Annotated in this window: 54 protein-coding genes and 3 pseudogenes (2 of these 57 cut by a window edge); 30 read left to right on the top strand and 27 right to left on the bottom strand. The window is 58.4% G+C overall.

Annotated features, from left to right (window positions below; all coding sequences use genetic code 11):
- From BLL52_RS15725 to BLL52_RS15685, 9 genes are all read left to right on the top strand, one after another.
- Positions 1-287, top strand: partial view of a type I restriction-modification system subunit M gene (locus BLL52_RS15725; RefSeq protein WP_075587602.1) — the final stretch only. It extends 1,768 nt beyond the left edge of the window; the window shows 287 of its 2,055 coding nt (coding positions 1,769-2,055); its start codon lies beyond the left edge, outside the window; the stop codon is at positions 285-287.
- Positions 284-1,627, top strand: a complete 1,344-nt coding sequence (locus BLL52_RS15720) for a restriction endonuclease subunit S (protein ID WP_075587601.1) — start codon at positions 284-286, stop codon at positions 1,625-1,627. The genes BLL52_RS15725 and BLL52_RS15720 overlap by 4 nt, the downstream gene beginning before the upstream one ends.
- Before the next feature lie 29 nt (positions 1,628-1,656).
- The gene (locus BLL52_RS15715; RefSeq protein ID WP_075587600.1) at positions 1,657-4,824 is read left to right on the top strand and encodes a type I restriction endonuclease subunit R; all 3,168 of its coding nucleotides are present in this window, start codon (positions 1,657-1,659) and stop codon (positions 4,822-4,824) included.
- A gap of 33 nt (positions 4,825-4,857) precedes the next feature.
- Positions 4,858-5,679: a hypothetical protein gene (locus BLL52_RS15710; RefSeq protein WP_075587599.1), complete on the top strand. Its 822-nt coding sequence runs from the start codon at positions 4,858-4,860 to the stop codon at positions 5,677-5,679.
- Between the two features lie 15 nt (positions 5,680-5,694).
- Positions 5,695-6,774 (top strand): endonuclease NucS domain-containing protein, encoded by a 1,080-nt coding sequence (locus BLL52_RS15705; protein ID WP_075587598.1) that lies wholly within the window; start codon positions 5,695-5,697, stop codon positions 6,772-6,774.
- Positions 6,775-7,436: 662 nt separating this feature from the next.
- Entirely contained in the window at positions 7,437-7,586 is a 150-nt protein-coding gene (locus tag BLL52_RS15700) for a putative motility protein (protein ID WP_075587597.1), read from the top strand.
- Between the two features lie 113 nt (positions 7,587-7,699).
- A complete protein-coding gene (locus tag BLL52_RS15695; protein ID WP_075587703.1) occupies positions 7,700-8,134 on the top strand; it encodes a hypothetical protein in 435 nt (144 codons plus the stop codon).
- A 117-nt stretch (positions 8,135-8,251) separates the two neighbouring features.
- Entirely contained in the window at positions 8,252-9,166 is a 915-nt protein-coding gene (locus BLL52_RS15690; RefSeq protein WP_075587596.1) for a hypothetical protein, read from the top strand.
- 147 nt (positions 9,167-9,313) lie between these two features.
- On the top strand, positions 9,314-10,015 hold the full coding sequence (locus tag BLL52_RS15685; protein ID WP_076072149.1) for a V-type ATP synthase subunit E family protein: 702 nt from the start codon (positions 9,314-9,316) through the stop codon (positions 10,013-10,015).
- Positions 10,016-10,115: 100 nt separating this feature from the next.
- On the opposite strand, the gene umuC is transcribed toward BLL52_RS15685, so the two are convergent.
- On the bottom strand, positions 10,116-11,420 hold the full coding sequence (umuC, locus tag BLL52_RS15680) for a translesion error-prone DNA polymerase V subunit UmuC (protein ID WP_075587594.1): 1,305 nt from the start codon (positions 11,418-11,420) through the stop codon (positions 10,116-10,118).
- An 11-nt stretch (positions 11,421-11,431) separates the two neighbouring features.
- Positions 11,432-11,875 carry a LexA family protein gene (locus BLL52_RS15675; protein WP_083634004.1) on the bottom strand — a complete coding sequence of 148 codons (444 nt, stop codon included), beginning with the start codon at positions 11,873-11,875 and terminating at the stop codon, positions 11,432-11,434.
- A 177-nt stretch (positions 11,876-12,052) separates the two neighbouring features.
- Here BLL52_RS15675 and BLL52_RS15670 point away from each other — a divergent pair, with 177 nt between their 5' ends.
- Both BLL52_RS15670 and BLL52_RS15665 read left to right on the top strand, forming a co-directional pair.
- Positions 12,053-12,724: an SOS response-associated peptidase gene (locus BLL52_RS15670; RefSeq protein ID WP_075587592.1), complete on the top strand. Its 672-nt coding sequence runs from the start codon at positions 12,053-12,055 to the stop codon at positions 12,722-12,724.
- Positions 12,725-12,885: 161 nt separating this feature from the next.
- Positions 12,886-14,004: a hypothetical protein gene (locus BLL52_RS15665; RefSeq protein ID WP_139313419.1), complete on the top strand. Its 1,119-nt coding sequence runs from the start codon at positions 12,886-12,888 to the stop codon at positions 14,002-14,004.
- Positions 14,005-14,308: 304 nt separating this feature from the next.
- On the opposite strand, the gene BLL52_RS15660 is transcribed toward BLL52_RS15665, so the two are convergent.
- From BLL52_RS15660 to BLL52_RS15625, 8 genes and pseudogenes are all read right to left on the bottom strand, one after another.
- Positions 14,309-14,815 carry a LacI family transcriptional regulator gene (locus BLL52_RS15660; RefSeq protein ID WP_075587590.1) on the bottom strand — a complete coding sequence of 169 codons (507 nt, stop codon included), beginning with the start codon at positions 14,813-14,815 and terminating at the stop codon, positions 14,309-14,311.
- Positions 14,816-14,823: 8 nt separating this feature from the next.
- Positions 14,824-15,186, bottom strand: a complete 363-nt coding sequence (locus BLL52_RS15655) for a site-specific recombinase resolvase (RefSeq protein ID WP_075587589.1) — start codon at positions 15,184-15,186, stop codon at positions 14,824-14,826.
- Positions 15,183-16,562: a recombinase family protein gene (locus tag BLL52_RS15650; protein ID WP_075587588.1), complete on the bottom strand. Its 1,380-nt coding sequence runs from the start codon at positions 16,560-16,562 to the stop codon at positions 15,183-15,185. Before BLL52_RS15650 ends, BLL52_RS15655 begins: the two co-directional genes overlap by 4 nt.
- On the bottom strand, positions 16,559-17,014 hold the full coding sequence (locus BLL52_RS15645) for a DUF2924 domain-containing protein (protein ID WP_075587587.1): 456 nt from the start codon (positions 17,012-17,014) through the stop codon (positions 16,559-16,561). Before BLL52_RS15645 ends, BLL52_RS15650 begins: the two co-directional genes overlap by 4 nt.
- Positions 17,011-17,604, bottom strand: coding sequence for a DUF262 domain-containing protein (locus BLL52_RS15640; RefSeq protein ID WP_274534904.1), 594 nt, complete (start codon positions 17,602-17,604; stop codon positions 17,011-17,013). Before BLL52_RS15640 ends, BLL52_RS15645 begins: the two co-directional genes overlap by 4 nt.
- Before the next feature lie 127 nt (positions 17,605-17,731).
- On the bottom strand, positions 17,732-18,154 hold the full coding sequence (locus tag BLL52_RS15635) for a type II toxin-antitoxin system VapC family toxin (RefSeq protein WP_075587585.1): 423 nt from the start codon (positions 18,152-18,154) through the stop codon (positions 17,732-17,734).
- Entirely contained in the window at positions 18,154-18,402 is a 249-nt protein-coding gene (locus BLL52_RS15630; RefSeq protein WP_075587584.1) for an AbrB/MazE/SpoVT family DNA-binding domain-containing protein, read from the bottom strand. The genes BLL52_RS15635 and BLL52_RS15630 overlap by 1 nt, the downstream gene beginning before the upstream one ends.
- 41 nt (positions 18,403-18,443) lie before the next feature.
- Positions 18,444-18,965 (bottom strand): annotated as a pseudogene (locus BLL52_RS15625) (tyrosine-type recombinase/integrase); the annotation flags it as partial.
- 23 nt (positions 18,966-18,988) lie between these two features.
- Between BLL52_RS15625 and BLL52_RS22035 the strand changes: the two are divergent.
- A complete protein-coding gene (locus BLL52_RS22035; RefSeq protein WP_158025698.1) occupies positions 18,989-19,237 on the top strand; it encodes a hypothetical protein in 249 nt (82 codons plus the stop codon).
- A pseudogene (locus BLL52_RS21560) lies at positions 19,188-19,777 on the top strand (IS91 family transposase); the annotation flags it as partial. The gene BLL52_RS22035 and the pseudogene BLL52_RS21560, both read left to right, overlap by 50 nt.
- A gap of 181 nt (positions 19,778-19,958) precedes the next feature.
- Here the strand turns inward: BLL52_RS21560 and BLL52_RS15610 are convergent.
- Positions 19,959-20,231: pseudogene (locus BLL52_RS15610) on the bottom strand (recombinase family protein); the annotation flags it as partial.
- Between the two features lie 308 nt (positions 20,232-20,539).
- On the opposite strand from BLL52_RS15610, the gene BLL52_RS15605 reads away from it, so the two are divergent.
- The 8 genes from BLL52_RS15605 to BLL52_RS21545 all read left to right on the top strand — a co-directional run bounded on the left by BLL52_RS15605 (position 20,540) and on the right by BLL52_RS21545 (position 27,585).
- The gene (locus tag BLL52_RS15605; RefSeq protein WP_075587582.1) at positions 20,540-21,910 is read left to right on the top strand and encodes an aspartate aminotransferase family protein; all 1,371 of its coding nucleotides are present in this window, start codon (positions 20,540-20,542) and stop codon (positions 21,908-21,910) included.
- 202 nt (positions 21,911-22,112) lie between these two features.
- Positions 22,113-23,099 carry a TAXI family TRAP transporter solute-binding subunit gene (locus tag BLL52_RS15600; RefSeq protein ID WP_406681578.1) on the top strand — a complete coding sequence of 329 codons (987 nt, stop codon included), beginning with the start codon at positions 22,113-22,115 and terminating at the stop codon, positions 23,097-23,099.
- Between the two features lie 99 nt (positions 23,100-23,198).
- Positions 23,199-25,814: a TRAP transporter permease gene (locus tag BLL52_RS15595; RefSeq protein WP_075587580.1), complete on the top strand. Its 2,616-nt coding sequence runs from the start codon at positions 23,199-23,201 to the stop codon at positions 25,812-25,814.
- The gene (locus BLL52_RS15590) at positions 25,811-26,455 is read left to right on the top strand and encodes an aspartate/glutamate racemase family protein (protein ID WP_075587579.1); all 645 of its coding nucleotides are present in this window, start codon (positions 25,811-25,813) and stop codon (positions 26,453-26,455) included. The genes BLL52_RS15595 and BLL52_RS15590 overlap by 4 nt, the downstream gene beginning before the upstream one ends.
- A 120-nt stretch (positions 26,456-26,575) precedes the next feature.
- On the top strand, positions 26,576-26,770 hold the full coding sequence (locus tag BLL52_RS15585) for a DUF1328 domain-containing protein (protein ID WP_075587578.1): 195 nt from the start codon (positions 26,576-26,578) through the stop codon (positions 26,768-26,770).
- 68 nt (positions 26,771-26,838) lie between these two features.
- The gene (locus BLL52_RS21555) at positions 26,839-27,138 is read left to right on the top strand and encodes a phospholipase D-like domain-containing protein (RefSeq protein WP_075587577.1); all 300 of its coding nucleotides are present in this window, start codon (positions 26,839-26,841) and stop codon (positions 27,136-27,138) included.
- Complete coding sequence (locus tag BLL52_RS21550) at positions 27,138-27,443, top strand: phospholipase D-like domain-containing protein (protein WP_075587576.1); 306 nt, start codon at positions 27,138-27,140, stop codon at positions 27,441-27,443. The genes BLL52_RS21555 and BLL52_RS21550 overlap by 1 nt, the downstream gene beginning before the upstream one ends.
- 13 nt (positions 27,444-27,456) lie before the next feature.
- A complete protein-coding gene (locus BLL52_RS21545; RefSeq protein ID WP_241839212.1) occupies positions 27,457-27,585 on the top strand; it encodes a phospholipase D-like domain-containing protein in 129 nt (42 codons plus the stop codon).
- A 228-nt stretch (positions 27,586-27,813) separates the two neighbouring features.
- Here BLL52_RS21545 and BLL52_RS15565 read toward each other — a convergent pair whose 3' ends face one another.
- The 8 genes from BLL52_RS15565 to BLL52_RS15535 all read right to left on the bottom strand — a co-directional run bounded on the left by BLL52_RS15565 (position 27,814) and on the right by BLL52_RS15535 (position 35,240).
- Positions 27,814-28,116: a PRC-barrel domain-containing protein gene (locus BLL52_RS15565; RefSeq protein WP_075587574.1), complete on the bottom strand. Its 303-nt coding sequence runs from the start codon at positions 28,114-28,116 to the stop codon at positions 27,814-27,816.
- A complete protein-coding gene (locus BLL52_RS20820; RefSeq protein WP_156876239.1) occupies positions 28,117-28,293 on the bottom strand; it encodes a hypothetical protein in 177 nt (58 codons plus the stop codon).
- Between the two features lie 75 nt (positions 28,294-28,368).
- Positions 28,369-29,289 (bottom strand): L-lactate dehydrogenase, encoded by a 921-nt coding sequence (locus tag BLL52_RS15560; RefSeq protein ID WP_075587573.1) that lies wholly within the window; start codon positions 29,287-29,289, stop codon positions 28,369-28,371.
- Between the two features lie 399 nt (positions 29,290-29,688).
- On the bottom strand, positions 29,689-30,681 hold the full coding sequence (locus tag BLL52_RS15555; RefSeq protein ID WP_075587572.1) for an FAD:protein FMN transferase: 993 nt from the start codon (positions 30,679-30,681) through the stop codon (positions 29,689-29,691).
- Entirely contained in the window at positions 30,662-32,887 is a 2,226-nt protein-coding gene (locus BLL52_RS15550; protein WP_075587571.1) for a PepSY domain-containing protein, read from the bottom strand. The genes BLL52_RS15555 and BLL52_RS15550 overlap by 20 nt, the downstream gene beginning before the upstream one ends.
- Positions 32,888-32,898: 11 nt before the next feature.
- Complete coding sequence (locus tag BLL52_RS15545; protein ID WP_075587570.1) at positions 32,899-33,375, bottom strand: DUF2271 domain-containing protein; 477 nt, start codon at positions 33,373-33,375, stop codon at positions 32,899-32,901.
- Between the two features lie 23 nt (positions 33,376-33,398).
- Positions 33,399-33,836 (bottom strand): PepSY domain-containing protein, encoded by a 438-nt coding sequence (locus tag BLL52_RS15540; protein WP_075587569.1) that lies wholly within the window; start codon positions 33,834-33,836, stop codon positions 33,399-33,401.
- Positions 33,837-33,857: 21 nt separating this feature from the next.
- A complete protein-coding gene (locus BLL52_RS15535) occupies positions 33,858-35,240 on the bottom strand; it encodes a ferredoxin reductase family protein (RefSeq protein WP_075587702.1) in 1,383 nt (460 codons plus the stop codon).
- A gap of 110 nt (positions 35,241-35,350) precedes the next feature.
- Here BLL52_RS15535 and BLL52_RS15530 point away from each other — a divergent pair, with 110 nt between their 5' ends.
- From BLL52_RS15530 to BLL52_RS15520, 3 genes are read left to right on the top strand one after another with little or no spacing between them, the layout of a single operon-like run.
- On the top strand, positions 35,351-35,722 hold the full coding sequence (locus tag BLL52_RS15530) for a PepSY domain-containing protein (protein ID WP_075587568.1): 372 nt from the start codon (positions 35,351-35,353) through the stop codon (positions 35,720-35,722).
- Complete coding sequence (locus tag BLL52_RS15525; RefSeq protein WP_075587567.1) at positions 35,703-36,374, top strand: response regulator transcription factor; 672 nt, start codon at positions 35,703-35,705, stop codon at positions 36,372-36,374. Before BLL52_RS15530 ends, BLL52_RS15525 begins: the two co-directional genes overlap by 20 nt.
- A gap of 47 nt (positions 36,375-36,421) precedes the next feature.
- Positions 36,422-37,741 carry a sensor histidine kinase gene (locus BLL52_RS15520; RefSeq protein ID WP_083634009.1) on the top strand — a complete coding sequence of 440 codons (1,320 nt, stop codon included), beginning with the start codon at positions 36,422-36,424 and terminating at the stop codon, positions 37,739-37,741.
- 328 nt (positions 37,742-38,069) lie between these two features.
- Here BLL52_RS15520 and BLL52_RS15515 read toward each other — a convergent pair whose 3' ends face one another.
- The gene (locus BLL52_RS15515; RefSeq protein ID WP_139313417.1) at positions 38,070-38,744 is read right to left on the bottom strand and encodes a hypothetical protein; all 675 of its coding nucleotides are present in this window, start codon (positions 38,742-38,744) and stop codon (positions 38,070-38,072) included.
- A gap of 292 nt (positions 38,745-39,036) precedes the next feature.
- Here BLL52_RS15515 and BLL52_RS15510 point away from each other — a divergent pair, with 292 nt between their 5' ends.
- Positions 39,037-41,892: an aconitate hydratase gene (locus tag BLL52_RS15510; RefSeq protein WP_075587701.1), complete on the top strand. Its 2,856-nt coding sequence runs from the start codon at positions 39,037-39,039 to the stop codon at positions 41,890-41,892.
- Positions 41,893-42,247: 355 nt separating this feature from the next.
- Positions 42,248-43,939 carry an AMP-binding protein gene (locus BLL52_RS15505; RefSeq protein ID WP_075587564.1) on the top strand — a complete coding sequence of 564 codons (1,692 nt, stop codon included), beginning with the start codon at positions 42,248-42,250 and terminating at the stop codon, positions 43,937-43,939.
- Between the two features lie 33 nt (positions 43,940-43,972).
- Here BLL52_RS15505 and BLL52_RS15500 read toward each other — a convergent pair whose 3' ends face one another.
- Complete coding sequence (locus tag BLL52_RS15500) at positions 43,973-45,682, bottom strand: cation:proton antiporter domain-containing protein (protein ID WP_173861781.1); 1,710 nt, start codon at positions 45,680-45,682, stop codon at positions 43,973-43,975.
- A 170-nt stretch (positions 45,683-45,852) separates the two neighbouring features.
- Between BLL52_RS15500 and BLL52_RS15495 the strand changes: the two genes are divergently transcribed.
- Positions 45,853-46,737 carry a universal stress protein gene (locus BLL52_RS15495; protein ID WP_075587562.1) on the top strand — a complete coding sequence of 295 codons (885 nt, stop codon included), beginning with the start codon at positions 45,853-45,855 and terminating at the stop codon, positions 46,735-46,737.
- A 77-nt stretch (positions 46,738-46,814) separates the two neighbouring features.
- Here the strand turns inward: BLL52_RS15495 and frdD are convergent, their stop codons facing one another.
- From frdD to BLL52_RS15465, 6 genes are all read right to left on the bottom strand, one after another.
- A complete protein-coding gene (gene frdD / locus BLL52_RS15490) occupies positions 46,815-47,183 on the bottom strand; it encodes a fumarate reductase subunit FrdD (protein WP_173861780.1) in 369 nt (122 codons plus the stop codon).
- Positions 47,180-47,590, bottom strand: a complete 411-nt coding sequence (locus tag BLL52_RS15485; RefSeq protein WP_075587561.1) for a fumarate reductase subunit C — start codon at positions 47,588-47,590, stop codon at positions 47,180-47,182. The genes frdD and BLL52_RS15485 overlap by 4 nt, the downstream gene beginning before the upstream one ends.
- A complete protein-coding gene (locus BLL52_RS15480) occupies positions 47,587-48,396 on the bottom strand; it encodes a succinate dehydrogenase/fumarate reductase iron-sulfur subunit (protein ID WP_075587560.1) in 810 nt (269 codons plus the stop codon). The genes BLL52_RS15485 and BLL52_RS15480 overlap by 4 nt, the downstream gene beginning before the upstream one ends.
- A complete protein-coding gene (frdA, locus tag BLL52_RS15475) occupies positions 48,389-50,194 on the bottom strand; it encodes a fumarate reductase (quinol) flavoprotein subunit (RefSeq protein ID WP_075587559.1) in 1,806 nt (601 codons plus the stop codon). Before frdA ends, BLL52_RS15480 begins: the two co-directional genes overlap by 8 nt.
- A 333-nt stretch (positions 50,195-50,527) precedes the next feature.
- Entirely contained in the window at positions 50,528-51,853 is a 1,326-nt protein-coding gene (locus tag BLL52_RS15470) for an anaerobic C4-dicarboxylate transporter family protein (protein ID WP_075587558.1), read from the bottom strand.
- Positions 51,850-53,271, bottom strand: coding sequence for an aspartate ammonia-lyase (locus BLL52_RS15465; protein WP_075587557.1), 1,422 nt, complete (start codon positions 53,269-53,271; stop codon positions 51,850-51,852). The genes BLL52_RS15470 and BLL52_RS15465 overlap by 4 nt, the downstream gene beginning before the upstream one ends.
- Positions 53,272-53,650: 379 nt before the next feature.
- On the opposite strand from BLL52_RS15465, the gene BLL52_RS15460 reads away from it, so the two are divergent.
- The 3 genes in view from BLL52_RS15460 to BLL52_RS15450 are tightly spaced (at most 8 nt apart) and all read left to right on the top strand, a layout consistent with a single transcriptional unit that may run on beyond the window.
- Positions 53,651-54,931 (top strand): efflux RND transporter periplasmic adaptor subunit, encoded by a 1,281-nt coding sequence (locus tag BLL52_RS15460; protein ID WP_241839210.1) that lies wholly within the window; start codon positions 53,651-53,653, stop codon positions 54,929-54,931.
- Positions 54,932-54,939: 8 nt separating this feature from the next.
- Positions 54,940-56,163, top strand: a complete 1,224-nt coding sequence (locus BLL52_RS15455) for an ABC transporter permease (protein WP_075587556.1) — start codon at positions 54,940-54,942, stop codon at positions 56,161-56,163.
- 5 nt (positions 56,164-56,168) lie between these two features.
- Positions 56,169-56,561: the 5' portion of an ABC transporter ATP-binding protein gene (locus tag BLL52_RS15450; RefSeq protein WP_139313416.1), read on the top strand. Its footprint extends 351 nt past the window's final position; only the first 393 of its 744 coding nucleotides appear in the window; it begins with the start codon at positions 56,169-56,171; the stop codon falls past the right edge of the window.

The raw sequence follows: 56,561 nt of genomic DNA, 5'->3' as shown, positions 1-56,561 counted from the left end.
GCGAAGTGCTGTCTGATTCCGACCTGCGCGATTCCGAATACGTGCCTCTGCATGAAGACATTGACGACTATTTCGCTCACGAAGTGTTGCCGCATTGGGGCGATGCATGGATCAACCGCGACGTGAAAGACGAGCGTGATGGCCTGACCGGCGTGGTGGGCACTGAGATCAACTTCAACCGCGAGTTTTATGTCTACACCCCACCGCGCAGCCGCTCGGCCATTCAGGCTGATATTGAGGCCATGGAAAAACGATTCATGGACATGTTGCGGGGCGTGAGCCAGTGAAGCCGTATCCAGATTACAAGCCGTCCGGCGTGGCGTGGCTGGGGGATGTGCCCGGGCATTGGCAATTGAAAAAGGTAAAGCACATTGCTCGCCACACGACTGGTTGGACCCCGCCAACCGGCGACAGTTCAAGTTATGAAGGTGCGAATCCCTGGGCGACGATAGGTGATTTGGGGGATCTTATTATCAGTGAGACGAAAAATTTCATCAGTGACGGAGCTGCTGAAAAGGCTGGCATCGTTCCTTCGCCTGTAGGTAGTCTGCTTTTCAGTTTCAAATTGAGTGTCGGCCAAGTGTCCATTACGGGTGTCCCGCTTTTTACGAATGAGGCCATAGCGACATTCTTGCAATCGGATGAATACGAGGTTTCGTGGGCTTTTTACACCTTTCCCGCGTTCATTCCTGAGAACTGTGCTATCAACATTTATGGGGCAAAGCTGCTTAACCAGCAGCGTATAAACGACGCTACCTTGGTTGTGCCGCCGCTGGAAGAACAGCAAGCCATCGCCGACTACCTGGACACCGAAACCGCGCGCATTGATGCGCTGATTCGGGAAAAGGTGGGGTTGATTGGGTTGTTGGGGGAGTATCGGCAAAGCGTGATTGCCGACCTGACGACGGGCGCAAACCTATCAGTGCCTAAAACGCAAACTAACAATGTTTTCTGCCCGGCTATTCCAGCCGCGTGGCAGATGGTGCGCATCGGCAAGTACGCTCGTATTGGCAATGGTTCCACGCCCTTGAAAGATAACGCCAATTATTGGGTCGGCGGAACGTTTCCTTGGCTCAATAGTGCTGTAGTCAACCAAGACGAGGTAGTTGAAGGCTCCGAATTGGTGACCGATGAAGCGTTGCGCGCCTGCCATTTGCCCATTGTTCAAGCCGGTGCAGTGTTGATCGCCCTGACCGGGCAAGGCAAGACGCGCGGGCAAGTGACCGTGTTGAAGATTGAAGCAACTATCAACCAGCATTTGGCCTATCTGGCAGCCGACCCTAGCGCATTTTCCACCGAGTACCTGTTCTGGACGCTGACCGGCATGTACGCGGCCCTAAGGATGGTGAGTGACGGACAAGGCGGCACCAAGGGTGCATTGACTTGCGAAGATTTGTCGCGCTTCCAGATACCTAAGCCCCCACTAGCTGATCAACTCGTGATAGCGGCTCGGGTCCAGACCGAGACCGCCCGAATTGATGACCTGATCCGCCACGCCAAAGAAGAAATAGCCCTACTCAAAGAACTGCGCGCCGCCACCGTTGCCGATGCCGTACTGGGCAGAGTGGATGTGCGTACCAGGGAATTCATAGCGAATAGCCTGATAGCCTTCGTAGAACTTGCGTAAGTAGCTATCAAAAATATAGTGAATACCCCATGACTGCACCCATACACACCGAAATCGTTTTTGAAGACGAGGTTTGCGAACACCTTAAAGCGCATGGTTGGTTGTGCGATGGGCCACTGCCGTATCAAAAGGGCTACGCCTACGACTCGGGTTATGACGCCCGCCTGGGGCTGTACCCGGCCGATGCGCTGGCATGGGTGAAAGAGAGCCAGCCCGACACCTGGGCCAAGTTTGCCAAAAACCACACGCAAGACCCAGACGGCGTGTTTCTGCGCCGCCTGAGTGAAGAGCTTGACCGCGACCGGCCCACGATCAAACCCGAGACACCGCAGCTATGGGGCACGCTGTACGTGCTGCGCAAGGGGTTTGAAGACATCAACACCACTTTCCGCATGGCACAGTTTGCCCCGGCCAACCATCAAAACCCCGCCACCTGGGGCCTTTACCAAAAGAACCGTTTGCGGGTGGTGCGGCAGTTGCATTACTCGCTGCACAACCGCAATTGCATTGACTTGGTGCTGTTCCTGAATGGCCTGCCGCTGGCCACCATTGAGCTGAAAACAGACACCACTCAGAATATTGAAGACGCGGTCAAGCAATACAAATACGACCGCCTGCCTGTGGATAAGGTAACCCGTCAACCTGAACCCTTGTTGTCGTTTGGCAAACGGGCGCTGGTGCACTTTGCAGTCAGCACCGACGAGGTGCGCATGGCCACCCAACTGGCAGGCGCGGGCACCACGTTTTTGCCGTTCAACCGGGGCACACCCGATGGCCTGGGCGGCGCAGGGGCTGGCAATGCTGCGGACACCGTACTGGGGTATTCCACCGGCTACCTGTGGCATGAGGTGTTGCAACGCGATGCGCTGCTGGGCATCGTGGGCAAGTTTCTGGCGGTGCAGGTGTCTGAGCGCAAAGATGCCAGGGGCCGCAAGACCTGGGTGCCACGGCTGCTGTTCCCGCGCTACCACCAGTGGAATGCCGTAGGTGCGCTATTGGATGCTACCTTGACCGAGGGCGTGGGCCAAAGCTATCTGGTGATGCATTCGGCCGGGTCGGGCAAGTCCAACACCATCGCCTGGCTGGCGCACCGGCTGGCGGCACTGCATGACGCGCAGGACCAAAAGCTTTTCAGCAGCGTGATTGTGATTACCGACCGGCGCGTACTGGACACGCAGTTGCAGGACACCATTTACCAGTTTGATCACCAGGAAGGCGTAGTTGAAAAGATTGACGGCAATAGCAACCAACTGGCCGAGGCGCTAAACAAGGGCAAGCTGATCATCATCACCACGTTGCAAAAATTCCCGTATGTAATGGAAAAGGTGGGTGAGTTGGGCAACCGACGTTTTGCGCTGATTTTGGACGAAGCGCATTCCAGCCAATCGGGCAGCGCGGCTGTGAAGCTGCGCAAGGTGCTCACCACCGATGGCAAGCCACAGGCGGCAGAGGCACAGTTTGAGCCAAGTTCCTCCTACGAGGCGGCAGCAGAGGAAGCGGCTGAATTGACGGGCGAAGACCTAATCAACAGCGAAATTGCCAAACTTATCGCCGCCCGAAAACGCCCGTCTAACGTGTCGTACTACGCTTTTACCGCGACGCCTAAGCCCAAGACCATGGAGCTGTTTGGCCGAGCCGGCGCTGATGGCTTGCCTGCACCGTTTCATGTGTATTCGATGCGGCAGGCGATTGAGGAGGAATTTATCCTCGACGTGCTCAAGGGTTACACCACCTACGAATCGGCGTTCAGGTTGGAGAGGTCGGTTGATGACAAAGAGGTGAAAAGCGGCAAGGCCAAGAAGAAGCTGTTTCGCTATGCGCAGTTGCACCCGACAGGCATTGGGCAAAAGGTGGCCATCATCGTGGACCACTTCCGCACGCATGTAATGCACTTGATCGGCGGTCAAGCCAAAGCCATGGTGGTGACCGATAGCCGGGTGGCCGCAGTGCGCTACAAGAAGGAGTTTGATGCCTACATCACCCGCAACAAGGTCACCGATTGCAAAGCCCTGGTCGCGTTTTCCGGCAAGGTGACGGATACCAAGAAGGAAGCCAAATACCCTGTTGAAAACGCCGACGAAGGTAGTCTGAACGACCATCAGGAGCGTGATGACGGCATCAAGACCGCGTTTGATACCGAAAGCTATCAGGTGCTGATCGTGGCCTCTAAGTTTCAGACCGGGTTTGATCAACCCAAGCTGGTGGCGATGTACGTGGACAAGCGGCTAGATGGCGTGCTGGCGGTGCAAACTCTGTCACGCCTGAACCGAACCATCGTGGGCAAGCATACGACCTTTGTGCTGGACTTTCGCAACAAGGCGGAGGACATCCTCAAAGCCTTCTTGCCGTTCTACCGCACGGCACAGATGGCAAACATTACAGATCGCAACTTGGTGCACCAACTGCGCCAGAAGCTGGATACCGCCGGGGTGTATTTGTGGTCGGAAGTGGAGACTTTCGCCAATGCCTACTTTGACATCAAGGGCAAGCAGGCCGCCATTCAGGCACCACTAAAGCAGGCATACGAGCGATTTAAGGCGCACCCTGTTGAAGTGCAGGAAGTCTTCAGAAGCAACTTGTTGTCTTATGTGGTGGCGTATGACTTTCTGTCGCAGTTGGTGGATTTCGCCAATGCTGACCTTGAGCGACTACACGCCTATGCCAAGAGTTTGTTGCCGCGTCTGTATGGCAAGTCGGATAAAGCTGAACTGTTGGACGGTGCGGCCAGATTGGCAGGCTATGTGGTGGATTTGAATTCAAAGAAGGAACACACGTTAAGCCTGGACGGCGGCACCGCCACTCCCATGAAACCCATGGGCTTGCCCGGTTCACCATGGGAAGACCCGAGCGACCGGTTGTCAGTCATCATCCAAAAAATGAATGAGATTTTTGCGGGCAACTTCACCGAGGGAGATTTCACGGCCTATGCCAACACCTTATTGGGCAAGCTGGAGGAAGATGCCACGCTGCTGGAGCAGGCCCAAGCCAATGACACGGTGGATGCATTTGGCAACGGTGCCTACGAGACTAAGCTGAACAACGCCGTGGTGGGCGCCCTGGAAAGCCATACGGCCATGGCTGATCAGGCGTTGAAACACCAAATCGTTTTTAAAGGGCTAGCAAATGTATTGGTGGGGGAGGCGTATTTGCGGTTGAGGGCGAAGGCGGGTGTATTCCAAAACGGACCTGTTGCCTAACCCGCTGTAGGTGTCAATTTTCAAGGAGATTCAATGTATCTAGAGCAGATTGACGAGCTGGTGCGCTGTTTGCATCAATTGCGTGATTTCAATTTTGAGCGTCACCCTGGCGGGCTAAAGCGGTACTCTGAAATTGAACAGCTTTATGACCACGTTATGAGAGACGTATTTCCAGATGAGCATTGGCGTAGCGGATTAAGAAATCACGGCCCAAGTTCGGTGCACGCGCACCTGGATAGACTGGAAAGGCAGATCGCATCGCTTCGGCATGCCGACTCGGGAGGTTGCCGCTTTACTCAAAGCGATGCTGCACAGTTTCCACAGTTGTTGACTGCTGTGAATGACCTCAAAGCATCCACTGTCGGAAAAACCCAATTTATCGAGCACTTCAAGGAATGGTTTTCGACACATCCACGCGGTGTTGTTGTTGATCCGTACCTTTTTACATTGGCGAAACAAAAGCAAAAAGACTACTGCGATGGCGTTATTGAAATACTTGGCAAAACTGTAGAACGCATTGACTTCTACTACTTAAGAGGAAATTATGTGAAGGCAGTGGCGCAAGACATATTTGACGGCTTGAACCTCAGCAAGAAAAGGGACATCTTCTTCTATCCTTGCGAAAACCTTCATGACCGTGTTTGGTTGCGACATTACGAAACCAGCGACACACCTAGTCTGACGGGATGGGAAGGCCGTGTTGTAGGAGCATCTGTAAATGGGATTTCTCTACGCCCGACCTACGTCATTGACATGCCTAAAGACGACGCCAAAGGGTATTCAAAATACATAGCTAATTTGCGATCAAATGGTGGAATTGGCGGGGCCGCGATTCTTGCCCAAAAAACACCATGACCCGAGCCCCTGAATATGACCATCCGTACCGCCCTTTGGAAAGTTGGCACTCAACCAACACAGTTGCTTGAGGCACTTCTACCCAACGAAAGGCTGCTGGAAGACATGATTGTGGCCCAGCCTTTGTTGCTGTCGGACGCATGGATGCTGATTGGTCGGCAGGAGCGCACGGCATACGGCGGCATCATCGATTTGTTGGCAATTGCGCCAGACGGTTCGCTGATTTTGATTGAACTGAAGAGAGACCGTACACCGCGTGATGTAGTTGCCCAGGCGCTTGACTACGCGAGTTGGCTTGAGGATTTGCAGCCAGAGGACATCGCTGCTATCTATCGGCGCTTCAAGACGGGCAAGAACCTAAACGACGACTTCATGTCCCGGTTTGGTCAGCCGTTGGATGAAGAAACGATCAATCAAAGCCATCAGATTGTCATTGTTGCAGCCCAGTTGGACGACAGTTCCGAACGCATTGTTGCGTACTTGAACAAACGCGATATAGCAATCAATGTGCTGTGCTTTCAGGTGTTTGCCAATGGTAGCGAACAGTTATTGAGCCGTGCATGGCTTTTAGACCCGGTTCATACGCAAGTCAACGTCGTACCACCTGCTGACGGACCCTCTGAGCCTTGGAATGGGGAGTTTTATGTGTCTTTTGGTGAGAGCACCACGCGCTCTTGGGACGAAGCGCGACAGTATGGATTTATTTGCGGTGGCGGTGGCGCGTGGTACAGCCGTACGATGCAACTGCTCAGTGCCGGTGACCGTGTTTGGGTGAACGTGCCGCGTACGGGCTATGTAGGCGTAGGGCGGGTTACTGGGCGCGCTATCCCCGCTGCGGAATTTAAACTAGTTGGGGTAAACGGTGAGGCCCCAGCTCTGGACGTTTTGACGCAGGGCGACTATCACCGAGAGTTTGCCAATGACCCTGAACGCTGCGAATGGTTCGTACCGGTCGAATGGTCGAAGGCTGTCCCATTAGGGCAGGCCGTGCAAGAGATTGGGTTCTTCGGCAACCAGAATACTGTTTGCAAGCCGACGACACCAAAATGGCGCAGTACGGTAGGGCGTTTGAAAGAGCGGTTTGGGGAGGCTTAGCGCCATGCAGTTGCCGTTAAACGTAGCGGCGAAGCTACACAACGAACTTCATTTCGATTATCGATTTGCCGCTGTTTCGGACTAACCGAGCTGATTGGGAAATGCCAACGAAAAAGGGGTAGCCAAAGGAAAGTGGGGGTACAGACGGGGGTACAAATTAGTTTTTAAAATTGATAGCACCAGTATTCATAAGGGTTTCAAGGCATCTTTCAATTGACCCCAGCCCACCATACATAGAAAGCCCAACTGTTATCAGTTGGGCTTTTCTTTTGGGAAATCCTCAATGTTTACGAGCACTTACGGCGTTTGCTTTGTGACTTTTCTGCTATCAAAATCACACGTTTTTGGCCGTTTTTGTCCGAAATTACCTCGTTTTCTCTCTCTGTTCTCAGTTACCCTCGTGACTTTTCACTAGGCCACATTCAATGAAATCAACGACTTACGCGGGGGTGGTTCGCAAGTTGAAATTGGTGGGCGATAGCGACTGAGAATAGAGAATGCGCGAAATGCGCGCGTTTTTTCGCCATGTCCACAGGGCACTGATGTGCCTCGCAGCGCCATATGCTCAGGAACGTTGCTAGCCGATCCGATAGGTGACAGCCACAAATGGATTTCGCCATCGATGTGTTTCCCCCACCGCACTCGTCAACGTATCGACGCAAATGCAGCAAAGCCAAGTCGCCCAAACGGCCCAGGTGCTGGTTTTAAAGAAGGCTATGGACATCCATGCTACATGCGCGCTGGCGCTGCTACAGGCCCTGCCGTTGGCCACGAGTGGCAATTTGGGAACTCAAGTCAACACGATGGCGTAGAGCGTTGACCAGTCAGCATCGGGAATGGTTATTAGGCACTCAAATCCTGTTGAGAAAATCATCCGATCTGGTGCTGCTCTCGACGTTACTTTGGTCACATGTACCATTGCATCATGGATCCAAGAGTAGCAAATCTCAAAAACGTAACTGATTGCGAATCTTTTGCTGTCAGTGCCCGCGAGCGCGGAGCTCCTGATCTTGCTGATCAGGCTCGCAAGCGAGGTATTCAAATCCGTGCCGAAGTCTATGGAGCTACTAGTGCGGTCGAGCGTGAATGTCTCTCTGCCGTTTATGCCTACGAGGAAGTGCTCTCTGCCAAAAAGGGGAAACGGCAACCAGCATCCCGAACTTGGCAAATGATCAAGCGGCTCGGCATTGTTCCGGCCGTTGAGCGCGTGGTCACGAAGCGGGTGGTCTCGACAGGCTTTACTGCATTGGCGGAGATGGGGCTAATGGAGTTCGCATTCGAGGCTGTGATTCTTCGGCATCCAGGAAGTTTCTCATCCGAAGCGACCGCCATATCCCGAGATCGGCTGGATGCGAAATGACTGCTAGCAGGTTTGTCGATTGGGACCTCAAAGCTGAGACGATATCGTGCATTTCAGCAAACCCGAGTGCGCCGACGTGGATCACTCACGGCCAAAATTAGCTGACCAAGGCGCATCGTGAAATCAAAAATCGTCGCATCAGAGTTGCTGTTCGAGTCTTTGAATCGGCACGACATCCACCTTTCACTTCTGGTCGCCGACACTGGTTTATGGGTCAATGCCGAATTTCACAACCGTCTCGTGCGCGATACTGGGTCAGCGGCCATGTTCCCAAAGGTGCGCCGAGCCCGAATCGGCCAAGGCGAGCGCCGAGGGCAGATCGTCGACGGCGTGCGGTTCGACGACAACAGTTACGCTAATGTTGCTATAAAGCGTGCGACTGGCCTTGGAAAGTCCGCTGAAGGGTTCGAGGCCTGCCACATTTGGCCTCTCACGTGTTACGACGAGCGCTATCACACAGCAGTCGCAAACATCGTCTTATTGCCTCGTGCATTGGCCGGGCTTTCCGACCACGCTATCGAGATACAGACTGCGCTGCAGTATCGGGCGTTTGAACTGTACCGTTGGTATCCAAAGGATATGCAGCAGCCCGTAAAACCTGAGTTTTATCCCTCAAACTGGCGGGAGCCACAGCCTGACTCCGCCAATGTCAGGATTCCTTCCTCTGTCTCTTCGACCTTACAACCGACCAGTGACGAATTGTCACGAGAGAAGCGCCGTGAACTCACAGATCGTATTGTTGATTGGTCTCGCAACCCTAACTTGAACGTACACAAAATTATCGCGTTGGTTGTGCAATCGCCCAATGGGATCAACCGCAACGATTTGGTCAACCAAGTCGCTGACTTCACGCAATCAAAGAGTCCATACGGTGCGGTAGCAAGCCTGCTTACGGACAGTGGCAATGCTTATGGACGCGTTTTCGAGGAGTCTGAAGGTGTCATTAGCATTCATTCTGAGGTCAAGAAGCTCATTCATGCACATTCTTGGTATGCCCGCGAATCATTGGACAGGAAACGATTGGTGGTTTGAGCATGATGCCGCACGTTAAATAAATTTGTACTCATGGCAGAAACTCAACCATTCAAGCTGCTTGCAATAGTCGCTGTCGATCCATCACACCGCGTTCGCTGTCAGCAGCCCCATTGCGGGCATAGCGTCTACGCAAGAATTCATGTTGTGGAAGAAGCAGACCAACTGATTGTGCTGGGCTCTGACTGTTTTGCAAAACGGTATGGTGTAGCTCATGCAACCGATTTTCACGGTCATGGTTCTGGTGGAGGGCGTGTGCTGACAGAGGCAGAGCGTGAAATGCTTGTCAACAACACGAAGGCGCTATTGGCCCAATTTGAAGCTGAGCGACAAAGGGAACTTGCGCTGGCAGAAGTCACGCGCCAACGAGAACGCGAGATGGCCGAAGCCAAATTAATCGCTTTGCGTCAGCTGCTCGCGGCAAGACAGTCGCGATTTGAGCCATCCCAAATCCTGCGTCCAGGCCCACAACAACAGCCATTGGTCGAGCCAGAGCCGCCGCCATTGGAAGTGATTCCATTGCCAAAGTGGGCTAGCCTAAAAAAACCCAATTCCTCATTTTTCGCATATGGCATGAGCGATAGTCAATGTTGGGTACTCATGCAGTCGGCCAGCCATGCGGGATGCTTTATCGCACCGGCACCAATACCTTTTGATTCCTGGGATGAAGCGCTGCCTCCCAGCCTTGGGAAGGTGGACGTGGATCGCGAAGTCTATATAAGCGACAGCAATATTAGCGCCCTGGTTGGTTGGTTTGCATCGCGGTGTACAGCTGGCAGCCGCATCGATAGTGATGCGGTAGCGATTCAGAATTTTGCGATGGGAATGCAAAAACCAAATGACACTTAACGGCTTGGCGTGACTCAAGCTCAACGACAGGTTAATAGTATGAAAGTACCCGGTGTCTACCGGTAACCGTCAACGATCATTGGTCATGTTTATCCATTGTTCAGGCCCTCACCAACGCCAGACCGTCCCAGTCAGTGGTGTAGCCGGGGGTGCGTCGCTCCTGTTTCATAGTCCACTGCCGCTGCTCACCCGCCAGTCCTGCGCTGGCCAGAGCCACCGTGCCGCGTCCGAACCGTTGGTTGACCGCATCCAAAGCCTGCATCAGCCGACTTCCGCCAGGGTCAGCCACATCGTCTTCCAGCGCCAATTCCTGCTGGATTAAGTTTGCTGGCCGCAGATCAAGCAGCATTACGCCAGCCTTGGCATAGCGGTATCCAGGTCGAAATATTGCCTGCAATCCCAGCAGCGCCGCTTGGCTGATGTCACGACTGTCATTGGTTGATCGCCTGAGCGGTACCACCGTTGAGCGCGAATACTGTAAATCTTGCGTCCGAAAGGGGCTGGTTCGGATAAACGTCAGGACTTGTCCGGCATGACCGTTTTGCAGTCGCAATTTCTGTGCAGCCTGACTGGCAAATTCTGTCACCGCTTCTTGCAGCACAGACAACTCCAGCACCGCATGCCCAAAGCTGCGCGTACAGGCAATCTCCTGCTTCGCCGGTGGCTCGTGCTCCAGACCTATGCAGTCGGTGCCTTGCAATTCACGCACAGTGCGCTCCAGTACCACCGACCAGCGACGTTTGACCATGACTGGGTCAAGTCGCGCCAGATCGAGGACGGTATGGATGCCAGCTTCTTTGAGCTGGGCACCGATGCGTCTGCCCACCCCCCACACCTCTCCAACTTCCGTGGCCAACATCAGTGCATCGCGCTCCGTCGGCTCCAAATTGCAGAGATTGCAGACCTGGGCGTAGTGGTCGGGGTAGCTTCCCGGTTTGCGTTCAGCGGTTTTGGCAATGTGGTTCGCTAGCTTGGCCAGGGTCTTGGTGGGGCCAATCCCAATGCCACAGGCAATACCAATCCAATTAAGAATGCGGTGCCGAATTTTCCGGCTGCGTAGGGTCATGTCACCCGAGATGCCGGTCAGGTCAAGGAACGACTCGTCAATCGAATAAACCTCCTGGCGGTGTCCCAGGCCTGCGGCCAGACTCATCATGCGGTCACTCATGTCGCCATACAGGGCAAAGTTGGCCGACAACGCGACCAGTCCGTCTGATTCCTCGAAATGGCGAATCTGAAACCAGGGTGCGCCCATTTTGATGCCCAACGCTTTGGCTTCGTTTGACCTGGCAATCGCGCAGCCATCGTTGTTGGACAGCACCACCACCGGGCGGTTGTTCAGGCTGGGTCGAAAGACCCGTTCACACGACACATAAAAGTTGTTGCCATCAACCAGCGCGTACATGGTCGTCCGACTCAGGCTTTGAACTGCTTGATGGACGCGATCACCACACCCCAAATCTCAACGGTTTGGCCGTCGGCCGGGTTGATGTCTGGGAATGTCACGTTGGCTGCTTTGAGTTTCATGCGGCCAGATCGCTGCCACAGGGTCTTGCAGACAAACTCTCCGTCGACCATGGCAATGACGACGTGACCAGACCGAGCCGTGATGGCGCGGTCAACCAACACGACATCATTGTCAAAAATGCCAGCGTCTTTCATGGATTCACCGCGCACACGCAGTAAAAATGTGGCTTGTGGGTGCTTGATCAACTGCGCCATCAAGTCAATTCGCTGCACCGCATGGTCCTCAGCAGGCGATGGAAAGCCAGCAGCGACCCGGCACGGCAACACACTGACCATGGTTGGTATCAGCGAGAGTGCGACGGGAAGGTCTTGAGGGATTGTGGCGAGGTTCATGCAATACTGATTTTTTATACAGTATATGACAAGCCCTCAACCATTTGAATTGAACTGCCCAATGTTTAAGCACACCTCGCAAGCCCATAACTGGCGCTGCATTCGGGACTTGTTCCGACGGTTGTCCACAACGTTGGGCACGGATTGTGGGGACAAAGATGCGGCTACGATAAGGCAATGTGCAGTCACTACCAAGCAATCAAGGAGCGCGAACGCTACGCCAAACACTTCGGCGTTGTGCCCCCCGTTGACGTGGACAAGCATGATGTTTGGCCTTGCTACCCGGCTACTTTCATTCGCAGACCCAGGCAAGCTGATGTGGGTGATGAGGCTGTGCCTGAGCGCGAAGCCTTACCTGGGCTGTTTGGCCTGATTCCGCACTGGGCCACCGACACCAATATCGGCCGTCAAACCTACAACGCGCGCACTGAGACGGTTGCCGCCAAGCCAAGTTTTAGAGATGCCTGGAAAAACGCCCAGCACTGCGTCATCCCGGTGGACGCCTTTTTTGAGCCCGATTGGCGCAGCGGAAAAGCCATTGCGACGCGCATTTCATGCGCCAGCGGCGAACCCATGGGCATTGCCGGTCTTTGGTCGTCGTGGAAGTTACCAAAAGGCGTTGTTCACAGTTTCACCATGCTGACCATCAACGCCGACGGCCATGACCTGATGTGCCAGTTTCACAAGCCGGTGGACGAAAAGCGCATGGTGGTGATCTTGCCGCCGGACAGTTATGACAATTGGCTCAAGGCCACCCCGCAAAAGAGCTTGGAATTTATGCGTCAGTACCCGGCAGAGCGGCTACTTGCTGGCGCAGAGTCTCCCACCCAACGCTCACTGCTTGCCTGAACCACTGCCCATATCAAACATCGCTCGGCGCAAGCATTACCACGTATATGTTGTTGAATTTTCCAATGACGTGTTGCTCTATGCTCGGTTCATGCGCCAGAACTCAAATCAGCATGCCAAATCCTCGTGATTTTCCTCGTCACAGGAGAAACAAAACTTTCATGAAAAAAAAGGATACAACGAGTGTTCCTTTGCGCCACAAGACGCGTGGCAGACCAACGCCCTATCAGTTTCAAGGTCTCTTTTTGCCTTCAATTCAATGGGAGATGAAGACCGAGGGAGTACCTTGGCATGAGATGGAAAACGAACCAAACGAACTTGGATCACTATTTCGTAACTTGAGAAGGCAAGATGTCGATCCCACGAGTTCCTTGACCAACCTTTTGCCAATAATTCAGGCAAAGATGCAACCCAATTCAGCAGCAGAATTCAAATCGGCGGTTCAGGCGGTTAGAGATGGAGCGTTCACTGATGACTTGTTGATGCAAATGCCGGGGAATTGGGCATGCTTTCGCATGGGCGCTGACAAGCTTCAATCCCCTTATTTTGACGAGTACGTGACCATCGAAACCGAAGTTAAAGCAGCTGATGTTGCATTGGACGAAGGCAACTATCAGCGTGCGGCTGAACTGGTCCAGAGCAACGCAAACTTGCGTCAATACTGGAGTGATGAGAATTTGCGGAACCTGGCAAGTGCCACAACGCCCAATGCAACGTTGAGTCCTCGTTTGCAAGCTTGGCTTCAACTACAGGTCAGTGTGCTGGCTAAGTGGGCAATGCGTGAATCTGTAGCATTACAGGCACAGCAGAACTGCGGTAGCTTAGAGCACTTGCTTAATGCACTGCGCGATGATGGATCGGCAGCACCAGGTGCAATGTGGCTTCGTGCCATGGTGCGATTGACCAAGGCCCATTCAATTGCCGAGGCACTCAGGTTGGTTCGCAATGAGACCCTCGTGGAGGACCTTCCGAGTGAAGCGACCATCAAGCGATGGAGTCGAGGTAGCCTGTTTCCGGTGGCTTCAGAGAAACTAGAAAAGTTCATTAGGCGGGTGAGTCTTCGTGCTGGTATTGCCGACCCGAACTTGAATCATGCTGAAGTATTCGAATCGGCGCAACGGTACTACTGGGCTGCCCGACGATTTGACTCGATACTTTGGTTTGTTTCACTGGCTCACAGCGGTACAAAGGCACCAAAAACTGAGAGCAGTGATTGTGTTCACGCCCCGAGCGCATGGCTCAGGGCGGAGTTCAAACGACTGCAGGGCTATCACTCTTGATAGCTTTCATTTTCGGAGAACTATTGTGCCTTCCGCTAACGGTTGAGGCTTCGACCGCCGCCAGACTTTGCACCATGATTAGTGCTTGGCCATCCACCGGCATTTCCGGGCCCCTTGCCTTGTCCAGCCCCACCCAGTGAAGTGTTTGAAGGGCTTGGAGCGGGTGCAGGGCGGGGTGCAGCAGGACTCGATTTCGAACTGGACTTACTCATATGAATCTCCTGAAGTCACGGCAACATCGCCGTTGAACAGAATTTTGGAGCCTATACGTCACAACGGTGGGATCACATTTTCGGCGTGTGATCTAGAGTGAAAATTGATCAGGCAACTTCGTTGGCTGGTTTGAGAGGGTTGATTTTTGACTGATCCAGTCGCAAGAAGGACACGCCCGAGCCAACTGCTCCAGCTTTGGTCCGCCACGACGTTCCATGAAACATGATTCAATAATTTCGGGAGCTAGTCGGGTCAACTGTACCGTCCGACTTACCTGGCCTCGATCCATTCCCTTGGCTGCTGCAATGTCCGTCAACGACCGGTACTTGCCCTCATCAAGTAGCCGCTGCCAATAGTGCGCCAGCCCCAACGCCCGGATCGACGGGCTGTCCTTGACTTTTTTGCGCGCATTTCGCTCAACGGCAGCTTCTGCCTCGAATTGCTCCGGCGCATCAATTGGCGTGATCACTTGCCGCCTGACACCTCGCTTGACCAACGTCCACGGAATAAAGGTCTCCAACTGCACCCCGCCTGCTGGCGCTGGAATTTGGTACGTGACCGGATCACCAGTCACCATGCCCTTGTCATTTTTAGCCATGATGATTCCTATTTGAAGCCGTCGATGATGGTGCGCTGGGCTTGCCAGTCCACCGGTAGCCGGTTGCGCTGAAACCACATCAATGTCATTCGCCGTGGTTGTGTGCCCGCCATCAACTGCTTGATGATGTCGGGTGCCAGCAGTGTCAGACGCATGAGTTCGTTGACGCACGAATGGTGCAAACCTTCGTTTTTGGCGATTTCAGAGCCACTCTTCATGGCACCGGTGTCCAGCAGGCTTTTCCAGTAAAACGCCCGGGCCAAACCCACCAAGAACGTTGTGTCATGCGCCACCGCATTGGTGGTGGCCAGCCGCTGCACGCCACGTCGGGAAAAAGTCAGTGGCACAAAGGATTCGAGATCAGCGTTCATGCCGCCTCCATTTCCACCAGCTCAGCACCAATGCTTTTCGCAGCGAATTCTTTGATCAGTTCCTTCCAACCCAGTGCGTGCCATTTCACTTTCAGCCCACCAGTGACCAGATCAACTCGCTCAATCATCAACTTGACAATCCTGATGCGCTCGGCCGGGTAGAGCTGCTCCCAGGCTTCTCCAAGCTGGTGCAGTGCCATCACGATCTCATCCTCGTTGATTTGGACACCCTGGATTTCAAGGGATTTGCAAACGGCGGTGATGGCTTCTGGACTGGACAGCACCGTTTTGACTTGGTTGACCGTCGCCGCCTCTACCTCTGCGGCCGGAATGCGCGCGTGTGTTTTTTCCGATGCACCGAATCGCATCTCTGCCTTGGAGACGTAATAGCGGTACTTGCGCTTGTTCTTGCTGGCGTAGGTCGGGTACATCGGATCGCCACTGGGGCCAAACAGCAGACCGCGCAGCAGCGCATCCGTGCTCTCACGCGTTTGCGTGTCCGCCGACCTGACGTGCGGATCGCACGCCAGCACTTCATGAACCTGACCCCACAGACCGTGGTCAATGATCGGTGCATGTGCGCCAGGGAACCAACTGCCCTTGTGCGACAACTCCCCGAGGTAGATGCGGTTGCGCAGCAACTTGTACAGGTACTTCCGGTCCATCTGGGTGCCACTGCGCACCTGACCGTCCTGCGTTGTCCAAGCTTTTGTGGTGATGCCTTCACTGGCCAGACCCTGCGCGATGCGCGTTGGCGACCCAATGGTGAGCATTTCACCAAAGATGCGCCTTACCAACTGGGCCTCAGGCTCGTTGACCACCAGCAGCCGATTGGCCACGTCATAGCCCAGGGGCGGCACACCACCCATCCACAGTCCCTTGCGTTTACTGGCCGCAATCTTGTCGCGGATCCGCTCGCCGGTGACTTCACGCTCAAACTGTGCAAACGACAGCAGCACGTTGAGCATCAGGCGACCCATGGACGTGGTGGTGTTGAACTGCTGCGTCACGGACACAAACGACACGCCTTGGCGCTCGAAAACTTCCACCATCTTGGAAAAGTCGGCCAGACTGCGAGTGAGCCGGTCAATTTTGTAGACCACCACGATATCAACCAGACCGCGCTCAATGTCGGCCATCAGGCGCTTGAGCCCGGGTCGCTCGGTGTTGCCGCCCGAAAACCCTGGGTCGTCATAGTCGTCCACCACCGGAATCCAGCCTTCAGAGCGTTGGCTGACCACATAGGCTTGACCTGCCTCCTTTTGTGCATCGATGGAGTTGAATTCTTGATCCAGCCGCTCGTCACTGGATACGCGGCAATACACGGCGCAGCGTTTGCGCGGCTTGGGCGATCCAATTTGTGTTGTGGCACTCATGCTGCCTCCTTGCGGTTGGTTTTGAGACCAAAAAACAGGGGTCCGGACCAAGGTGTGCCAGAGATGTGCCTGGCCACAGCAGACAGGCTCTTGAAGAACTTGCCCTCATATTCAAAGGTGCCCTCGGCGGTCACGGTCACTTTGTGGTCACGGTCGCCCCATTCACGCAGCAATACGGTGCCGGGTGCCAGTTCAATGTCCCGCCCAACCTGCCTGCTTTTGATCTTGGAGTGGCGCATGCCAATGTTGACCAGTCTGCGCTGGGTTTCTGCGCTCAAGCCACCAAACGCTTGCTCCTGAAGCTTGTAGGCTACCCGCGACTCAATGTAGCTACGGTTGGGATTTTCTGGGCGGCGTTTGAAAAATCGATCCCACAATGTCCATAGTTCTGGCATCGCAAGGCTGGACAGCGCGGCCACTTGGGCGGCCACTGAAGTGGTGGTGTGGTTCATTTGAAACTCCTTGGTTGATAGGGGTTTGTATGAACGCGCTGGTGACCAGAAAAGCCAAGTCCAACTTGTCTTTCATTTTGATCTGTTGCGGCCTGACCACAGGCTTTCTTCAAAGTGCCAACCTGGGTGAAACTCGTCGGAAAGCGGGAGCGAAGTTCTTCCAGGCCATGAGCCTCCAGGGCGAGAATGAAGTTCTTTTGGTCACGAAACGTCGGCCAGACCTTGAACACCTCGGTGGCTGGATTTCGCATCGTGTCAGGGTTGCCATTGCGTGCACAGGCGGTGACAACACTCATAAGGTTTTCTAAGCCAGCACGACGTAGAGTCAGCAGTACAGACCCCAACACAAATTGCAATGTCGTCAACCGTTGCTGTCCGTCAATGATGTGCAAGACGTCCACACCAACGAGGCCCTCGCGCGGTTGCGGGTCCAGCACAACGGCACCCAAAAAGTGCGGAGTTACCTTTCCCTTGTTGAACCGGCCTTCAGCCTTGTCCCGAATGTCATCCCACAACGGTTCCCATTGATCGCGCAAAGTCCAAACGTACGCCCGCTGGTAGAAGGGCACACAATACTGTTGCCGATCCAGAAAGATGTTTTGGATGGTGATAGTTTCGGATTTCGAGGATCGTTTCTCGTAAAGGGGAAGTCGAAGCAGTGCATGCGCAGGTGGCTTCCCGGCACTTTATCGCTGGCAGCGCTGTCTGCTTGAGTGCTCAGAGTGGAATAACCTTGACCTTCATTCGTTTGGCGTTCTTGGCAAATACACCGTCCAGCGTGACCAATCCCTGAACACCGGCTCCAATGGCGCACGCCAAATGCAGCGCATCGCCAGCGCGCATGCCCGTCGCAGGGTCCATCGTCAGTGTGGCGGCTTTGTGAAAAGTAGCAGCCTCAACGGGCAGCAATTGCAAGTCGTTGGCGCACACGCGCTCGAACTTCACCCACGCGGCGTTGGCCTGGTCGGCGGTAAGTTGGTTGGTGCGTTGCTTGAGCCCCAGGGCGCTGGCAAATTCGGTCACGCACCAAGCGGCAGACACCAATTCAACTTTGCAATCGGCGTACCACCGAACCACATCCGCCGTTTTGGCCTCATTTGTGCACAGTGCTACCAGTACGCTGGTATCGACATACAGCATCAGTAGCGCGCCTCGTCGCGCAGTTGTTCGATGACCGATGTGCCCATGGGAATATCTTTGCTGTCACGCGCCAACTCTTGCGCAAAGGCTTTGCGGCTCCAATGGGATGGGCGCAGGTTGAGCGCACCGTCGGCACCGAGTGTGGCGCTGAGGCGGTCGCCTTCCTTGACGCCGATTTGGCGCACATAGTCCGCCGGAATGCGTACAGCAAGGCTGTTGCCCCATTTGGAAATTTGTAGATTTATCATGGCTTTTGTGGATATACGTTGATGTTTCTACATTATAGGGATCAGACAACCAATTGCAAGGCACCAGGTTTGTTGGATTGCGTGAACACAATCCCGGCCTGCTCCAGAATCCATGCCTCGATCTTTTCATGGTGAACGCGCAGCAGCTCCAGCGGGCGCACCTTGTAATGTTTCTCGGCGGTGGCGCTGGGCTAGCGGCCCTGAATCTGCGCCACGACTCCGGCGGGAGTTTCCAGCCACTCGGTCAGGCTTGAAAACGAACGTCGCAGGCCGTGCAAGGTCAACCCCTCCAGCCCGGCGGCTTTGCAGGCGCGGGTGTGCGGGTTGTTCGGTTCGGTCAGGCAGCCGGTCGCAGTGGTGGGGCTTGAGAAAATCCATTCATTGCGGCGGGGTAGGGTGGCCAGCAGGTGCAGCATGTAGGGCGTTGCCGGAATTTCGCGGGTGCCTTGCACCTTGTCGCGGATGCAAATGCCTTTCCATTGCGTGTTCACGTCCTCCCAGCGCAGCACCAGCACCTCGCCGGGCCGTGCGCCGGTCAGCAGCATCATTTGCAGGCAGGCGGCTGAACACGCATGTGCACTTTCACATGTGTGTCGTCGATGGGGTGTTTGAGGCTGTTGCTGGGCCAATAGCGCAAAACGTCGATACAGATGCTGCTGCACAGGCCAACCCACAGCCAGGCACGGAGTCGGCACCGGCACCGCAGAGTGTGATTTTTCATGCGGCCACTGGACTCGATGAGAGCGCCATCGCTACCGTGCGGGCCTTCGTGCGCAAACGCATCTTGCGCCCGCCCACCCTTTGCCATGGATCGGCTCAAACAGCGCGGCGCTGATTTGGTTTACCGCTGCGGCAAAACGGCGTGCTGGCTCCGAACTCGCCTTTGCGTGCGGCGGTGACGGCACTGTCGCAGGCCGAGCAGGTGATGGCGCCTATCGTGCACGGCTACGTGGCTGACGCTGCGTGCTCTGCTGCTGGCAGTGCGAGCGGCGTGCCTGGTGTGGCTGGCGTTGGCGCAGCGGCCCAGCCTGAACCGCCAGCCAAGCCCAAACCAAGGCCACCATCGCACTACCTGTGGGCCGCACTCATTGCCCGCATTTATGAGGTATTCCCGCTGCTGTGTCCGATGTGCGGTGGCCAGATGCGCATCATTGCGTTCATCACCTTCAGCGCCGACATCCACAAGATTCTGGAGCACATCGGGGTCGACCCAGAAGCGCCGCGCATCGCCCCCGCACGCGGGCCACCGCTGTGGGACGACTGTGGTCTTCAGGAATCACAGGAACAGGGCGAGGGTGTAGAGGCTGAGCCGGACTGGGATCTGGCAAACCAATCACCACCCGAGTTCCCAGACGATCAGCGCACGGACTGGTGAACCTGAAAAGGGGTGGGCGCGACGACTGCGCCGGGGTAGGGCTGTGTTCAGAGGCAGCCAGCCCGGAGCGTGGTTTGCGTTGATGGGGCGCAGTTTTTTAGGGATTCAGACTGTCATCTCAGGGGAAACCCGTTTTCTCAGGTCGGTTTACGGTGCAATACTTGGGCTCATGCGGTTGAATTTCCCATCCGTTAAAGGACAGCAGGACGTTAAGCATGAGTCTGCCCATGGACGTGTTGGTGTTGAATTGCTGTGTGACTGACACAAATGACACGCCCTGGCGCTCAAATACCTCGACCATCTTGGAAAAGTCTGCCAAGCTGCGCGTCAGGCGGTCGATCTTATAGATCACGATCACATCGATTTTTCGGGCTTCAATGTCGGCCATCAGGCGCTTGAGCGCCGGTCGTTCCATGTTGCCACCCAGGAACGCCGGATCATCGTAGTCATCAGCCCCCAAAGCGGCTCGGTCCGACTGACCTGAAAGCCGATTGCTACGTATTAAATAGCTGCCTACGCTTATTCTGTAAGGGCTAGGAGGCTTTTTGGTGACATTTTTAATCAGCACGCTGCATTCGGTGTATCCATCACCGACATCGAAATTGGTTGGAAAAGTCGTCTTAACTTGTGCTCGCAAGGCTTTCAGCGCTTACTGCAAAGTCACTTTGGTCTTGGCCTTATCCTCGCCCTGCAATCGGCCGGTGTAGGATTTGCGGTTCAAGCTTTTCGCCATTAGCCAGCGTACTTAAAGGACTTAGATACATGACAGCTCCGAACGCAGCCCGTTCTTTTCAACCTTCAACCACCCATGTCTTTCACCGCCAGTTGCAGCATGACTTGCCAGTCGCGGTCAGCGGGCGGGGCATCACGTTGACCGATAGCCAGGGCAAGACCTACTTGGATGCGTCAGGCGGCGCAGCGGTGTCTTGCCTGGGCCATGCACACCCTGACGTGCTCGCAGCCATGCATGGCCAGATTGACAGATTAGCCTATGCCCACACAAGTTTTTTTACCACCGAAGTGGCAGAGGAACTGGCTGACGTGTTGATCGAGTCGGCGCCGCAGGGCATGAGCCACGTTTATTTTGTCAGCGGTGGCTCGGAGGCCATGGAGGCGGCGTTGAAAATGGCGCGCCAGTATTTTGTCGAGATCGGTCAACCACAGCGAAAGCACTTTGTGGCACGTCGCCAAAGCTACCATGGCAACACGCTGGGCGCGCTGGCGGTGGGCGGCAATGAATGGCGGCGCGCGCAGTTCAAGCCGCTGCTGATAGATGTTGCGCATGTGGCAGCGTGTTATGAGTACCGTGATCGTGCCTTGGACGAGACGCCTGAAGCCTATGGTCAGCGTCTGGTGGCCGAACTTGAGAAAACGTTGGAAGCGCTCGGCCCAGAAAACGTCATTGCCTTTGTCGCAGAAACGGTAGGCGGTGCCACAGCGGGGGTGTTGACTGCGGTGCCGGGTTATTTCAAGGGTGTGCGGGCGTTGTGCGACCGGCATGGCATCCTGCTGATTCTTGATGAGGTGATGTGCGGCATGGGGCGTACCGGCCTGCTGCATGCCTGCGAGCAGGAGGGGGTGGTGCCTGATATTCTGGCAGTGGCCAAAGGTTTGGGTGGGGGCTACCAGCCGATTGGCGCGGTGCTGGCCCAAGCCAAACTGGTGTATACCTTTCGCCAAGGCAGTGGCCTGTTTCAGCATGGTCACACCTATCTGGGTCATGCGGTGGCGTGTGCTGCGGCACTGGCAGTGCAGCGCGTGATTCAGCGCGATGGGCTGCTGGTGCAGGTGCAAGAGCGCGGGCAGGCGCTGCAAAGCATGCTGCAGTCCGCCTTTGGCGCGCATCCCCATGTGGGTGATATCCGCGGGCGCGGTTTGTTTTGGGGGCTGGAACTGGTGCAAGACCGCGCGTCCAAGCAGTGGTTTGACCCGGCGCTCACGTTGCACGCCCGGATCAAGCGCCAGGCGATGGCGCAGGGGTTGATGGTTTACCCGATGAGTGGCACGGTCGATGGCCGCCATGGTGACCACATCCTGCTGGCACCGCCGTTCATTGCCAGCGAGACGGAGCTAGCGCAAATCGTGACCTTGCTGCGACGTTCAGTTGACCTGGCGATTCAGGACTGTTACTAACCGGATTTACTTCGTCCAGAGCTTTTAATGCCAAATGAAAGTCTTTTGCATTGATGGTAAACCTCAGCGATTGAAAATTAAGAATGGGGTTAGGATAGCGAAGTGCATTTCATGTAATGTCGTTTCGGTCTGTGGCTGAATGCTTTGCGCACATTTCCATCTTATGAATGCTCGTCTTAATCCATTACTGACAGGAGATATTTTGAAAACATTCCTAAAAAACTCAGCCTCCGGGCTTACCTTGGTTGCAGCAGCCTTCACCTTGTCGGCACCGCTGAGCACCGTACATGCACAGCAAAAATACATGACCATCGGTACCGGCGGTGTGACCGGTGTCTATTACGCTGCGGGCGGGGCTATTTGCCGTCTGGTCAACAAAGACCGCGCGAAACATGGTTTTCGCTGCTCGGTGGAATCTACCGGTGGTTCAGTTGTCAACGTCAACACCATCAAGGCGGGCGAACTCGACTTTGGTGTAGCCCAGTCAGATGTGGAGTTCAATGCCTATAACGGTCGCAAGCAGTTTGAAAAAGACGGCAAATTTGCCGATCTGCGCGCTGTGTTCTCGCTCCATCCTGAGCCAATGACAGCGCTCTCCCGCAAGGAAGCCAACATCACCAAATTTGAGGATTTGAAGGGAAAACGCTTCAATGTCGGTAACCCGGGTTCCGGCACCCGTGCGGCGATGGATGAGCTCCTGGGGGCTATGGGCTGGAAGATGGGTGACTTTGGATTGGCCTCTGAACTGAAAGCCGATGAACACGGTGCCGCTCTGTGTGACAACAAAATCGACGGCTTTCTCTACGTCGTGGGTCACCCCTCAGCGAACATTCAAGACCCTATCACCACCTGTGGTGCCAAACTGGTGCCTCTGACTGGCCCTGCCGTTGAGAAACTGGTCAAGGACAACAGCTATTACGCCAAGGTCAACATTCCGGGCGGACTGTATGCTGGTCATCCGAACCCCACACCCACCTACGGCGTATTGGCCTCGTTTGTGACCTCTGCGAAGGTGTCTGATGCTACGGTGTATGAGTTGGTCAAGGCCGTGTTTGAGAACTTTGATGAGTTCAAAAAGCTGCACCCCGCTTTTGCGAACCTTGACCCCAAGAGCATGATCAAGGACGGTTTGTCTGCGCCGCTGCACCCCGGCGCCGTGAAGTACTACAAAGAAAAAGGCTGGATGTAAGCCTGACTTGTAGAGCGCCACCTGACGCGAGTCAAAAAAAGCTCTGACTTGTCAGAGCTTTTTTGTTTTCCAAGCACCTCGGATACGCATGGGTCCGTTATGACAAAAAAAAACAGTACTGACAAAATTCCTGACATTGACGTGGCCAAATTCGTTGCAGACAACGATACCGGTGGGCGTTCACCTGGCCCAGTGATCAACCGCTTCTTGCTCGGTGTGGCATTGGCTTGGTCGCTCTTTCAGTTGTGGATCGCCTCGCCACTGCCGTTCAGCACAGGAATTTTGATATTTAACGATACCGAAACGCGAGCCATACATCTTGGCTTCGCCGTATTTTTAGCGTACATGTCCTATCCGGCGTTCAAGCGCTCGCCAAGCGATAGAGTGCCATTAACGGATTGGGTATTTGCCCTGGTAGGGACGTTTTGTGCGCTGTACTTGTTTCTCTTTTACCGCGAGCTCGCTACGCGCCCAGGCCAGCCCACCACCACGGACATATACACCGGTTTGGTCGGGATCGTGCTGCTGTTGGAGGCTACGCGCCGCGTGCTCGGCTTGCCGATGGTGATTGTGGCGATGGTATTTCTGGGCTATACCTTTGGCGGCCCTTACATGCCTGACATGATTGCCCATCGCGGGTTCTCATTGGCGCGCGCCATGAGCCACCAGTGGTTGACGACCGAAGGTGTGTTTGGCGTGGCACTGGGTGTTTCGAGCAGTTTCATCTTCTTGTTCGTTTTGTTTGGCTCCTTGCTCGACAAGGCGGGTGCAGGCAACTATTTCATCAAGTCTGCGTTTGCACTGTTAGGCCATATGCGCGGTGGCCCGGCCAAGGCGGCGGTCCTTTCGTCGGCCGCCACCGGCATCATTTCTGGATCGTCGATTGCCAATGTGGTGACGACCGGCACGTTCACCATTCCCTTGATGAAGCGCGTAGGCTACCGCCCGGATCAGGCTGCGGCAGTGGAAGTGTCTAGCTCGGTGAATGGGCAACTCATGCCCCCGGTGATGGGTGCTGCGGCATTTTTGATGGTGGAGTATGTTGGTATTCCTTACATTGAGGTGATGAAGCACGCCTTCTTGCCTGCCATCATTTCCTATATTGCGCTGTTGTACATCGTGCATCTTGAGGCGCTTAAAGCCAATATGGTCGGCTTGCCTCGGCGCAGCACGGCCTCTGCTGGATCCCGTTTGCTGTCACTGGCGATAACGGTGGCGGGGTTTGTCGTGCTGTCTGGCGTGGTTTACTGGGGCATTGGCTGGATCAAGAATGTGGCAGGGGACGCGGCGGTCTGGATTGTCGGTATTGGTTTGCTGGCAGCCTACGTCGGTTTATTGTGGTTTGGAGCCAAGCAACCAGTATTGGAACTTGATGATCCGAACGCGCCCGTGTTTGAGTTGCCAGAGACCGGGCCTACAGTCAAATCGGGTTTGCATTACTTGTTGGCCGTGGTGGTGCTCATCTGGTGCTTGATGGTCGAGCAGATGTCGCCAGGGCTGTCGGCTTTCTGGGCGACGTTGTTCATGATTTTCGTGATGCTGACGCAAAAACCGATCTCGGTTGCCTTTCGGGGTCACGGGAACTTAGGTCAAGCTGCCAAGCAGGGCTTTTACGACCTGATTGATGGTTTGGCTACCGGCGCGCGCAACATGATTGGTATCGGTGTCGCCACGGCGGCAGCGGGCATCATTGTTGGGACCGTGTCGTTGACTGGAATTGGCTTGGTCATGACCGAGCTGGTCGAACTGTTGTCGGGTGGCAACCTGATGGTGATGCTGATGCTGGTGGCCGTGATCAGTCTGATTTTGGGTATGGGACTGCCGACGACGGCCAACTACATTGTGGTTTCAACGCTGATGGCTCCGGTGGTGGTGGAGTTGGGCGCGCAAAGTGGCTTGATCGTGCCGCTGATTGCGGTGCACATGTTTGTGTTTTATTTTGGTCTGATGGCAGATGTAACACCGCCAGTGGGATTGGCGTCGTTCGCGGCGGCGGCCATTGCGCGCTGCGATCCCATCAAGGCCGGTATCACGGCATTCTTTTACAGCATGCGAACCGCCATTTTGCCGTTCCTGTTTATTTTCAACACCCAGTTACTGCTGATTGGCCTAGACGGGCCATTGCATTTGTTGGTGACCGTGGTCAGCGCGGTGGTGGCGATGCTGGTGTTTGCCGCTGGAACGCAGGGCTTTTTTGTGGTCAAGTCGCGTTGGTACGAGTCCGTGGCGCTGTTGCTGGTGGCGTTTACCCTGTTTCGCCCCGGCTTTTGGTGGGACATGGTTTACCCGCCATTCAACCATGTGCCTGCGTCTGAAATTAGCCAAATGATTGTCGATGCGCCGCAGGGTGCCGCCAAGCGACTCTGGATGGAGGGCACCACGCTCGAAGGCAAGGATGTCCGCAAGGGGGTACTGTTGCCGCTGGGTGCAAAGGGCACCGCGCGTGAGCGCCTGGACAGCGTTGGCCTGAGTGTCATGCCGCAAGGCAAGGAATTGCTGATCACGCAGGTTCGGTTCAAAAGCCGTGCGGACAAGCTTGGTTTGGAGCAGGGTTTTCGCATTGTGGCAGGTGAGGTTGTGGCGGATCGGCCTGACAAGGAGTGGATGTTCGTCCTGGCCATCGCTTTGCTGGCGCTGATTGTATTTTTGCAGCGTCGGCGTGCGGACCGAGACAAAGTTGTACCGCTAGCCTCGCGCCCCGGCAAGACGGTATGACACGGGTTGCCCTGATTCACGCGTTGGCGCATTCGGTCGCGCCCATCAATGGAGAGATGGCGCGCGCGTGGCCGCAGTGTGAGCGCATGAACCTGCTGGACGACAGCCTGTCCGCTGATCTTGCCCGCAGTGGCCGTGGGCTCGACGACAAGATGCATCAGCGCTTTGAGGCATTGGCCAGTTACGCCCAAAGCACCGGTGCTCAGGCCATTCTGTTTACCTGCTCGGCTTTTGGTGCCTGCATTGAAGCCGTGGCAGCGCGTCGCCCTGCCATGCCAGTGCTCAAACCCAACGAGGCGATGATTGCCGATGCCGTTGCCATGGGTCGCAAAATTGGCTTGGTCGCATCCTTCGCCCCAACGCTGGCCAGTATGCCTGCGGAGTTTCCAGGTGGGCTGGAAGTCGTGCCGATGCTGGCAACCGGTGCTCTGGAGGCGCTCGACCGGGGTGATCTGGCTGGCCACGATGCTTTGGTAGTTGAGGCTGCTAAACGGCTGGCTCAGCAGGGCTGCGACCTGATCGCGTTGGCGCAGTTCAGCATGTCCCGCGCACAAGCTGCCACGCAACAAGCGCTGGGGCTGCCGGTGTTGACAACGCCTGCCAGTGCAGTTCGCAGGTTGCGCCAGCGACTGGGTGACTGACTGTCCGCACCATATAGTTGACGAACTTGCCCGCCGCTTCAATGTGAAAGCGCACTGACAGACGCATTCTCTGGGGGGAAGATTCCTCCAGGGTGGCAAGTAAAATTTGAAAGGCAAATCATGATTAAGTGGGCAATCATTGCCGCAGTGATCTCCGTCATCGCCGGGTTTTTTGGCTTCTCGGGCGTCTCGTCTGCAACTGCAGGGATTGCAAAGGTGCTCTTCGGAATCGCTGTCGTCGTTTTCCTGGCCTTCCTCGTGCTTGCGGTACTCGCCGGCGGTGCAATTTTGCAGGGTGCAGGCCGCTGGCGTTAACAAGCGTCAGCACGCAGGCGGCCGTTCTGTAAGCGCTGCATCGTTGAGCGTCATAAGAATGCGATGTCATGAAGCCACCCGAGCGCCTCTACTCGGTGGATGACCCGCAGTTCAGTCGTACGGTCAGCGCAGTTTTAACGCCCAGTCTGGTGCGCGGCAATCAGGTGAAGATGCTGCTCGATGGTCGTCAGATCTTTCCGGCGATGCTTGACGCGCTGAAGCCCGCCAAGCGCTCGATCACCTTCGAAACTTACATCTTTAGCGCCAGTTCGATCGCTAGTGAGTTTGAGCAGGCGTTCGTTGACGCCGCCCGGCGCGGCGTCAAGGCAGTGCGGGCCGCTTCAATAACCGAACACACCGTAAGTTGATGGTGGTTGACGGACGTATCGGGTTCATCGGTGGCGCAGGCATCGCCGACGACTGGCGCGGCAATGCCCAGGGACCCGGACACTGGCGTGGCACCCATTTCCGGGTAGAGGGGCCGGTGGTCGCGCAGATCCAGTCGGCCTTCATTGACAATTGGTTGCGAACCAGTGGCGAGGCATTGCATGGCGACGCCTTCCTGCCAGCACTGCAAGACGCGGGCTCGATACCAGCGCAGGTTGTGATGAGTTCGCCGCGCGTTGCGCGTGGTCTGGGGATCGCTGTTGGATGCAGGAATCCAAATTTTTGAATACCAACCGACTATGTTCCATTGCAAAGTGATGGTGGTTGACGGCCTGTGGGTTTCGCTCGGATCGTCCAACTTCGACTCTCGATCGTTCAGCATCAACGACGAGGCCAACATGAACGTCTACGACGCCCAGTTCGCGTAGCACCAGGTAGAGGTTTTCGAGCAGGATTTAAAGCAATCGGCACGCGTCACGGTCGAGGCCTGGTCTGGCCGCACCTGGACCGAGCGTCTGCTTGATAAGGCGGTTTCGACGGTGAGCGCGCAGTTGTAACGGGTGCGTCGTGGGCATTAGAGGGTTCGCTCGGGAAGCGGCCAAGACACCTCTGAGCCCGCGACGGCTTCATAGTCACGTCACGCCGCTATCGACGATTCATTTAGACGTCGACATTGTTGGCACCGGGTTAATGAACGCTGCGCGGTTCAGGTCGTTCAGACTGCCCCACTTGTCGGCGTCGAAGTTTTTCATTGATGCCAGCATCCCCTTGTCGACATTAAGCGTCAGGTTGTCCGAGTCGCCGCGGGCCTGGAATGCTGTCAGCGCAAAGGCGAAAAGCTTCTCGCTCGAAAACCAACTCGGGTCGAAAGAGAACACTGCGTACTGAATCTTGCTGGTCTTCATATCGAACACCAAATCCTTGATCTTGCCGATGTCCTTGCCGCAAGGGCTGTCCACTTAGAGGCTCGTCACCTTGCTGGCGCGAATCGAATGTATGGTGCCAGCTGGTGGCTTAAAGCCATAGTTCTTGTCCAAGCCGTCGATGTAGCGCCGGTTGTCAACAGCCCGAGCCCAGTCGTTTTTTTCAACGCCAGCATGCATCAGTTGTTCGCACGAGACGTCGCGATAGGTCATGTTCTTGCCAGACTTGTCCCAATTGCTTCTTGAGGCTAAATCAGCCCCTAGACCTTATGTCTATTGCCTTTAATGCTACGTAATAGATAGCAATTTTAAGGCAGCGCGCAACACCTTGGCAGAGGCTTGTAGGGCCTCTTGCTCCGATGCCTCCATGGCGGGTTCAAGCACCAGCGTGGCGCCATCCCGTCCTACCAGCGTGGGCAGGGAAAGTGCCAGATCGTGCAAGCCACAACGGCCTTCCTGCACGCGCGACACGGTGAGAATGCGGCGTTGATCATCCAGCAGGCACTCGACCAGCCGGGCCGTCACCAAACCGATAGCGTGGTTGGTGGCCCCCTTGCGCTTTATCACCTCGTAGGCCGCCTGCCGCACGCTACACGCCAAACGATCTTCAGTGGCAGAAGTCCAGCCGGGCCACTGACGCAAGAGCAACCCGCCCACCTGTGCGCCTGACCACAGCACCAACTCAGAATCACCGTGTTCGCCAATGACTTGAGCGTGGATGGATGCCGTAGACACGTCAAGCTCCTCGCCCAGCGCCTGACGCAGGCGTGCGGTGTCCAGCATGGTGCCGGTGCCTAGCACCCGCTGCAATGGAAGCCCACTGGCTCGCGCCATCACCTGGGTCAGTACATCCACCGGGTTGCTGACCAGCACCACCGTACCGGCAAAACCCGCCAGCAGACGGCCGATGTCAGCCACCAAGCGGGCGTTGTCGCGTAACAGGTCCAGCCGGCTCTCGTCAGGCTTGCCGCCACGCCCGGCCGCCACAACCACTACATCCGCATTGCGCATAGCCTCCAACGGCACTGCGTGCACCGCGCAACGCGGGTAAAAGGCTGCGCCATGTGCAAGGTCCATGGCTTCACCCTCGGCAATGTCGGTTCTGACATCGTGCAGCCATACTTCCTCGGCAGCACCAGTTTGCAAAACCGCCATAGCAACGCTGCTGCCGACCCAACCCGTGCCAATGATGCCGACTACTTTGCGCATAGTCCCAACTCCTGGTTCAACCTAAATACCCAAGCAAACATAGTCACCAAATCCTTCTTTGAGGCCGTGGATAGTGCGCCGGAAACTCTTCTTTCGATAGCAAAACTCTCGGCGCAACCAAAAGCATCTGTTCAGGCACTGGCCGCGCCATGGGCACTGGCTTCGCTTCGCACTTGCGACTTTCAATCAACATGGCAGCTTCGATGGCGATAAGACTTCATCACCTGAGTGTGCGGCATCAGGCATCCTGCAGTCCGTGCGCAAGACAACTTAGCGCCGGACTTTTTTGGCGCATTCGCGTGGTAGGAGCCCTAAGTCACAGGGCTCCTGCCTAGTGCTGTAAGTCCTGGGCCGCACGATCCACCGTCAAAAATCCGGAACCGTTTGTTGAACTGACCTTCACCGAATGGCTTCGGGCACCACGGCGGCGGAGCCGAACCGCCCCAGCCCCATGTCGACCAGCCCTTTAGGACGGCGCAATAGAAACAGTGCTTCCAGCCCCATGCGCTGTGCCATGGCCAAACCTTCACCGGGGCCGGCCACCAGCAAGGCGGTGGCCCAGGCGTCAGCGTGCATGCAGGTGCGCGCCAGCACAGTGACCGATGCCACAGTGTTGTTCACCGGCGCGGCGCGGCGCGCGTCCATGTTGTGCGAGAGGCGCGCATCGCCCACCTGCAGATAGCGCCGGTAGTCGCCTGAGGTGGCCACGGCCAGGTCTTGCAGGTCGATAACCCCGTGCACCGCGCGGTGCTCAGCCTCCGGGCGTTCGAGCGCTACCGCCCACGGCACGCCGCTGGCCTGGCGACCCACCGCGCGCAGCTCACCGTCGAGTGCTGCCAGCGCATGCGCTACGCCGTGCTGCTGCAGCACGGCGGCCATGCGGTCAACCGCGTAGCCCTTGGCGATGGCGCACAGGTCGAGCTGCAAGGGCGCACGCTTACGGGCGCGGCCTGCTGGAAGGTCAAGCGCCAGGCACTCGTGCGTCGTACGCGGCGCTGCCTGGCGTACGCTGTGGATCGCCGCGCCATCGGGTGCATCGCGCATCGCGCCAAAACCCCAGGCATCGACCAGCGCCCCGACGCCCGGATCAAACGCGCCCGCGCTCAACCGTTGGATAGCCAGAGCGCAGGCCAGCACCTCGAGTATTTCGGCAGGCAGGTCGACCCAGGTGTCCACCGGGGCACGGTTCAAGCGCATCAGGTCGCTGTCGGGCTTCCAGGGCGACATCTGCGCGTCCACCTGTTCCACCGCGGCGGCAAGTTCCTGGCGCAGGGCTGCCAAGTTCACGCTGGCATCGGCGTCGACAGTGGCGGACCAGCGCGTGCCCATGGTCGGGCCGTGCAGGGTGGTGCGCTTGCAGGCCGGTACGGGTTCAAAAGACGTCTTCGGCATAGCGCTCTTTCGCTTTGAGCTGTGCCACGCTCATCTGCAGCGGCGCGAGGATGGCATTCAACGTTTCAGTCACGCCCTGCGCCATGGCGCGGCTGCCGCAGACGCGCACGACGGCACCTTGCGCCACCAAGTCGCGCAAGCGCTCGGCGTCGCGGTGCAAGGCGTCCTGCACATAGCCGCCCCCATCTGGCACGCGCGAGAACGCCGTCTGCACTTTGGTCACGCGCCCTTCGCCCAGCCAGCGCTGGATATCAACGCCAAAGTAAAAGTCCTGTGCCGGGTCGCGGCCACCAAAGTACAGGTGCATGGGGGTATGCCGGTCGTTGCCACGGATGAAGCCCGCCAAGGGCGCCACACCCGCACCCGCCCCGATCAGCAACAGAGGCCGCCGCTTGTGAGGTAGCGCAAAGCCGGGGTTGGATCGGATGAAGGCGGCGATGGGATCGCCCGGCTGCAGGCCCAGCAGATGCGTAGAGCACAGGCCGCCGGGCAGCTGGCGTACACAGATTTCCAGAAACCCGTCGTCCCAGCCCGACGCCAGCGAGTAGAAACGCGGCACCGCCGAGCCCGGCGGCACGATGCCCACCAGATCACCCGGCGCAAAGTGCGCCAGACCGTGACCGCGCAGGCGCTGCATCACACCTTGCGCGGGCCACGAGAAGCGCAGGATCACCGTGGGCTCGCCGCTGCCCCCGGGGTAGTCTTGGCGCGACACCAGCGTGAGCGCGGTGGTGGGCGACATGCGCGGCACATGGTCCAGCAGCATAGGCTCGCCCAATGCCTGCGCCAGGTCTTGACCCCAGCGGGCGAACTGTTGACCTGATTGCTGGTGGATGCACTCCAGCGGCAGCAGCGCGAGCCAGCCCTGTGCGCGCAGCATTGTCTCCAGCGCCACGGCAAAGGCGCAGAAAGCCGGGTACTGGCGGTCGCCAAAGCCCAGCACCGTCACCGGCACGGCGCTGGCGTTGAGCTTTTTGATGCGCTCCAGAGCGTGGCTGGCGTGGGCCGGGGCCTGGCCGTCGCCATAGGTGGCGGCGAGCATAAACACCTGCCGCGTGGCGGGCGTGGTTTGAAATTCTTCCAAAGCGGTGGTGTGCAGGCAGTGGCCGTTTTTGGCCAGCGCGTCGTGCAGCGTTTGGGCAAAGCCCCAGGTGCTGCCACCCTCACTGGCAACGAAGATGAGCACGTCAGCTTTTGCCAGCGGGCTGTTGCCGGTGATGTGCGGCGTCTGGCCGCGTGCGCGCCACCAGATGATGAGGCCCGACAGCCAAAACAGCAGCACACTGACGCCCACCAGCGCGAGCACCACCGCCCAGGGCCAAGCTCCCTCACCGGTGTGCAGCACCAGAGCCCAGTCATATATGCGCTGCGCCAAGGTCAGGTCTTGCCAGGCCAGCGTTTGCCCAGAATACTGGTCAATCCAGCCTACACCTTGGACGGTTGCAACCTTCCAGGTGTCTTCAGGGTCAGTCGTACTGGGGAAATTCAGCTTGCGCAAGTTCTGCAATGTGAGGCTTTTCAACGTGGCAAGCTGCCCACCGGGCAGGGCTTGTGGGGCAGTCTGGCCGCTGGCCACGCCGACTACCGAAACCACATCAGGCTCGGGCCCGGCCTCCAGCGCCACTAGCCCCAGGGTAGAGGCGCTCATCGTCAGCGCGGTGAGCGAGGTCAGGCACAGCACCGCCAGCACCACCCGTCCGGTGATGACGTGAATACGCTGCGCCAGCGAGCCGCGTACCCGCGCGTTCAGCCCTCGCCAGCCGCCCATGCGGCGCAGCAGCAGCGCAAGGGCCGAAACGCAGATCAAGCTCATGGCCAGCGCGATGCCCGCTGCACCCCAGCGCCCGGCATCACCCAAAAGCAGTGAGCGGTGCAGGTTCTTCACCCAGCGCGGCAACGCCGAGGGTTGCCAGGCACCAAGCACCCGGCCATCGGCCGGATCGACATAGGACGCCCGCGCCTGGTCACCGTCAAAGCTGAACACCACAATGGCGCCTGAGGGCAGATGCCGAATTTCCTCAGCACCTGTGACAGTGCGTGTGACCCGCTCCACCAAGGTGGCCACCGACAGGTCGTTAGGCGCGGCGGGTGCCTGCCACGCCTGTTGCACCGGGTCGAACGCCAGGACGGCACCGGTAATGCCCAACACCACGGCCAGTGTGCCCATCGTCAGGCCCAGCCAGCGGTGAATTGCTCTCCAGCTCATGCGTGCGTCCTTTACTGCAATTGGTAGGTGAGCGCCTGGATGTACTGCTTGCCGGCCTGCGGCTTGCCAGCGTTGGCGGTGGACAGCGGTATGCGTATCTCTGACGGGCTGTCGCGCTTGTCTTCCACGGCCGCGTCGATGTGGATCTCGTAGCCTGCGTCAATCAGGGCGTCCGCCAAGTCGGCCGTGACCTTGAGCGTGCGCCCGGCGCCTACGCTGGCGCCGGTCACACCGGTCAGACGCTTGCTGTCACCGGCAGACAGCCGGTTCCAGTCAGCCAAGTGTTTGTAGTACTTGGCCTTGCCGCCAGCCACCCACAGCGTGCCGGCATAGGCACCCTTGGCGTCGGTCAGGTAGGCTGCTAGGTAAGCACCGTCGCCGCCGTAGTTCTTCAGTTGGACGCTCAAGTTGACCTGACGGCTGTGTGCCAGGGCGGGAAGGGTCAGCGCGCAGGCGGTGGCCAAAATAGTCAAAAGAGGTTTGGACATGGTGATTCTCCGGTGAATGGGGCTTACTCGATCTGGCCGCGCGGCGCGCTGCCAGGTTTGAACAAAGGCGATGGCGCGGTGGTGCCACCCGGTTGCAACGGCTGGGCCTGAGGCGCGACGTGCTCACGATCTCGATCTCGGTCGTGGTCGTGGTCGTGGTCGGAATCCTTGGCACGGTCATGATCGCGTTGTTTCATCTTCACCACCTTGAGGGTTTCCGGGTCAATCTTGGCCTTGAAGCCGCGGCCTTGGGCGTCGGTGCCGCGAATCTCGTAGCAGCCATCGTCGATCTTCAGACGCTGGATTTGCCAGCCTTGCCGGTCTGCCATGTGCCGCACGGCTTCGCGCGACTGCCAGCGGTCCATCGGCGCATTGCAATCGTCATCGGCCCATGTCGGCAATACAGCGAGGCCAAATGCCAGGGCCACCAACCCACGGCGCAGGAAGAGGTGATGTTTCATGGGAGGCTCCTTTAAAACGCGTTAGCGCATGACAAACGATTCACGGTGCAGGCGCCAAGGGCTGGGGCCACGTGCGTGCTCATGCAGCGCATCGCCCAGACCTTGCGGGCCGCAATACCAGATATCCAACGGGCCGGGCAAGCCCTGCAAATCTTGCGGGGTGAGGCGTTGGCCCTGGGCGTCGCTGTGCACGGTAAGTCTCACCGACGGCAGGGCCTGCGCGCACAGCGTCCGCAGGCGTGCCAGCAGCGGGTCGTGTCGGGCGTCGCGCGTGCAGTAATGCATCTGCACCGCGGCCAATGCAGAAACCTTCGCTGCGACACCCGGCTGACGCGCTTCAAGCAGCGCCAGGAACGGCGCCACGCCCACGCCTGCGGCCACCCACACCTGTTGACGGCGGCGGGCACCCTTGCCGTTAAAGCGGCCATAGGGCCCTTCGATGTCGACGCGCTGCCCGGCGCGCAGGCGCCGGTGCAGGGTGCGGGTGTAGTCGCCCAGCGGTTTAATGACCAGGCGCAACAGGGGTTCGCCCTGTGGGCTGTTGCCCAGCGCATGTGGTGCACTGGCAATGGTGAAGGGGTGCGCACCTTCTGCTGCGTCAAAGCGCACAAAGGCAAATTGCCCCGCCCGGTGCCCGCGCCAGCTGGGTGGCATGGCGCAAATCACCTCAATGGGGGCATCCGTGCCCGCATCGCCCAGCACCTGCACTGAGTGGATGCGCGCCGCATGGTTGCGCGAGCGCCCGATCCAGCCCGCCAGCGACCACAACGCGGCCAGGCTACCCAGCGCCAACAGCGTGCCCATGAGCAACCCCAGCGGCAGCGCCCAGAACGACAGCGGCATCAGCGCCACCGCATGGATCACCAGCGCCAGGAACAGCAGCGGCATGGCACGGTGCAGCAGGCGCCAGTGCTTGTAAGGCAGCAAGCGCGACAGCAATGTGAGTGCCACCATCGCCAGCAACAGATAAAAAGCCCACTCACCCAGGTCTTTGGCAAAGCCGCGACCGTCTGTCAGCCAGGGCAGCACCGCTTCGTGCGCGGGTTTGCCGACACGACCCCAAATTTCTTTGATCCAGCCGCTCGATTCCCTGGCACCCCAATGGATGATGGCGGTAAGGGCAGCGGCAATGCCAGTCCATTTGTGCAGGCGGTAGACCTGGTCCATGCCGCCCATCATGCGGTCAAGCAGCGCCAGGCGCAGGGCCAGCACCATGGCCAGTGCCATCAGGCTGATGCTCCACAGTCCGCTCAAGTACATGGCGTGCTGGCGCAACTGCCACCACCCCACAGCGGCGCCCTGCGCATCGACCAGCGCAGACAGGCCCAGATCGGGCGGGGCCACGGCCATCCATGCCAGGGTGATGCCCGACAGCCAGACTCCAAGTACAGCTTTGATACGCATGATGAGGTCCTTCTTTTCTTCGTTGGGAGTATTTTGGATACGCCACCTTGAACCAATGCTGAAAGGCGCGTTCATCCTCTGTTCATCGCCCACCGGGTAAAAACTTGGCTATGACTTCCTTCAAGACACTCCATCTGCGTCGCCTGATGCTGTCTGGCATGGCTCTGTGCCTGTTGGGTGCAAGCCCGGTGCTGCGCGCTGATGACGACGACCGTGGTGCGCATGAGCGGGCGCGCGAGGCGCTAGAACAAGGCCGGGTGCTGCCCCTGCGCACTGTGCTGGAAAAAATCGAACGCGACTACCAAGGCCAGGCGCTGAAGGTGGAATTCGAGCAGGACCACGGGCGCTTCCTCTATAAAATCCGCCTGTTGCAAAGCGATGGCCGCATGGTCAAACTCGAGGTCAACGCCGTTGATGGCCAGGTACTGGAAATCAAACGCAAGGAAAACAGAAAGGACCAGGATGCGCATCCTCGTCGTTGAAGACGAACCCACACTGTGCGCCCAACTGGTAGGCGCCGTCAGCGCGGCCGGACACACAGTGGAAAGCGCCTGCGACGGTGTCACCGCGCACTACTTGGGCGACGTAGAAGACTTTGACGCGGTGGTGCTGGACCTGGGCCTGCCAGAACTCGATGGCTTATCAGTACTGCGCCGCTGGCGTGCAGCCGGGCGCACCATGCCGGTGGTCATCCTTACCGCGCGCAGCGCTTGGCATGAAAAAGTAGCGGGCATGGATGCTGGCGCTGACGACTACCTTGCCAAGCCCTTTCACATGGAAGAATTGCTGGCGCGCCTGCGCGGCCTGCTTCGGCGTCTGGGTGAACATACCAGCGCGCAGTGGCAATGCGGGCCGATTCTGCTCGACACGCGCCAGGCCCGCGTGCTGGTGGATGGCTTGGCCCTGCAACTCACCAGCCATGAGTTCAAGCTGCTGGCGCTGCTGATGCAGCGCAAGGGCGAGGTGCTCTCGCGCACCGAACTTTCTGAACACATCTACCCCTACGACAGCGAGCGCGACTCCAACACCATCGAAGTCTTCGTTGGCCGCCTGCGCAAGAAGCTGCCGCCTGGCAGCATTGAGACGGTGCGTGGCCTGGGCTACCGGCTGATCGCTGTGGGCCACGCGGGGTGAAAACGGGCTCGCTGCGCCTGCGCTTGCTGGCAGGCACACTGGCCTGGATGCTGCTGGCGATTGGCCTGGTGGGCTGGGGCCTGCGCGCTTTGTTTCAGGACCACGTCACACAACAGTTGAAAGCCCAGCTGGTGATGCAGCTCGACCATTTGAGTGCTTCGGTGGACTGGGTTCCCCCTGGCAGTATCAGCGTCAGCCCCATGACAACGGACCCGCGTCTGGCGCAACCTTTGTCAGGCATGTACTGGCAGATTGACCGGCTGGGCACGGCGCCCCAGGCCGCCGTGGCGCGCTCGCGCTCGCTGTGGGATCAGGTGTTGCGCTTACCCACCGCACCCGCGTCCTATCCCGCCAGCGGCTACAACGTTCTGCCGTTGCAAGACGCCCAGGGCAACGAATTGCTGACGGTGGCTCGCACTTTGCAGCTACCTGAAGACGATGCACCCCTGCTGCGTCTGGTGGTGGCGGGCGACAAGGCACTGCTGGCAGAACCGCTGCAGCGTTTTACACGGATGCTGCTGATCGCATTAGGCATGCTGGCGCTGGGCCTGGCCGTGGCGGTGGCGGTGCAACTGCAACTGGCGCTGCGGCCGCTGAAGCTTCTGCGCGCGCGCCTTGGCGACGTGCGCAGCGGCGCTGTCGGGCAGCTCGAAGGCAGTTTTCCGCTCGAGCTGCAGCCGCTGGTTAACGAATTCAACTACGTGCTGCAGGAAAACGCCGATATGGTGCAGCGCGCCCGCACCCAGGCCGGCAACCTGGCGCATGCGGTGCACACGCCACTGTCTATCCTCGCCAATGCCGCCGCGCAACAGCAAGGTCCGCTGGCATCACTGGTGCAAGAGCAGGTGGCGAGTGCGCGCCGCCAGGTGGACTACCACCTGGCTCGTGCGCGCGCCGCCGCTGCCGTGCGCGCCACGGGGCTGCGCACGCCGGTGCTGGCGCCGCTGCAGGCCCTGCTGCGCACCATGCGGCGTCTGCATACCGAGCGTGATCTGTCGTTTGAACTCGCACCTCAAGCGCAGGATCTGGCGTTTCGTGGCGAGGAGCAAGATCTGTACGAACTGCTGGGAAACCTGATCGACAACGCAGGTAAATCAGCGCTTCAGCGTGTCGTGGTGGATGTGCAGTTGTCGCTGGGTCAGGCGTGCTTCACTGTCGATGACGATGGCCCGGGCATTCCAGAGGCCGAGCGCGAGTACATGTTCCAACGCGGCGTGCAGCTTGACGAGCAGCGCGCGGGCTCCGGTTTGGGGTTGAGCATCGTGCGCACGCTGGCCGAGACGTATGGCGGCAGCGTGCAAGCGCAGGTTTCGCCGCTGGGTGGTGCGCGTCTGCGCCTGTGCCTGCCCGTGGCCGATGCAGCGTGATGACGGCTAAGGCCGCCGCATGTCACCTGCCCATGGCCCTCAGAGGCTTCTCCGAAGAGTCTGGATATTGAATAAAGAGCGCTGATCGCTGGCGCCACTTTGGTAGACAGTTTTAGGTCAAATCAGCCTTTAGCCCTTACAAATAAAGCGCTGACAGCTATAAATATGGAAGCATCTTTAGGCTGAAAGAAGTCGCTAAGCGCATGCCTATTCAGGGCAGTGGCGGCAGCGTCAACCTGTCAATGGGGCACGGCTTACAGCACGATGGGCGCAAGGCTGGACGTGGTCGAAACGCTCAACGGCCTGCTGCAAGCTGCCGCACCGCTGATCAAAGCGCTTGCGCGTTAGCAGTGGCCTTGCGTGCGACGCGCCGCGCCACATTCGACGTCTTTGTGGCGGTCTCGGCGATGGCTTTGTTGACGCGCTTGGCCGGGGTCTTGATGACGTCCTGCTCAACCTGTTTGGTCACACGCTTGCGCGCGACGGCAGCTTTGTGTGTGGTGTCACTCAGCTTGTTGGTTGCCACAGCCTTGGCGGGTATCTGGTTGCCAGCCGCGCGCTTGACCAGATAGCTACTACCGGCTTCGATACGCTCGGCAACCTGGCCGACGACAAGCGCCGCGGGCATCACCACGCGGTTGAGCAGCGGCAGGCCATTCAAATGGACTGCACGATCCAGACGCTCGGCATTGGACGCCACCAAGTTGACGCTCTTGGTGGCCAGGTCGACTGCGACACCGACCACGCTCTGCGCACCATCAGTGCTCATGTGCAGCGCCTTTACGCCGACATTACTGATGTATTTGCGGCGCTGCGACATACCCGAACGGATGCTTCGGTTGAACGGCGATGCGCCGCGCTTCACGACTTTGGTGGCGCTCTCGTCGACATACCCCAACATGCGCTCGCCGCCGAAGCGGGTGGTGTTGATGACGTTGGTGGCGGTGATGCCGTAGGCGTGGATGACGTCGGTGGCAACAGTTGAAAGGTTCTTTTTGGACATGGTGATCTCCAGTGGGTTGAACATAAAGTACTAAACAGTCGATGGGGCGTTATGCCGACCCAACTTGATGCAAGCCTATCGGCATACCCTAGAGGACGCACCTCAAAACCGTGTTTATTCATAGAGCTGGCTCTCTATTGGATGCGGCCATGCACTGCGGAGCCAGCGCCTGCATACGTCTTGGTCGGGGACTTGCGCCGCCCATCGACAGTACTTCCAGCGTGAGAGGCCTTGCGTGGCCTGTCAGAATGGGAAGACCATCACCGCCAACCGTGCATCAGGAGAAAAAGCCATGACCCACGCCTTTGCCGCTACCCGCAAACCCTTTACTACCGCATCGGGAAAAGCTGGCACCGCTTATTCCCTGCCAGCGCTGGCGCGCCAGTTCCCGAACATTCAACGGCTTCCGGTGTCGCTGCGCATCGTGCTCGAATCGGTGCTACGCAATTGCGACGGCAAACGCGTGACGAAAGAGCATGTGGCGCAGCTGGCCAACTGGTCTCCCAACGCACCACGCACCGAAGAAATTCCGTTTCTCGTCTCCCGTGTCGTGTTGCAGGATTTCACGGGTGTCCCCTTGCTCGCCGACCTGGCCGCGATGCGCAGCGTCGCTGTTCGCCTGGGCGAGGACCCCAAGCGCATCGAGCCGCTGGTGCCGGTCGATCTGGTGGTGGACCATTCGGTGACGGTTGACCACTACGGCAAGAAAAACTCGCTCGACCTGAACATGAAGATTGAGTTCCAGCGCAACCGCGAGCGTTACGAATTCATGAAGTGGGGTATGCAGGCCTTCGACACGTTCCGTGTCGTGCCACCAGGCTTTGGCATCGTGCACCAGGTGAACTTGGAGTTTTTGGCGCGCGGCGTGCATGAGAACAGCGATGGTGTCATCTACCCGGATACCCTGGTGGGTACCGATAGCCACACGACAATGATCAACGGTATCGGTGTTGTTGGCTGGGGCGTGGGAGGCATTGAGGCGGAAGCCGCGATGCTGGGTCAACCGGTGTATCTGCTGACCCCCGATGTGGTCGGTATGGAGTTGACCGGCCAACTGCGTGAGGGCGTCACCGCCACCGACCTGGTACTGACCGTCACCGAGTTGCTGCGCCGGCACAAGGTGGTTGGCAAATTCGTCGAGTATTTTGGCGAGGGCACCCGTTCGCTGTCGGTGCCGGACCGCGCGACGCTCGCCAACATGGCACCCGAATACGGCGCGACCATGGGGTTTTTTCCGATGGACGAAAAAACCCTGGCCTATTTCGAGGGGACCGGTCGCACCAAAGCAGAGATCGAGATGTTCGAGGCCTATTTCAAGGCACAAGGCTTGTTCGGCATTCCCAACGCCGGTGACATCGACTATTCACAGGTGATCCAGCTTGACCTGGGTTCGGTCACGCCCAGCCTGGCCGGCCCAAAGCGGCCGCAGGACCGGATCGACCTGGGCCAAGTGGCGCAGCAGTTTGCCGAGTTATTCAGCAAATCAGCCAGCGAATCGGGATACAACCAGAATCCCGACCGGCTCGCACAGCGGTTCGAGGTGGTAGCCTGCGGTACCGGTCCCGTGGCAGAGTCCAGTTTCGCTACGCCATTGGGTGCAGAGCGCAACAAGGTAGAGATGGAAGCGAACCGGCTCGCTTTGCACCCCACGGCACGGCCGCTGACCACGTCAGAGGCCCACCCGAGTGGCCAGCCCGCCCTGACGATCGGCAATGGGGATGTGTTGATCGCTGCCATCACCAGTTGCACCAACACTTCCAACCCGAGCGTCATGCTGGCGGCCGGCCTGCTGGCGAAAAAGGCCGTGGAGGCCGGGTTGCGTGTGCGCCCGCACATCAAGACCTCGCTGGCGCCTGGTTCACGCATCGTGACCGACTACCTGACCGAGACCGGTTTGCTACCCTACTTGGAAAAACTCGGTTTTGCCTTGGCCGGTTATGGCTGTACCACCTGTATTGGCAACGCGGGGGACCTGACGCCTGAGTTCAATCGTTTGATCAACGCGCACGATTTGGTGTGCGCTGCGGTGTTGTCGGGCAACCGCAACTTCGAGGCACGTATCCATCCGAACATCAAGGCCAACTTTTTGGCCAGTCCGCCGCTGGTGGTGGCCTACGCGATTGCTGGCACCATGACCCGTGACCTGATGACTGAGCCGGTCGGCTATGGCACCGGTGGACGTGCGATCTATCTGGGCGACATCTGGCCGAGCAGCGACGAGATCCATGCCTTGTTGCGGTATGCGATGAAAGGCAAAGTGTTTCGGGCCAACTACGCCAAGATCAAGACCGAACCGGGCGCCTTGTGGGGCAAGATCAAGGGTGTTTCGGGTCAGGCGTACAACTGGCCCACCAGTACCTACATCGCCGAGCCACCGTTCTTTGCAGACTTCACTCTGACACCACCTCCGGCGCAGGCCGATGTGTCGGTGCGTGGCGCGCGCATCATGGCATTGTTCGGAGATTCGATCACCACCGACCATATTTCACCAGCCGGATCAATCCAACCGAGCTCGCCCGCAGGCCAGTGGTTGGAGCAGCACGGCGTCATGAAGGCCGACTTCAACTCCTACGGCGCGCGCCGTGGCAACCACGACGTGATGATGCGCGGCACCTTCGCCAACGTGCGCATCAAGAACCTGATGTTGCCGCCCGACGCTAATGGTTCGCGCGAGGAGGGCGGAATGACCTTGTTCCAGCCCGGCGGTGAACGCCTGTCGATCTATGACGCCGCGATGCGTTATGTTGCGTCCGGCGTGCCGACCGTGGTGTTCGCCGGCGAAGAGTACGGCACCGGGTCAAGTCGTGATTGGGCCGCCAAAGGCACGCAGCTGCTCGGCATTAGGGCGGTGGTGGCGCGCAGTTTTGAGCGAATTCACCGCAGCAATCTGGTCGGCATGGGCGTGTTACCACTGCAATTTACCGGCGAGGATTCCTGGGAGTCATTAGGCTTGCAAGGCGATGAAGTCATCGAAGTGCATCCGCACCCAGACCTGACGCCGCAAAGTGACGCGAAGCTAGTCATCACCTCGGCCATCGGCGACCTTCGCGAGATCAGTGTGATTTTGCGCATCGACACGCCGATCGAGGTGGACTACTACCGCCACGGCGGCATCTTGCCGTATGTGTTGCGTGGCTTGCTGAGCTGAGTAGCCTGCGACCAGGTCGTTGCGCCATGGCAGCAGCACGGATATGCCGGCGACTCGAAAGGAGGTCAGGGCGCATCACCATAGATGCTATTGAAATAGTAGCTATCAGCGCAATAGCCACAAGGGCTAAGAGATGTTTTGCGGTCAGATAACCGTTTTGTCGTGTTAATGAAGCGGACGGCTAATTCTGAGGCGCCGGACACGGCGTTGCATACCCCGTGAACGACTAGCTAGGGGTGGTTAATCGCTAGTGCGCAGACTGGAGAAGAATGGTTTTTTGCGCCCAAGCGCTCCTATACTGTTCAGTGGTAGGCGCAGACCCTTCTGTACCCTATACAACAGGAGATGCGCACTCATGAGCTCTGTAGTACCCGACACGCTGGCATTACAGCGCCTCTACCATTGGGAGCAGACAGCCCCCAGTCGTGTGATCCTGATCCAGCCCATGGGCCAGGGCGTGATGAAAGAATTTACCTGGGCCGAGGTGGCCGACCAAGTGCGCCGCATGGCCGCGCACTTGCAGTCGCAGGGTTGGGAGCCCGGCTCGCATGTGGCCATTTTGTCCAAAAACTGCGCCTGGTGGCTGATGAGTGACCTGGCGATCTGGATGGCCGGGTATGTCTCGGTGCCGCTGTATCCCACGCTGGCGCATGAAACTGTGCACCACATCCTCACGCACAGCGAGGCCAAAGCCTGCTTCATCGGCAAGCTTGACGGCTGGGAAGGCATGAAGCCCGGCGTTGCGCTAGACATCCCCTGCATCAGTTATGCCTTGTCGCCGCCCGATGCCTGCAAGAACTACGAAGGTTGGGACGCGATCTGTGCACGCACCCAGCCACTGCAGGGCTCGCCAGTGCGTGGCGCCTGCGAGCTGGCGACGCTGATCTATACCTCGGGCACCACGGGCAGGCCCAAGGGCGTGATGCACAGCTTCGGCAGTTTCGCCTGGGCCATGGGTTCGGGCATGAAACGTGTTTCTATGAGCGACAAAGACCGTATGCTGTCTTACCTGCCGCTGGCGCATGTGGTTGAGCGTATGTTGGTCGAGCATGGCTGGTTGCGCGCGGGTATTCAGCTGTTCTTTGCAGATTCTCTCGACACTTTTACCGCCGATCTCCAGCGCGCCCAGCCAACGATTTTCGTCTCGGTGCCTCGCCTGTGGGTCAAATTCCAGCAGGGCGTTCACCACAAGCTGCCGCCAGCTAAGCTCAGTCGCCTCTTGTCCATCCCGCTGATTGGTGGCTTGGTGCGCCGCAAGGTGCAAAAGGCCTTGGGGTTGAACCTTTGCCGTGTCGCTGCGGTGGGCGCGGCACCCATGCCCTTGGCCTTGCTGCAGTGGTACAGCAAGCTGGGCCTGGACATCATTGAAGGCTATGGCATGACAGAAAACCTGGCCATTTCACACATGACTGTGCCCGGAACGAATCAGCAGGGCAGTGTGGGGGCCCCCTATGATGGCGTGGAGCACCGCATAGATACGGTCACTGGGGAAATCCAGATGCGCAGTCAGGCGCTGCTGCTGGGCTACTACAAGGAGCCAAAAGACAGCCGCGATACCTTGACGGCCGATGGCTGGCTGCACACCGGCGACAAGGGCCACATCGACGCACGGGGCTGCATGCACATCACGGGTCGATTGAAGGATTTGTTCAAAACCGGCAAGGGCAAATATGTGTCACCCGCGCCCATCGAAGAAAAACTTGGCACCCACGAGGCAGTAGAAGCCTGTATTGTGACGGGTGCCAACCTGGGGCAGCCACTCGCAATCGTGATGCTTAATGCCAACGCTGTCGCCAGTGCCGGTGAACCGCAGGGTAAAGCGGCGCTTGAGGCCTCGCTAACAGCGCACCTCGAGAGCGTCAATGCCGCCCTCGATCCGCATGAGCAGCTGCGGTGTCTCGTGCTGGTGACCATCCCTTGGACAGTGGACAACGATCTCATCACGCCCACCTTCAAGGTCAAGCGCAACCGCATCGAAGACACCTATTGCGCCAACTATGAGAACTGGGAGGCTTCGGGGAAGAAGGTGGTCTGGTACGGTGAGTAAAAAGCTTGCGCAGGCAGCCCTGCGCCGCTGCATTCAAGTTCGATGATCGTGCTCTTCTTCAAGCACCGGCTTGTAATCCCAGTCCCTCACGCCCTGAACGATCAGGTCGATATCAGCGGCCGGGACGCGTAACATTCTCATCGCCGTGGCGCCCAAGCGCAGGCTCGCTTCAATGGTTTCAGGGTAAGCGTGCGTGGCGCCAGCCGCGAGCAGCCGAGAACTTTCTTCCAAATCCCTGGCCCGGGCGATGACGGGGACGTGCGGGCCAGTACTTCTTACAAACGCCACAGTCCGCAACGCCACGTCGATATCGTTGACGGTGAGCACAACCAGGGCCGACCGCTCGACGTGAATCGTCGCCAGCAATTGCGGGTCGGAGATGTCGCCGTATAACACCTGGTGGCCGTCCACTCGTCCTTGCGCGACCCTGATTGGATCGAGGTCAAAAGCGATGCAACGGACGCCGCTCGTCTGCAGGAGCACGGCAATGGTGTGGCCAACACGGCCATAGCCACCAATCACCACCGGCGGGTCAGCTGCGTCCAGCGCAGGCAAAGGCGCGTTTTCCGAATCGCTGAGCTCAGTCCTGACCAGGCGCTGCGCGATGGCATGGTTGAAACGAATCAGCAGCGCCCCGACGATCATCGAAAACAGAACCGAGGTCAGGACGATTTGGCCTATCTGCGCATCGATTACCGTCGCATCAAGCGCGATTGCCAACAGGGCAAGTCCAAACTCGCCGCCTACCGACAGCAGCAGGCCGGTGCGCCATGCCGTCAGAGCGGTGATACCGCTGCGCCGCACCAACGCTGCCACCAGCAAGCATTTGCTCAGCAGCAACAGAAGGGCACCAAGCAAGGCCCAGTGCCAGATACGAGGCAGCGACGACGGATCGATCAGCATACCGATGCCGACGAAAAACAGGCCAAGCAGCACATCGCGAAACGGCCGCACGGTCGATTCAATCTGATGCCGGAACTCGGTCTCGCCCAGCATCATGCCAGCCAAAAATGCGCCAAAGGCGAGCGACAGACCCAGGCTGCTCGTTGTCCAGGCTGCCAGCAAGCTGACCAGCAGTACCGCTAGGGTAAAAACCTCGGCAGAGCGGCGTTCGGTCACCAGGCGGAACAGCGGGCGCAATAACCAGCGACCAGCAAAAAACACCAGCGCGAACGCCAACGCTGCCTTGGCGGCGGCCCAGCCAAGAGAGGTGGCTAGCACATCGGCACCAGCAGCCATCCCCAACACCGGTATCACAACAATAAAAGGAACCGCCGTGACATCCTGAAAAACCGACATGGCCATACCCAGGCGGCCGTGCGGGCTGTTTTCTTCGCCTTGTTCGGCTAACTGGCTGCCGATGATGGTCGAAGACGATTGCGCGAAAACGGCACCAATAACGAATGCGACGGTAGCCGGTATCCCGGCCAGCCAAAGCACAACAGCCACGATGGCAGTGGTCAGCGCCACCTGCGCCGTGCCGAGGCCGAGCACCTGGTGCCGCAAGGCGTGCAACTGCGGCAAGGAATAGCTCAGACCAATGGTAAACAGCAGAAAAACGACGCCGAATTCAGCCAAGGCCTTGAACTCTGGCACGTTGATCGTCGGCCCCACCGTATAGGGTCCAAGAATCACACCGACCAGCAAATAGCCCAAGCTCGTCGGGATATGCAGGCGCTGGAAGGCAACCACGACGGTGACGGCGACGGCCAAAAGCAAGAGGATTTGTGCGAGATGCGCCATCAGTTGGCTGGGCTCCTACCGCATGGCGGCGTCGAATTAATTGGCTGGGTGTGCAGAGTGCGGGTAACTACCTAGAATTGTAAGAAACCGTGCGCGCTCGTCCCATTCAGCGAAGTTGCTGATGGTGCCTCAATTCGATCCATCGTCACTGATCCGGAGGAAAAAGCCTTATGCGTTCATTCAATCACATCCTTGCCGCAACCGACCTTTCTGCACCGGCGCGGCACGCCGCCGAACGGGCTGCGTTGGTCAGCAAGGACACGGATGCCTCACTTGATTTGCTGCACGTGGCTAACTTCGCTCCACTGGAAAGGTTGCGGCTACTCATGGAAGCGAGTCCGGTGGAAATGGAAAAACAGGTGTTGGCTACGGCACTGCAGCGACTGCAAGAGCTTGCGGTGGGCCTGGGGCAACGCTACAACGTCTCAGCAGGTACCTACGCGGTGGCAGGGTACTTGTTGCCGGAACTCGCCCGGCAGTGTGCCGAACTGGACACCGATCTGCTGGTCTGCGGTGCCAAGGGCGAGAGTGTCCTGCGGCGCCTGCTGCTAGGGACGACGGCGCAGCGCATCCTGAATTCGACAAAGTGCCCGGTGCTGGTTGTCAAGCAAGCGCCGCATGAGTCGTACAAACGCTTGCTGGTGCCGGTCGATTTCTCACCTTCGTCGGTGCGGGCCATCCGCCACGCGCGCAGCATCGCGCCGCTAGCCGACATGGTGCTGCTGCATGCCTATGAGGTTCCGTTTGAGGGGCGGATGCGTTATGCCAATGTTGGCGATGAGATCATCAAGCACTATCGCGTCATCTCTAGGCAAGAGACCAGCGAAAAGCTTGATGCCCTATGCGATGAGGCGGGCTTGTCGCGCCACAAGCGTCACCAAGTTGTGTTGCAAGGTGATCCACGCTTGCACATTCTGGAGCAGGAGCAGGAATTGGATTGCGACCTGATCGTGATCGGCAAACACGGAAAAACTTTGCTCGAAGAATTGCTGTTGGGCAGCGTCACAGAGCACATCCTGACCGAGTCGCAGAGTGACGTTTTGGTGTCGGTATGAGATAAATCCGACCAGGAAACGCCGCACGCTGTCGGCGTTATTCCCGTGTTGTGTGTTTTGCCGGCTTCGCCAGCCAGTCAGAACCCGATGCGCAGCAAGCTGTAAGCAGTCACCAAGGTGGCCAACAGCGGCAAGCCATAGCAAATTAGCTTGGCACCGGTTCCCGCGTGAATGCCGATGTCATGCAGGCTGTGAAAAATGCGGTGTCCGGCATGCCAAAAAAACAGCGCGATAACTGCCAGAAGAAAACCCTTGCCGATGAAGTTGGTGGCTAGCGCATGCACATTGGCGTAACTCAGTACAGCGGGGCTGACGCCGACGCCAAGTGGTGCGCCAATGCCGGTGATGAACACCAGCGCCGCCCCAAACAGCGCCGACAACATGCCGCCAGCACCAAACAGAAGCCAAAAAACCGGCTCGTTGGAGCGTTTCAGTGGTTTGTTCATCGTCCCATCCCCCAGGCAAGCAGCAATAGGATGAGGCTGGCCAGCGCAGCAGCTACCAGCCCCGTCGTCGTGATGGCCGTGGCGCTGACACGCTTGCCACTCACCTTCATAGGTGGCAGCGTGATCGGCATGATTTTGAACCACGTCCAGGTGTGGTAAAGCATGGCCACCAGAATCGCCAGATGAAAGACGACGGACAGTGGGCTTTTAAGCGCTTCAACCCAGCCGTTCCAGGCGGCCTCGCCCTGCGACAGGCACACCACCCCCACCAGCAGCACGGCGGCGTAGGCGGCGACAAAAAACGCTGTGCCTTCGTGTAGCATGTACTTGACAAAGTACGGATTCTTTTTCCACCACCCGTCAGTGGGTCGCACATAAGGGCGGCGCTTGGATACTGCTTTGCTCATTTGCTTTCTCCTGGGATGCACGACAGACCCTTGGGGGACACAAAACGCAAGAAATAGTCTTTGGTGGCTTCGGTCTTGCCCATATTCACCGCATTCGCAGGGTCCACCTTCTTGGGGCACACCACAGAGCAATAGCCCACGGCGGTGCAATTGAACGCGCCTTCTTCGGCTCGCATTAGTTCATTGCGCACCTCGGAACCGCCATCGCGGCTGTCGACGTTGTAGCGGTGCAGCAGCGCGATGATGCCGGGCCCCAGAAACTTCGGGTTCAGCCCATACTGCGGGCACGCGGCATAACACAGCATGCAGTTGATGCAAGAGCTGAACTGTTCATAAACGTCGCGTTGGGTCGGCGTCTGCAGGTACTCGCCCTCGGCCAGCGTACGGGGTTCAGCCGGGATGATGTAGGGGTAAATGCGTTTAAGCTTTTCCATAAAGTCATCCATCACGACGACTAGATCGCGCTCGATCGGGAAGTGGTCCAGTGGCTCGATGGTGACTTTGCCGGGGTAGTAATTGCGCAAAAACGTCTTGCACGAGAGGCTGGGTATGCGGTTGACCATCATGCCGCAGCTGCCGCAGATCGCCATGCGGCACGACCAGCGGAAGCTCAGGCTGCCGTCGAGATAGTCTTTGATGTACTGCAGCCCCTGCAGCACCGACATGTCGTCGGTAAACGGCACCTTGAAGGTTTGCAGAAAGGGCTTCTCATCCTGCTCGGGGCGGTAGCGCAGCACATCAATCTCGATGATCCGCTGCGTTTCGGCAATCGGAACCACTTTTTTGAGGGGGGCAATGTCAGACATGGGTGGCATTCCTTTCCTGTGCTGTTTTGCGGTCCTTGTCGGCCTGCTCGCCAGCGGCGCCGTAAGCGCGGGTTCCCGGTTGGGATTTGGTGATCTTCACATCGCCGTAGTCGATGCGGGGTGCGTCTGCACCGTTGTAGTGGGCCTGGGTGTGCTTGAGAAAATTCACATCGTCGCGCGCCTCAAACCCGTCTAGGCGCTGGTGCGCGCCACGGGATTCCTTGCGGTTGATGGCTGAATACGCCATGGCCTGCGCCACGTCCAACTGGTAGCCGAGTTCAATCGCCAACAGCCATTCGCTGTTCCAGACGCTGGATTTGTCTTCGATGTTGACGTTTTTGAACCGCTCGCGCAGTTCGTCAATCTTGTCGCAGTTGGCCTGCATGCTGTCGCCCAGACGGAAGATGCCGCAGCCGTCCTCCATGGACTGCGCCATTTCCTTGCGCAAGTCAGCAATGCGTTCGGTGCCGTTGGTTTTGTTGACCATCGCCCTGATGCGTCGCTCGGCGGCTTGCGCTTGTTTGAGCAGCGCGCTCGACGTGCCAGCCCCGACGGACTTGGCAAACTTGGCGGCTTCAACCCCTGCCACCTTGCCAAACACACACAGTTCGGCCAAGGAGTTGGAGCCCAGCCGATTGGCCCCGTGGATGCCGACACTGGAGCATTCACCGGCCGCGTAAAGCCCCACCAGCGGTGCAGCGCAGTTGCCATCCACCAAGATACCTCCCATGGTGTAGTGCACCGCTGGGCGGACCGGAATTGGCGCATGGGCCGGGTCAACACCCAGAAACTCCTCGGCCAGCTCGTAAATTTGCGGCAGACGTTCGCGCAAGTAGGCTTCACCCAGATGGCGCAAATCCAGGTGCACCACCGAACCGTGGGGCCCTTCAATGGTGCGGCCCGTTTGCTGCTCGTACCAGAAGGCCTGGCTCAGGCGGTCGCGCGGGCCCAGTTCCATGGCCTTGTTGCGCGGCTTGTCTTCGGCCGGGCCCAGGCCATAGTCCTGCAGATAGCGGTAGCCGTCCTTGTTCAGCAGCAAGCCGCCTTCGCCCCGGCAGGCTTCGGTAAACAGCAGTCCGGTGCCCGGCATGCAGGTCGGGTGATACTGAACAAACTCCATGTCGCGCAGCGGCACACCGTGGCGGTAGGCCATGGCCATACCGTCGCCGGTAACGATGCCGCCGTTGGTGTTCTCGCGGAACACCCGCCCGGCACCCCCAGTGGCAATGATCACGGATTTGGCTTCAATCAGCGTGAAGTTTCCCGAAGCGATCTCGATCACCACAACGCCTTGGGTGCGCCCGTCTTCCACTACCAAGTCAACACAGAAGTGTTCGTCAAAGCGCTTGATGGACGGGTACTTGATGGAGGTCTGGAACAGCGTATGCAGCATGTGAAAGCCGGTCTTGTCTGCGGCAAACCAAGTGCGCTCAATCTTCATGCCGCCAAAGGCGCGCACGTTGACATGGCCATCTTCCTTGCGGCTCCAGGGGCAACCCCAGTGCTCCATCTGGATCATCTCTTCCCGGCACTGGCCGACAAAAAACTCCACCACATCCTGTTCGCACAGCCAGTCGCCACCACCCACGGTGTCATCGAAGTGATGGTCGAGGCTGTCATGTGCTTGGGTAACTGCGGCTGACCCGCCCTCGGCCGCCACGGTGTGGCTGCGCATCGGGTAGACCTTGGAGATCAGGGCAATCTTGAGTTTTGGATCGGCTTGCGCCACGGCAATGGCTGCTCGTAACCCGGCACCACCGGCACCCACAATGGCGACATCCGCTTTGAATACTTCCACGCTAGAGACTCCTTGCTGGTTAAGGCTTGCCTTAGGCGGGTCTGCTCAATGAGCTGCGCGGTGTGTTGCTTACGACTTTTTGAGCCAGTCCATCAAAGGCGGCCATCATTCTCTGACTGAGAACGCTATGCATTATCCCTAACTTAGCTCTGTGTTGACTAGCTGCGTGCGCTTTGACCTGAAGCAGGCATCCGGGCGCGCACCGTTGTCAGCGGAAATTTTTACGAAAAATTGGCCTCTAACCCTTGTTTTATATAGTTTCAATGCTGTATAAATTAACAAAAAAACGGGGCATTGCAGCCCCGTCGTCACCTCTTCAGCTTATCGTGAGGTCTAGAAAATCACGCCAGCAATGGCAATACCCACCGCAACCGATACCGCTGTGGCCACAATGCCCGGGATCATGAATGAGTGGTTCAACACGTACTTGCCAATGCGGGTGGTGCCTGACAAGTCGAAGTTGATGGCGGCAATCAATGAACCGTAAGTGGGGATAAAAAAGTAGCCATTAACCGCTGGGAACATGCCAATCAAAAATTGCGGTGGAATACCCAGTACCACGCCCAGCGGCATCAGCGCCCGGGTGGTTGCGGCCTGGCTATACAGCAGCACAGAGGCAAAGAACAAGCCAAGCGCAAACGTCCACGGTGCGGCCTTTGCCCAGTCGCCAATCGCAGGCACGATCACATCCTTATTGGCTGCGATGAAACTGTCGCCTAGCCAGGCTAGGCCAAAAATACCGATCACAGCCACCACACCGGCTCGCAGGGTGGCCGTTTTGGGAACATCGTCCACCGCCACCCTCGTCACCAGCAACATGACTGCGGCCACCGACATCATGACGATTTCGATCATGATGGGCATGGGCAGCGCACTCTTGGCACCGTCGAGTGTGCGCAGCGACGGGAAAAATCCAAACATCACCACCAAGGCCACACCAGACAGGAAAATGAAGGCAGAGAGTTTTGCTGCAGGTTTGAGGGGCGGGCGGTCTTCGACTGGCTTGGACACCGGAATGAGGCCTGCGGCAAGACGCTCTTGGTACACCTTGTCGTCTTTGAGGTCTTTGCCGATAAACATGGACACGATGGCTGCGGCAATCACACCGGTCAGGGTAGCGGGTACACAGATCATCAGAATCTCCGCCAGACCCCACTGGCCCATCCCTTTTTCAGCAAAAAGGCCAATCATGGCGGCGGTGGCGGCTGCGACCGGGCTGGCAGTAATGGCTTGCTGCGAGGCAATGGTGGCCACGGCCATCGGGCGTTCAGGACGAATGCCGCTTTGGTGCGCGGTTTCGTAGATCACCGGCAGCAGCGGGTAGACGATGTGGCCAGTACCCGCCAGAAATGTGAAGGTCCAGGTGGTGAGTGGCGCCACAATAGTGACGTACTTTGGGTTGGCCCGAATGATGCGCTCGGCAACCCGCACCAGAAAGTCAATCCCCCCGGCGGCCTCCATCACCGAGGCGGCCATGATGACCGCCAGGATGATCAACATCACATCAATGGGGGGCGAGGTGGGGTTGATGCCAAAGGCGACGATCAGCACCAACAGACCGACGGCACCCCACAGGCCAAGACCAACGCCAGAAGATCGTGCACCCATCCAGATGGCGGCAAGCACGACCACAAATTGAAGCATGATGGTAAGTGTCATGATGACTGTTCCTTCGATTTCTCAGAGTCAGGATTGATCAGGTTCTCGAATGAGAAAAGCTCGTCCCACCGCTCCTGCGTCAGCAGTTTTCGCTCAAGAACCACGATGTCGTGCAGTGACTTGCCGGTTTCGTGGCCCTCACGGGCGATCTCGCAGCATTGCTTGTAGCCAAAATGCGGCTTCAGCACGGTAATGATGCCCAGCGAGTTAAGCACCATGTCACGCGTGCGCTCAGCGTTGGCAGTGATGCCGTCAATGCATTTGACACGCAGAGTATTGACAGCGTTTTCCAGAGTACGCAGGGAAGTGAACAACGCATAAGTGATCACCGGCTCCATCACATTGAGCTGCAATTGCCCGGCTGATGCGGCCAGCGTCACCGTCAGGTCCATGCCGATCACCAGAAAACTGGTCTGGTTAACCGATTCGGGAATGACAGGATTAACTTTGCCCGGCATGATGGACGAGCCAGGTTGCATCTGCGGCAGGTTAATCTCGTTGAAGCCGCATCGCGGGCCAGAAGACAGTAGGCGCAGGTCGTTGCAGATCTTGGTGAGTTTGGATGCGGTGCGCTTAAACGCGCCCGAGAGCAGCACATAGGCGCCGGTGTCAGACGTTGCCTCGACCAGATCACCGGCCAAAATGAAGCGGGTCCCGGTAAGTTCCGACAGATAGTCTGTGGCCAGTTGGGGGTAACCCGGCGCAGCGGTGACCGAGGTCCCAATGGCGGTGGCACCCAGGTTGATTTCGTGCAGCAGCTGGCGCACCTCGGCAATGCGTTGCACTTCTTCGCCAATGGTGGTTCCCCAACCGCGGAACTCCTGCCCCAAAGACATGGGAACCGCGTCCTGCAGGTGAGTGCGACCCATCTTCAGCACCCGATCAAACTCCTCGGCCTTCCTGAAGAACGCAGCTTGCAGCTGTCGCAGGGCTTCGCTGTAGGCGCTCAGACGCAGAATCAGCGCCAGTCGAAAAGCGGTGGGGTAGACGTCGTTGGTGGACTGGCCGTAGTTGACGTGGTCGTTGGGGCTGACAAACTGGTATTGCCCCTTGCTGTGGCCAAGGTGCTCAAGCGCCAGGTTGGCAATCACCTCATTGGCGTTCATGTTGACGGAGGTACCAGCGCCGCCCTGAATGAAATCGGTGATGAACTGCTCACGGTATTGCCCGGCAATCAAAAGATCGCAGGCATGGATGATGGCATCGGCCACCTCTGGCTCCAGCACCTTGAGGTCGCGGTTGGCTTGGGTTGCCGCCTTTTTGACGTAGCCGAAGGCCCGGACAAACTCAGGCTCAGCCGACATCGGTATGCCGGTAATCTGAAAGTTCTCTTTGGCGCGCTGGGTTTGAACGCCGTAGTAGGCGTTGACGGGAATTTCCCGTTCACCAAGGAAATCTTTTTCGATGCGTGTGTCCATGAAAGCTCCGTTGGTTAAAAAAGCAGTTAATTCTAGAAGTCCAAAATAGACTCGTCACCTGCGATCATCTCGAGTTCTATCCTCTGTGCCGCGAATAAGACTTGGCGTCGAACGGGCAGACCGTCGCATCTAAGTGGCCATCAGCACCGGCATGGGGAAGGGTGCTGTGCCTGCAGGCCATCGAAAGCGTGGTTATCGACTGGTGGGATACTTAGCCTATGCGGTTGAATTTTCTATCCTTTCAGATATACATCGTCATCGGCAATGGCCCTATGGCTAGCCGCATCAAGCACGCCCTGCAAGTCTTTGCCCTGCCGGTGTGGTACCACCGCAGAGCGATACCGCCCGGTTTGCGCCCGGCTTCTGAGGCACAGCGGCGATGACCTTGTCTGACCTGAATCGGCGCAGCATCTGGCTAACCTTGCTAGCCATTTTTCTGTTTGCGATGGCGTTGCTGACCTGGTGGTGGCGCGGCACGCCGGTGGACGCGGTAGTGGTGCAGTCGCAAACGCTGGTGCGCACGCTGCAGTTCTCCGCCCGCGTGGCCAGTCAGACTCGAGTGGACGTGGGCAGCACACTCACTGGCCGGGTGGAGGCGGTTTTGGTGCTGGAAGGCGCCGCCGTGAAGCGGGGCCAGGTGCTGCTGCGCCTGGAGTCGCAGGAATTGAGTGCGGCGTTCAGCCAAGCTGAAGCGGCGGAGCGTCAGGCAGCGGCCCGGCTTGAGGGCTTGCGCAGCACCGGTCAGCTGTCGGCGCGGGCAGTGGTGAGCCAGGCTGAAGCGGTGGCACGGGCGGCACAGGCCGCCTGGGAGCGCACGCAACAACTGGTGGCACAAGGATTTTTGAGCGACGCCGCGCTGGACGAGGCTCGGCGCGCGCGCGACGTGGCCCAGGCCCAACTGGCCAACGCCCAGGCTCAGGCGAGCGCTAGCGGCGAGCGCGGTAGCGATCAGGCGCAGGCGCTGGCACAACTCGCACTGGCTCAGGCTGCGAGCCAAGCTGCGCAGGCGCGTCTGGCGCAGGCTGATGTGCTGGCGCCGACCGATGGCCGCGTGTTGCTGCGCGAGGTGGAGCCAGGGCAGATTGTGCAGCCGGGTAAGGTGCTGCTTGGCCTGGCGCTGGCCAGTCCGGTAGAGATTGTGGCGCCAGTCGACGAGCGTTTTCTTGATCAGCTGCGCGTGGGACAAAGCGCCTCGGTAGTCGCCGACGCCTTCGCTGAACAGCGTTTTAAGGCGCAGGTGGTGTCGATCGCGCCATCGGTGGATGCGCAGCGCGGCTCGGTCGAAGTCAAACTGACCTTGACCGAGGCGGCGCCAGACTTTCTGCGCGAAGACATGACCGTCTCGGTAGAGGTCGAGACGGCGCGGGTGAACAGCGCCCAAGTGTTGCCGCTGGCTGCCTTGCGCGCCGCCTCAAACACGGTACTGATCGACGAGGCAGGCCGCGCGCGCCAGCGAAGCGTGCGGCTAGGGTTGCGCACGCTGGAGGCTGTCGAGGTGGTCGATGGCCTCTCCGACGGTGACCAGGTGCTGGTGGGCGGCTCACTGCAGGATGGTCAGCGCGTGCGGGTGCGAGTACTGCCGTGGCAGCCGGGCCAGCGCGCAGGCGGTGCTGCTGCGCCCGACTCTGGCACCGCGCTCATCAATGCCATGTATCGCTGAGGCAACGCATGGCCTGGTTGGGTTTCGAGCGACAGGTGGCCATGCGCTTTTTGCGCGAAGGGCGCATGCAGACCCTGCTCATCATCGTTGGCGTGGCCGCCGGTGTGGCGGTGATCGCTTACGTCGCCACACTGATCGACGGCCTACAGGCCAACACATTGAACAAGACGCTGGGCGCTCAGCCCCATATCTCCATCCGCGCGCCAGATGATGCGGTGATACCGGCCGCGCTGCGCGAGCCAGGTGTGACCATGTTGTCAGAGGTGCAGGTGCGCGCCAAGCGCTTGCGCACGGTGGCCAACTGGCAGGCGCTGCTGCCAGTGCTAGAGCGCCTGCCCGGCGTGGCCGCGGTTTCGCCGATGGCGGCTGGCTCTGGCCTGGGGCTGCGTGGCGAAGCCAGCCAGGCGATCTCGCTGCTCGGGGTTGACCTGGAGCGCTACGAGCGCATCGTCGGCCTTCGCAACAAGGTGGTCAGCGGCACGGCGCGGCTAGCGCCGGGCGAGGCCATCGTGGGACGCGATCTGGCGGCTGATCTCGGGCTACGGGTGGGCGACCGGCTGCGACTGCAGACCACCGGATCGACTGAGGCGGTGCGGGTGACCGCGCTGGTGGATTTGGGTGTGAAAGAGCTGAATCGGCGCACCGTGATCGTGCCGTTGCGCAGCGCGCAAAATTTGCTTGGTCTGCCTGGGGGCGTGACCAATGTGGACCTGACCGTGCGTGACGTGTGGGCCGCGCAGGCCATGGCTGATCAGTTGCGGCGCGAGCTGCCCTACCAGTTTGAGACCTGGCAGGAGAGCAACGCGCAGTTGGTCTCGGCACTCAATGCGCAGTCCGTCAGCACCGGTCTTATTCGTGCGGTGGTGCTGGTGGTGGTGGTGCTGGGCATTGCCAGCGTGTTGGTGGTTTCGGTGGTGCAGAAGCAGCGCGAGATTGGTATTCTGCGGGCCATGGGCGCTACCCGTGCGCAGGTGTTGCGTGTGTTTTTGGTGCAGGGCGCGGTGGTTGGCGCTTTAGGCTCGGTGCTGGGCGTGTTTCTGGCCTGGGTCATGGTGGAACTGTTCACCCGCTTTGTGCGCGGCCCGGATGGTCTGCCGCTGTTTGATATCTCGCTGGCGCCCGCGCTGGCACTGCAAGTGGCGGCGGTGGCCACGGTCTGTGGCGTCATCGCCGCGATCGCACCGGCGCGCCGGGCCGCGAAGATGGATCCGGCACAAGCGATCCGAATTTGATGCTCATGAGCGCCCAACCGCTGATTCAACTCCATCAGGTCCGCAAAACCTACAACCCTGGCCTACCCAACGAGGCCGAGGTCTTGCATGGTATCGATCTGCAGTTGAATGCGGGTGAGTTCATTGCGTTGATGGGACCCTCGGGCTCGGGCAAGAGCACGCTGCTCAACATCGTCGGCCTGCTGGAGCGCATGAGTGCGGGCAGCTACCACCTGCAAGGCGAGGAAATGGTGGGCCTAGACGACGGTGGGCTGACGCTGCGCCGACGCAAGTTGCTCGGCTTTGTGTTTCAGTTTCACCATCTGCTACCGGCCTTCACCGCGCTGGAGAACGTCACCCTGCCAGCCCTGATGGCCGAGGGCCGGGTGAGCACGGCGCAGCGCGAGCGCGCCAGGGAA

The organism is Rhodoferax antarcticus ANT.BR, assembly GCF_001938565.1.
Taxonomy (GTDB): Bacteria; Pseudomonadota; Gammaproteobacteria; order Burkholderiales; family Burkholderiaceae_C; genus Rhodoferax; species Rhodoferax antarcticus.
This window is presented reverse-complemented; position numbering and strand designations above follow the sequence as displayed.

What these genes read in the sequence shown, in the direction of transcription:
- BLL52_RS15715 (WP_075587600.1), top strand. Translation starts at nt 1,657, where the DNA reads ATGACTGCACCCATACACACCGAAATCGTTTTTGAAGACGAGGTTTGC.
- BLL52_RS15710 (WP_075587599.1), top strand. Translation starts at nt 4,858, where the DNA reads ATGTATCTAGAGCAGATTGACGAGCTGGTGCGCTGTTTGCATCAATTG.
- BLL52_RS15705 (WP_075587598.1), top strand. Translation starts at nt 5,695, where the DNA reads ATGACCATCCGTACCGCCCTTTGGAAAGTTGGCACTCAACCAACACAG.
- BLL52_RS15700 (WP_075587597.1), top strand. Translation starts at nt 7,437, where the DNA reads ATGCAGCAAAGCCAAGTCGCCCAAACGGCCCAGGTGCTGGTTTTAAAG.
- BLL52_RS15695 (WP_075587703.1), top strand. Translation starts at nt 7,700, where the DNA reads ATGGATCCAAGAGTAGCAAATCTCAAAAACGTAACTGATTGCGAATCT.
- umuC (WP_075587594.1), bottom strand. Translation starts at nt 11,420, where the DNA reads ATGTACGCGCTGGTTGATGGCAACAACTTTTATGTGTCGTGTGAACGG.
- BLL52_RS15675 (WP_083634004.1), bottom strand. Translation starts at nt 11,875, where the DNA reads ATGAACCTCGCCACAATCCCTCAAGACCTTCCCGTCGCACTCTCGCTG.
- BLL52_RS15670 (WP_075587592.1), top strand. Translation starts at nt 12,053, where the DNA reads ATGTGCAGTCACTACCAAGCAATCAAGGAGCGCGAACGCTACGCCAAA.
- BLL52_RS15665 (WP_139313419.1), top strand. Translation starts at nt 12,886, where the DNA reads ATGAAAAAAAAGGATACAACGAGTGTTCCTTTGCGCCACAAGACGCGT.
- BLL52_RS15660 (WP_075587590.1), bottom strand. Translation starts at nt 14,815, where the DNA reads ATGGCTAAAAATGACAAGGGCATGGTGACTGGTGATCCGGTCACGTAC.
- BLL52_RS15655 (WP_075587589.1), bottom strand. Translation starts at nt 15,186, where the DNA reads ATGAACGCTGATCTCGAATCCTTTGTGCCACTGACTTTTTCCCGACGT.
- BLL52_RS15650 (WP_075587588.1), bottom strand. Translation starts at nt 16,562, where the DNA reads ATGAGTGCCACAACACAAATTGGATCGCCCAAGCCGCGCAAACGCTGC.
- BLL52_RS15645 (WP_075587587.1), bottom strand. Translation starts at nt 17,014, where the DNA reads ATGAACCACACCACCACTTCAGTGGCCGCCCAAGTGGCCGCGCTGTCC.
- BLL52_RS15635 (WP_075587585.1), bottom strand. Translation starts at nt 18,154, where the DNA reads ATGCTGTATGTCGATACCAGCGTACTGGTAGCACTGTGCACAAATGAG.
- BLL52_RS15630 (WP_075587584.1), bottom strand. Translation starts at nt 18,402, where the DNA reads ATGATAAATCTACAAATTTCCAAATGGGGCAACAGCCTTGCTGTACGC.
- BLL52_RS22035 (WP_158025698.1), top strand. Translation starts at nt 18,989, where the DNA reads ATGTGTGTCGTCGATGGGGTGTTTGAGGCTGTTGCTGGGCCAATAGCG.
- BLL52_RS15605 (WP_075587582.1), top strand. Translation starts at nt 20,540, where the DNA reads ATGACAGCTCCGAACGCAGCCCGTTCTTTTCAACCTTCAACCACCCAT.
- BLL52_RS15595 (WP_075587580.1), top strand. Translation starts at nt 23,199, where the DNA reads ATGACAAAAAAAAACAGTACTGACAAAATTCCTGACATTGACGTGGCC.
- BLL52_RS15590 (WP_075587579.1), top strand. Translation starts at nt 25,811, where the DNA reads ATGACACGGGTTGCCCTGATTCACGCGTTGGCGCATTCGGTCGCGCCC.
- BLL52_RS15585 (WP_075587578.1), top strand. Translation starts at nt 26,576, where the DNA reads ATGATTAAGTGGGCAATCATTGCCGCAGTGATCTCCGTCATCGCCGGG.
- BLL52_RS21555 (WP_075587577.1), top strand. Translation starts at nt 26,839, where the DNA reads ATGAAGCCACCCGAGCGCCTCTACTCGGTGGATGACCCGCAGTTCAGT.
- BLL52_RS21550 (WP_075587576.1), top strand. Translation starts at nt 27,138, where the DNA reads ATGGTGGTTGACGGACGTATCGGGTTCATCGGTGGCGCAGGCATCGCC.
- BLL52_RS21545 (WP_241839212.1), top strand. Translation starts at nt 27,457, where the DNA reads ATGTTCCATTGCAAAGTGATGGTGGTTGACGGCCTGTGGGTTTCGCTC.
- BLL52_RS20820 (WP_156876239.1), bottom strand. Translation starts at nt 28,293, where the DNA reads ATGACCTATCGCGACGTCTCGTGCGAACAACTGATGCATGCTGGCGTT.
- BLL52_RS15560 (WP_075587573.1), bottom strand. Translation starts at nt 29,289, where the DNA reads ATGCGCAAAGTAGTCGGCATCATTGGCACGGGTTGGGTCGGCAGCAGC.
- BLL52_RS15555 (WP_075587572.1), bottom strand. Translation starts at nt 30,681, where the DNA reads ATGCCGAAGACGTCTTTTGAACCCGTACCGGCCTGCAAGCGCACCACC.
- BLL52_RS15550 (WP_075587571.1), bottom strand. Translation starts at nt 32,887, where the DNA reads ATGAGCTGGAGAGCAATTCACCGCTGGCTGGGCCTGACGATGGGCACA.
- BLL52_RS15545 (WP_075587570.1), bottom strand. Translation starts at nt 33,375, where the DNA reads ATGTCCAAACCTCTTTTGACTATTTTGGCCACCGCCTGCGCGCTGACC.
- BLL52_RS15540 (WP_075587569.1), bottom strand. Translation starts at nt 33,836, where the DNA reads ATGAAACATCACCTCTTCCTGCGCCGTGGGTTGGTGGCCCTGGCATTT.
- BLL52_RS15535 (WP_075587702.1), bottom strand. Translation starts at nt 35,240, where the DNA reads ATGCGTATCAAAGCTGTACTTGGAGTCTGGCTGTCGGGCATCACCCTG.
- BLL52_RS15530 (WP_075587568.1), top strand. Translation starts at nt 35,351, where the DNA reads ATGACTTCCTTCAAGACACTCCATCTGCGTCGCCTGATGCTGTCTGGC.
- BLL52_RS15525 (WP_075587567.1), top strand. Translation starts at nt 35,703, where the DNA reads ATGCGCATCCTCGTCGTTGAAGACGAACCCACACTGTGCGCCCAACTG.
- BLL52_RS15520 (WP_083634009.1), top strand. Translation starts at nt 36,422, where the DNA reads ATGCTGCTGGCGATTGGCCTGGTGGGCTGGGGCCTGCGCGCTTTGTTT.
- BLL52_RS15515 (WP_139313417.1), bottom strand. Translation starts at nt 38,744, where the DNA reads ATGTCCAAAAAGAACCTTTCAACTGTTGCCACCGACGTCATCCACGCC.
- BLL52_RS15510 (WP_075587701.1), top strand. Translation starts at nt 39,037, where the DNA reads ATGACCCACGCCTTTGCCGCTACCCGCAAACCCTTTACTACCGCATCG.
- BLL52_RS15505 (WP_075587564.1), top strand. Translation starts at nt 42,248, where the DNA reads ATGAGCTCTGTAGTACCCGACACGCTGGCATTACAGCGCCTCTACCAT.
- BLL52_RS15500 (WP_173861781.1), bottom strand. Translation starts at nt 45,682, where the DNA reads ATGGCGCATCTCGCACAAATCCTCTTGCTTTTGGCCGTCGCCGTCACC.
- BLL52_RS15495 (WP_075587562.1), top strand. Translation starts at nt 45,853, where the DNA reads ATGCGTTCATTCAATCACATCCTTGCCGCAACCGACCTTTCTGCACCG.
- frdD (WP_173861780.1), bottom strand. Translation starts at nt 47,183, where the DNA reads ATGAACAAACCACTGAAACGCTCCAACGAGCCGGTTTTTTGGCTTCTG.
- BLL52_RS15485 (WP_075587561.1), bottom strand. Translation starts at nt 47,590, where the DNA reads ATGAGCAAAGCAGTATCCAAGCGCCGCCCTTATGTGCGACCCACTGAC.
- BLL52_RS15480 (WP_075587560.1), bottom strand. Translation starts at nt 48,396, where the DNA reads ATGTCTGACATTGCCCCCCTCAAAAAAGTGGTTCCGATTGCCGAAACG.
- BLL52_RS15470 (WP_075587558.1), bottom strand. Translation starts at nt 51,853, where the DNA reads ATGACACTTACCATCATGCTTCAATTTGTGGTCGTGCTTGCCGCCATC.
- BLL52_RS15465 (WP_075587557.1), bottom strand. Translation starts at nt 53,271, where the DNA reads ATGGACACACGCATCGAAAAAGATTTCCTTGGTGAACGGGAAATTCCC.
- BLL52_RS15460 (WP_241839210.1), top strand. Translation starts at nt 53,651, where the DNA reads ATGACCTTGTCTGACCTGAATCGGCGCAGCATCTGGCTAACCTTGCTA.
- BLL52_RS15455 (WP_075587556.1), top strand. Translation starts at nt 54,940, where the DNA reads ATGGCCTGGTTGGGTTTCGAGCGACAGGTGGCCATGCGCTTTTTGCGC.